General features: G+C 69.7%; 52 protein-coding genes and 1 tRNA gene (1 of these 53 running past the window's edge). 28 read left to right on the forward strand and 25 right to left on the reverse strand.

Annotation, left to right across the window (positions count from 1 at the left end; genetic code table 11):
* Positions 1-77 precede the first annotated feature (77 nt).
* Both MYF83_RS01595 and MYF83_RS01600 read right to left on the reverse strand, forming a co-directional pair.
* A complete protein-coding gene (locus MYF83_RS01595) occupies positions 78-1,823 on the reverse strand; it encodes an MFS transporter (protein WP_248958306.1) in 1,746 nt (581 codons plus the stop codon).
* Between the two features lie 56 nt (positions 1,824-1,879).
* The gene (locus tag MYF83_RS01600; RefSeq protein WP_248958307.1) at positions 1,880-2,338 is read right to left on the reverse strand and encodes a MarR family winged helix-turn-helix transcriptional regulator; all 459 of its coding nucleotides are present in this window, start codon (positions 2,336-2,338) and stop codon (positions 1,880-1,882) included.
* 397 nt (positions 2,339-2,735) lie between these two features.
* Here MYF83_RS01600 and MYF83_RS01605 point away from each other — a divergent pair, with 397 nt between their 5' ends.
* The 3 genes from MYF83_RS01605 to MYF83_RS01615 all read left to right on the forward strand — a co-directional run bounded on the left by MYF83_RS01605 (position 2,736) and on the right by MYF83_RS01615 (position 5,033).
* Entirely contained in the window at positions 2,736-3,563 is an 828-nt protein-coding gene (locus MYF83_RS01605) for a DUF4253 domain-containing protein (RefSeq protein ID WP_248958308.1), read from the forward strand.
* Positions 3,564-3,861: 298 nt separating this feature from the next.
* Positions 3,862-4,092 (forward strand): DUF5302 domain-containing protein, encoded by a 231-nt coding sequence (locus MYF83_RS01610; protein WP_248958309.1) that lies wholly within the window; start codon positions 3,862-3,864, stop codon positions 4,090-4,092.
* A gap of 491 nt (positions 4,093-4,583) precedes the next feature.
* Complete coding sequence (locus tag MYF83_RS01615) at positions 4,584-5,033, forward strand: ATP-binding protein (protein WP_248958310.1); 450 nt, start codon at positions 4,584-4,586, stop codon at positions 5,031-5,033.
* Positions 5,034-5,170: 137 nt separating this feature from the next.
* On the opposite strand, the gene MYF83_RS01620 is transcribed toward MYF83_RS01615, so the two are convergent.
* From MYF83_RS01620 to MYF83_RS01635, 4 genes are all read right to left on the reverse strand, one after another.
* Positions 5,171-6,334: an acyl-CoA dehydrogenase family protein gene (locus MYF83_RS01620; RefSeq protein ID WP_248958311.1), complete on the reverse strand. Its 1,164-nt coding sequence runs from the start codon at positions 6,332-6,334 to the stop codon at positions 5,171-5,173.
* Between the two features lie 166 nt (positions 6,335-6,500).
* Complete coding sequence (gene secA2, locus MYF83_RS01625) at positions 6,501-8,747, reverse strand: accessory Sec system translocase SecA2 (protein WP_443729287.1); 2,247 nt, start codon at positions 8,745-8,747, stop codon at positions 6,501-6,503.
* A 57-nt stretch (positions 8,748-8,804) separates the two neighbouring features.
* On the reverse strand, positions 8,805-10,334 hold the full coding sequence (locus MYF83_RS01630; RefSeq protein WP_248958313.1) for an MDR family MFS transporter: 1,530 nt from the start codon (positions 10,332-10,334) through the stop codon (positions 8,805-8,807).
* A gap of 125 nt (positions 10,335-10,459) precedes the next feature.
* A complete protein-coding gene (locus MYF83_RS01635) occupies positions 10,460-11,404 on the reverse strand; it encodes a DMT family transporter (protein ID WP_248958314.1) in 945 nt (314 codons plus the stop codon).
* Positions 11,405-11,809: 405 nt separating this feature from the next.
* On the opposite strand from MYF83_RS01635, the gene MYF83_RS01640 reads away from it, so the two are divergent.
* On the forward strand, positions 11,810-12,169 hold the full coding sequence (locus MYF83_RS01640) for a VOC family protein (RefSeq protein WP_248958315.1): 360 nt from the start codon (positions 11,810-11,812) through the stop codon (positions 12,167-12,169).
* Positions 12,170-12,575: 406 nt separating this feature from the next.
* A complete protein-coding gene (locus tag MYF83_RS01645) occupies positions 12,576-13,460 on the forward strand; it encodes a DMT family transporter (protein WP_248958316.1) in 885 nt (294 codons plus the stop codon).
* Between the two features lie 39 nt (positions 13,461-13,499).
* Here the strand turns inward: MYF83_RS01645 and MYF83_RS01650 are convergent, their stop codons facing one another.
* Positions 13,500-14,702: an FAD-dependent monooxygenase gene (locus tag MYF83_RS01650; RefSeq protein WP_248958317.1), complete on the reverse strand. Its 1,203-nt coding sequence runs from the start codon at positions 14,700-14,702 to the stop codon at positions 13,500-13,502.
* Positions 14,703-14,774: 72 nt separating this feature from the next.
* On the opposite strand from MYF83_RS01650, the gene MYF83_RS01655 reads away from it, so the two are divergent.
* Positions 14,775-15,422 (forward strand): TetR/AcrR family transcriptional regulator, encoded by a 648-nt coding sequence (locus MYF83_RS01655; RefSeq protein WP_308201381.1) that lies wholly within the window; start codon positions 14,775-14,777, stop codon positions 15,420-15,422.
* A 67-nt stretch (positions 15,423-15,489) separates the two neighbouring features.
* On the opposite strand, the gene MYF83_RS01660 is transcribed toward MYF83_RS01655, so the two are convergent.
* Positions 15,490-16,068 carry a GNAT family N-acetyltransferase gene (locus MYF83_RS01660; protein ID WP_248958319.1) on the reverse strand — a complete coding sequence of 193 codons (579 nt, stop codon included), beginning with the start codon at positions 16,066-16,068 and terminating at the stop codon, positions 15,490-15,492.
* Positions 16,069-16,344: 276 nt separating this feature from the next.
* On the opposite strand from MYF83_RS01660, the gene MYF83_RS01665 reads away from it, so the two are divergent.
* The 4 genes from MYF83_RS01665 to MYF83_RS01680 are packed head-to-tail and all read left to right on the forward strand — an operon-like array spanning position 16,345 to position 20,831.
* Positions 16,345-17,322: a phosphotransferase family protein gene (locus MYF83_RS01665; RefSeq protein WP_248958320.1), complete on the forward strand. Its 978-nt coding sequence runs from the start codon at positions 16,345-16,347 to the stop codon at positions 17,320-17,322.
* Complete coding sequence (locus MYF83_RS01670; RefSeq protein WP_248958321.1) at positions 17,322-18,533, forward strand: acyl-CoA dehydrogenase family protein; 1,212 nt, start codon at positions 17,322-17,324, stop codon at positions 18,531-18,533. Before MYF83_RS01665 ends, MYF83_RS01670 begins: the two co-directional genes overlap by 1 nt.
* A 1-nt stretch (position 18,534) precedes the next feature.
* On the forward strand, positions 18,535-19,740 hold the full coding sequence (locus MYF83_RS01675) for an acyl-CoA dehydrogenase family protein (protein ID WP_248958322.1): 1,206 nt from the start codon (positions 18,535-18,537) through the stop codon (positions 19,738-19,740).
* Positions 19,737-20,831 (forward strand): acyl-CoA dehydrogenase family protein, encoded by a 1,095-nt coding sequence (locus MYF83_RS01680; protein WP_248958323.1) that lies wholly within the window; start codon positions 19,737-19,739, stop codon positions 20,829-20,831. Before MYF83_RS01675 ends, MYF83_RS01680 begins: the two co-directional genes overlap by 4 nt.
* A 142-nt stretch (positions 20,832-20,973) precedes the next feature.
* On the opposite strand, the gene MYF83_RS01685 is transcribed toward MYF83_RS01680, so the two are convergent.
* Positions 20,974-21,615: a TetR/AcrR family transcriptional regulator gene (locus MYF83_RS01685; RefSeq protein WP_248958324.1), complete on the reverse strand. Its 642-nt coding sequence runs from the start codon at positions 21,613-21,615 to the stop codon at positions 20,974-20,976.
* 224 nt (positions 21,616-21,839) lie between these two features.
* Between MYF83_RS01685 and MYF83_RS01690 the strand changes: the two genes are divergently transcribed.
* On the forward strand, positions 21,840-22,604 hold the full coding sequence (locus MYF83_RS01690) for a nuclease-related domain-containing protein (protein ID WP_248958325.1): 765 nt from the start codon (positions 21,840-21,842) through the stop codon (positions 22,602-22,604).
* An 89-nt stretch (positions 22,605-22,693) separates the two neighbouring features.
* On the opposite strand, the gene MYF83_RS01695 is transcribed toward MYF83_RS01690, so the two are convergent.
* Positions 22,694-24,076 (reverse strand): vWA domain-containing protein, encoded by a 1,383-nt coding sequence (locus MYF83_RS01695; RefSeq protein WP_248958326.1) that lies wholly within the window; start codon positions 24,074-24,076, stop codon positions 22,694-22,696.
* A gap of 33 nt (positions 24,077-24,109) precedes the next feature.
* Entirely contained in the window at positions 24,110-24,976 is an 867-nt protein-coding gene (locus MYF83_RS01700; RefSeq protein ID WP_248958327.1) for an AAA family ATPase, read from the reverse strand.
* Between the two features lie 96 nt (positions 24,977-25,072).
* On the opposite strand from MYF83_RS01700, the gene MYF83_RS01705 reads away from it, so the two are divergent.
* Positions 25,073-25,146 (forward strand) — tRNA-Lys (locus MYF83_RS01705).
* A gap of 183 nt (positions 25,147-25,329) precedes the next feature.
* Here MYF83_RS01705 and MYF83_RS01710 read toward each other — a convergent pair.
* The 3 genes from MYF83_RS01710 to MYF83_RS01720 are packed head-to-tail and all read right to left on the reverse strand — an operon-like array spanning position 25,330 to position 30,626.
* Complete coding sequence (locus tag MYF83_RS01710) at positions 25,330-28,125, reverse strand: FAD-binding and (Fe-S)-binding domain-containing protein (RefSeq protein ID WP_248958328.1); 2,796 nt, start codon at positions 28,123-28,125, stop codon at positions 25,330-25,332.
* The gene (gene hglS / locus MYF83_RS01715) at positions 28,122-29,450 is read right to left on the reverse strand and encodes a 2-oxoadipate dioxygenase/decarboxylase (RefSeq protein ID WP_248958329.1); all 1,329 of its coding nucleotides are present in this window, start codon (positions 29,448-29,450) and stop codon (positions 28,122-28,124) included. Before hglS ends, MYF83_RS01710 begins: the two co-directional genes overlap by 4 nt.
* Before the next feature lie 12 nt (positions 29,451-29,462).
* A complete protein-coding gene (locus tag MYF83_RS01720) occupies positions 29,463-30,626 on the reverse strand; it encodes an amidohydrolase family protein (protein WP_248958330.1) in 1,164 nt (387 codons plus the stop codon).
* A 69-nt stretch (positions 30,627-30,695) separates the two neighbouring features.
* Here MYF83_RS01720 and MYF83_RS01725 point away from each other — a divergent pair, with 69 nt between their 5' ends.
* Positions 30,696-31,370 carry a GntR family transcriptional regulator gene (locus tag MYF83_RS01725; protein WP_248958331.1) on the forward strand — a complete coding sequence of 225 codons (675 nt, stop codon included), beginning with the start codon at positions 30,696-30,698 and terminating at the stop codon, positions 31,368-31,370.
* The gene (locus MYF83_RS01730) at positions 31,367-31,840 is read left to right on the forward strand and encodes a RidA family protein (RefSeq protein WP_248958332.1); all 474 of its coding nucleotides are present in this window, start codon (positions 31,367-31,369) and stop codon (positions 31,838-31,840) included. Before MYF83_RS01725 ends, MYF83_RS01730 begins: the two co-directional genes overlap by 4 nt.
* Here MYF83_RS01730 and MYF83_RS01735 read toward each other — a convergent pair.
* Entirely contained in the window at positions 31,837-32,466 is a 630-nt protein-coding gene (locus MYF83_RS01735) for an SRPBCC family protein (protein ID WP_248958333.1), read from the reverse strand. The two genes, MYF83_RS01730 and MYF83_RS01735, sit on opposite strands and share 4 nt — an antisense overlap.
* Between MYF83_RS01735 and MYF83_RS01740 the strand changes: the two genes are divergently transcribed.
* The 8 genes from MYF83_RS01740 (at position 32,450) to MYF83_RS01775 (ending at position 40,894) form a co-directional block, all read left to right on the forward strand.
* Positions 32,450-33,544: an LLM class flavin-dependent oxidoreductase gene (locus tag MYF83_RS01740; protein ID WP_248958334.1), complete on the forward strand. Its 1,095-nt coding sequence runs from the start codon at positions 32,450-32,452 to the stop codon at positions 33,542-33,544. The genes MYF83_RS01735 and MYF83_RS01740 overlap by 17 nt on opposite strands.
* Positions 33,545-33,901: 357 nt before the next feature.
* A complete protein-coding gene (locus MYF83_RS01745; protein ID WP_248958335.1) occupies positions 33,902-34,879 on the forward strand; it encodes an ABC transporter substrate-binding protein in 978 nt (325 codons plus the stop codon).
* Positions 34,880-34,899: 20 nt separating this feature from the next.
* On the forward strand, positions 34,900-35,688 hold the full coding sequence (locus MYF83_RS01750) for an ABC transporter ATP-binding protein (protein WP_248958336.1): 789 nt from the start codon (positions 34,900-34,902) through the stop codon (positions 35,686-35,688).
* Positions 35,688-36,518, forward strand: a complete 831-nt coding sequence (locus MYF83_RS01755; protein WP_248958337.1) for an ABC transporter permease — start codon at positions 35,688-35,690, stop codon at positions 36,516-36,518. Before MYF83_RS01750 ends, MYF83_RS01755 begins: the two co-directional genes overlap by 1 nt.
* Positions 36,515-37,255: an ABC transporter permease gene (locus MYF83_RS01760; RefSeq protein ID WP_248958338.1), complete on the forward strand. Its 741-nt coding sequence runs from the start codon at positions 36,515-36,517 to the stop codon at positions 37,253-37,255. The genes MYF83_RS01755 and MYF83_RS01760 overlap by 4 nt, the downstream gene beginning before the upstream one ends.
* On the forward strand, positions 37,252-39,552 hold the full coding sequence (locus MYF83_RS01765; protein ID WP_248958339.1) for a xanthine dehydrogenase family protein molybdopterin-binding subunit: 2,301 nt from the start codon (positions 37,252-37,254) through the stop codon (positions 39,550-39,552). Before MYF83_RS01760 ends, MYF83_RS01765 begins: the two co-directional genes overlap by 4 nt.
* The gene (locus tag MYF83_RS01770) at positions 39,549-40,412 is read left to right on the forward strand and encodes an FAD binding domain-containing protein (protein WP_248958340.1); all 864 of its coding nucleotides are present in this window, start codon (positions 39,549-39,551) and stop codon (positions 40,410-40,412) included. Before MYF83_RS01765 ends, MYF83_RS01770 begins: the two co-directional genes overlap by 4 nt.
* A complete protein-coding gene (locus MYF83_RS01775) occupies positions 40,409-40,894 on the forward strand; it encodes a (2Fe-2S)-binding protein (RefSeq protein WP_248958341.1) in 486 nt (161 codons plus the stop codon). Before MYF83_RS01770 ends, MYF83_RS01775 begins: the two co-directional genes overlap by 4 nt.
* 121 nt (positions 40,895-41,015) lie before the next feature.
* Here MYF83_RS01775 and MYF83_RS01780 read toward each other — a convergent pair whose 3' ends face one another.
* Positions 41,016-41,354 (reverse strand): winged helix-turn-helix transcriptional regulator, encoded by a 339-nt coding sequence (locus MYF83_RS01780; protein WP_308201382.1) that lies wholly within the window; start codon positions 41,352-41,354, stop codon positions 41,016-41,018.
* Between the two features lie 172 nt (positions 41,355-41,526).
* Here MYF83_RS01780 and MYF83_RS01785 point away from each other — a divergent pair, with 172 nt between their 5' ends.
* On the forward strand, positions 41,527-42,441 hold the full coding sequence (locus MYF83_RS01785) for an NmrA family NAD(P)-binding protein (RefSeq protein ID WP_248958342.1): 915 nt from the start codon (positions 41,527-41,529) through the stop codon (positions 42,439-42,441).
* Between the two features lie 143 nt (positions 42,442-42,584).
* On the opposite strand, the gene MYF83_RS01790 is transcribed toward MYF83_RS01785, so the two are convergent.
* Entirely contained in the window at positions 42,585-43,931 is a 1,347-nt protein-coding gene (locus MYF83_RS01790) for a cation:proton antiporter (RefSeq protein ID WP_248958343.1), read from the reverse strand.
* Positions 43,932-44,372: 441 nt separating this feature from the next.
* Here MYF83_RS01790 and MYF83_RS01795 point away from each other — a divergent pair, with 441 nt between their 5' ends.
* On the forward strand, positions 44,373-45,113 hold the full coding sequence (locus MYF83_RS01795) for a class I SAM-dependent methyltransferase (RefSeq protein ID WP_248958344.1): 741 nt from the start codon (positions 44,373-44,375) through the stop codon (positions 45,111-45,113).
* A gap of 76 nt (positions 45,114-45,189) precedes the next feature.
* Here MYF83_RS01795 and MYF83_RS01800 read toward each other — a convergent pair whose 3' ends face one another.
* Positions 45,190-46,161 (reverse strand): helix-turn-helix domain-containing protein, encoded by a 972-nt coding sequence (locus MYF83_RS01800; protein ID WP_248958345.1) that lies wholly within the window; start codon positions 46,159-46,161, stop codon positions 45,190-45,192.
* 518 nt (positions 46,162-46,679) lie between these two features.
* On the opposite strand from MYF83_RS01800, the gene MYF83_RS01805 reads away from it, so the two are divergent.
* Genes MYF83_RS01805 through MYF83_RS01815 form a run of 3 tightly spaced genes read left to right on the forward strand, consistent with a single transcriptional unit; the run spans position 46,680 to position 49,078 of the window.
* The gene (locus MYF83_RS01805) at positions 46,680-46,928 is read left to right on the forward strand and encodes a hypothetical protein (protein WP_248958346.1); all 249 of its coding nucleotides are present in this window, start codon (positions 46,680-46,682) and stop codon (positions 46,926-46,928) included.
* Complete coding sequence (locus MYF83_RS01810) at positions 46,928-47,179, forward strand: hypothetical protein (protein ID WP_248958347.1); 252 nt, start codon at positions 46,928-46,930, stop codon at positions 47,177-47,179. The genes MYF83_RS01805 and MYF83_RS01810 overlap by 1 nt, the downstream gene beginning before the upstream one ends.
* 24 nt (positions 47,180-47,203) lie before the next feature.
* Positions 47,204-49,078: an AfsR/SARP family transcriptional regulator gene (locus MYF83_RS01815; protein ID WP_248958348.1), complete on the forward strand. Its 1,875-nt coding sequence runs from the start codon at positions 47,204-47,206 to the stop codon at positions 49,076-49,078.
* Positions 49,079-49,237: 159 nt separating this feature from the next.
* Here the strand turns inward: MYF83_RS01815 and MYF83_RS01820 are convergent, their stop codons facing one another.
* Positions 49,238-49,459, reverse strand: a complete 222-nt coding sequence (locus MYF83_RS01820; protein WP_248958349.1) for an MbtH family protein — start codon at positions 49,457-49,459, stop codon at positions 49,238-49,240.
* A gap of 10 nt (positions 49,460-49,469) precedes the next feature.
* The gene (gene sbnA / locus MYF83_RS01825; RefSeq protein ID WP_248958350.1) at positions 49,470-50,483 is read right to left on the reverse strand and encodes a 2,3-diaminopropionate biosynthesis protein SbnA; all 1,014 of its coding nucleotides are present in this window, start codon (positions 50,481-50,483) and stop codon (positions 49,470-49,472) included.
* A gap of 122 nt (positions 50,484-50,605) precedes the next feature.
* Here sbnA and MYF83_RS01830 point away from each other — a divergent pair, with 122 nt between their 5' ends.
* Positions 50,606-51,349 carry a thioesterase II family protein gene (locus tag MYF83_RS01830; RefSeq protein ID WP_248958351.1) on the forward strand — a complete coding sequence of 248 codons (744 nt, stop codon included), beginning with the start codon at positions 50,606-50,608 and terminating at the stop codon, positions 51,347-51,349.
* Between the two features lie 65 nt (positions 51,350-51,414).
* Here MYF83_RS01830 and MYF83_RS01835 read toward each other — a convergent pair whose 3' ends face one another.
* The 5 genes in view from MYF83_RS01835 to MYF83_RS01855 are tightly spaced (at most 48 nt apart) and all read right to left on the reverse strand, a layout consistent with a single transcriptional unit that may run on beyond the window.
* Positions 51,415-51,951: a flavin reductase family protein gene (locus MYF83_RS01835; RefSeq protein WP_248958352.1), complete on the reverse strand. Its 537-nt coding sequence runs from the start codon at positions 51,949-51,951 to the stop codon at positions 51,415-51,417.
* Positions 51,952-51,956: 5 nt separating this feature from the next.
* Positions 51,957-53,204 carry a cation:proton antiporter gene (locus tag MYF83_RS01840; RefSeq protein WP_248958353.1) on the reverse strand — a complete coding sequence of 416 codons (1,248 nt, stop codon included), beginning with the start codon at positions 53,202-53,204 and terminating at the stop codon, positions 51,957-51,959.
* 7 nt (positions 53,205-53,211) lie between these two features.
* Positions 53,212-54,762 (reverse strand): tryptophan halogenase family protein, encoded by a 1,551-nt coding sequence (locus MYF83_RS01845; RefSeq protein ID WP_248958354.1) that lies wholly within the window; start codon positions 54,760-54,762, stop codon positions 53,212-53,214.
* 48 nt (positions 54,763-54,810) lie between these two features.
* Positions 54,811-55,587: an ABC transporter permease gene (locus tag MYF83_RS01850; RefSeq protein WP_248958355.1), complete on the reverse strand. Its 777-nt coding sequence runs from the start codon at positions 55,585-55,587 to the stop codon at positions 54,811-54,813.
* Between the two features lie 40 nt (positions 55,588-55,627).
* Positions 55,628-56,074, reverse strand: the final stretch of a protein-coding gene (locus tag MYF83_RS01855) for an ATP-binding cassette domain-containing protein (RefSeq protein WP_248958356.1). It continues 504 nt past the right edge of the window; 447 of the gene's 951 nt are visible here — the last part of the coding sequence; its start codon lies beyond the right edge, outside the window; its stop codon occupies positions 55,628-55,630.

The raw sequence follows: 56,074 nt of genomic DNA on the forward strand, positions 1-56,074 counted from the left end.
CCTCCGTCGACGCGGACGGCGCGGCTAGGGTCTCAGGCCTGCCGGCCGGGCCGGACGGTCAGGCGGCCGGGGCGCGGTCAGGCGGCGCTCGCGCCCGCGGGATGCTCGGCGGGGGTATGGGCCGGGTTGACGATCAAGAGGTGCGAGCGGGTGTGCCGTCCCAGTTCGCGGCTCGCGCTGGCGTCCATCAGGGCGGCGATGCCCCCGTGGGTCGGGGCGCCGATCACGATGACGCTCGCCCCGATCTGGTTGGCGTGCTCGGCGACCAGGCGCCCGGCCCCGCCGTGGTCGGTGGCGCCCAGCAGCACGTGGCCGACGGCGGGCACGTCGCTCGCCGCGAGCCGCTCCAGGTGACGCCGCATGGTCGCGCGTGCCGCGTCCAGGCTTTCGCCGTCCGCCGCGCCTTCGGGGGTCACGGCGGCCTCAGCGGCGTGCAGGAGGTGGACCGGCCGCCCGCTCAGCCCCGCCAGCCGGGCCGCGGCCGCCGTCACCCGCTCGGCGGCGGGGGAGTCGTCGATGGCGGCCACGATCGGCGCCCCGGTCCCGCCACGGGTGGCGGCTCCGTCGCCGTTCAAGGTGACCAGGATCGCGCGCGGGTCGGCGGCGCCGGCCGGCTCGCCGGTTCCGGTGGCCTGCACCCGCTCGGCCTCGGCCAGGTGGCCGTGCGCCGTGGACAGGATCACGATGCCCAGCACCAGCGCTCCGGCGCCGATGTAGAAGGGGACGTGGATGTTGGTGTGCTCGACGAGCTTGCCCGCCGCGAACGGAGCGAGGCCGCCGCCGATGAAGCGCACGAACCCGTAGGCCGCCGACGCGACCGGCCGCTCGACCGGGGAGACGGTCATGACGGCCTGCGTGGTGACGGTGTTGTTCACGCCGATGAAGACGCCCGCCACGATGACCGCGGCGATGAGCACGGGCGGGTGCGTCGTCCAGATGGCGATGACGAGCACGGTCACCGCGAACAGGGCGAGGTTGGCGTACAGGGTGCGGGCGATGCCGAAGCGGCTCTGCAGCCACGGGGCGCCGAACACCGCGAAGAAGGCCACGAGAAGGCCCCAGCCGGTGAAGACGAAGCCGAGCTGGATGGCATCGAGCTCCATCGGGAACGGCGCGTAGCCGAGCACGGTGAAGAACGCCCAGTTGTAGCAGAGCGCGGTCAGCGACATCGTCAGCAGGCCGCGGTGCTTGAGCGCGCGCAGCGGGTCCATCAGGCTGGTCATGCGCGCGGGGCGTGGTGTGGGCTCCACCAGCACGGCGGTGGCGATCATGGCGATGGCCATCAGCGCCGCGACCCCGTAGAACGGGCCGCGCCAGCTGACGTGGCCGAGCAGGCCGCCGAGCAGCGGGCCGACCGCGATGCCGAGGCCGAGCGCGGCCTCGTACAGGATGATCGCGCCCGCGAAGCCGCCGCTGGCGGAGGCGACGATCACGGCGAGCGAGGTGGCGATGAACAGCGCGTTCCCGATGCCCCATCCCGCGCGGAAACCGACGATCGCCCCGATGCTGGGTGAGGCCCCGGCGAGCGCGCTGAAGACCACGATGATCGCCAGGCCGGCCAGCAGCGTGTACTTGGCGCCGATGCGGCTGGACACCCAGCCGGTGACCAGCATGGCGACCGCGGTGACGACCAGATAGCTCGTGAACAGCAGGGTGACCTGGCTCGGGGTCGCGTTCAGCTCGTGGGAGATCGCGGGCAGGATCGGGTCGACCAGACCGATGCCCATGAACGAGACCACGCAGGCGAAGGCGACGGCGAACACCGCCTTCGGCTGCTTGAACGGGCTCGCGCCCGCGCTCGTGCCGGTTGGGTGACCACTCATCAATGGCTCCATCTCGGGGGTAACTGGGGGTGCGGGGCCTGACGGCTCGCGGTGAGTCAGAGGGCGTGCTGGGTGGCGGGCCGCTCGTCGGACAGCAGGCGCGTCAGGCTGTCGATGGCGGGCAGCGCCGCGACGAGGGCCGCCCGCTCGGCCTCGCCGAGCCTGCCCAGCAGCCGGGTGAGCGCGTCGGCGCGGGCGCGGCGGCGCGCGGCGAGCGCGGCCTCCCCGGCCTCGGTGATGTGCACCCGCACGACCCGCCGGTCGTCCGGATCGCCCGCGCGCGCCACCAGGCCGGCCTCCTGCAGGCGGGAGACGAGCTGGGTCATCGCCGGCTGGGTCACGCCCTCGTGCGCGGCCAGATCCGTCAGCCGGGAGGGCCCTGAGCGGGAGAGGGTGGCCAGCGTCGCCGCCGAGGTGAGCGAGAGCTCGCCTTGGGTGGTCAGCCGCAGGACCAGGCGCGTGAGCCGTTCCAGCGACGAGGTGACCTCTGTGACGGGGAAGTCACGTGTGCTCACCGTGGTCGGTAAATCCATAAGCAACTTATATCAGCGCATTATGTATATGTCCACGGAGGGGTGGTGATGAGGCTCCTGGTGGTCAACGGGGAGATCGCCCTTCGTGCGGCGCTCCGTATCGCATGTCCCGGGCGTTCGAGGGCGGGATCGCCTTCTGATCGGCGTCTCCGGCCGTTATCATCCCGACAGATCTGACATATCGGGCGGAGCGGGCATAGGCAAACGGTAGCGAAGGATGCTGATCCGGCAGAGTCTCCGTACGGTAGAGATCATGGCCGGGGGCACGCGACAGGACGGGCGATTGTGCGGTACGACGGGAGAGGTGGCGGAGCCTCCTCGCACTACCATCTCGACTGCCCGGGATCCCAATGGTGCGCTCGGCACCGGAACGGTGGAGATGGACGGTTCTGAGCGCCGGCGGCTGCCCCCGGGCCTGCGCCGGTTGTTCCACGACGGCGGCGGCGGGCGGACCCTCTCGGTCGACCTCCCGCCCGGAGCGGTGGTGTGGCCCGACCCCACCTATGTCCGCCTCCCCACGCCCCGGCGGCCCGCGTTCTGGCTGAGCCAGGCCCCGGTGACCGGGGCCCTCTACGCCCGGCTGCGGGCCGACCACCCCCGCTCCGGGCTGTGGCCCGTGCTGCTCGAGGATTCCGTCCAGCCGTGGTCGGTCGGGCAGATCGCCCCCGACGCCGCCGCCGAGATCGACAACTACAACGTGGCCGCCTTCATGGACGAGGTGTGGGCCGACTGGGTCGAGCGGGCCGCGGAGGACCAGATCGAGATCCTCGACCCGTTCGGCCCCCACTGCCCGGGGCCCGCCGAGCCCGGGGAGCCGAGAGCCGACCCCGGCGCCCTCGCCGACCGGTACGCCGCCATGCTGTCCGAGCAGGGGATGCCCGTCGGCCTGGCGGCGGTCGATCGCGGCGCGGACGCCCTCGCCGTCATGGGCTGGCAGGGCGCGCTGCACCACAACGAGTGGAACGTCCCCCTCGCCGCCGTGGTGCGGAGCTGGGAGGACCGCTTCGGCGCCCGGCTCGTCGGCCTGGGGTTCAACACGCTGGACCTCAGCGTGGCCGCGCCCCCGGTCACCGAGCAGCACGCCCTGCACGTCGCCGCCGAGCACTGGGCCTTCTGCCCCGACGCCATCATCCAGGGCGCGGGCACCCTGATCGACTACGCGGAACAGATCCGCGGCAGGCAGAGCTGGTCCTTCTGGTGGGACTGACCTCCCTGGGACACGCCCGCCGGCGGGCGTGACGGCCGGACGCGAGCCGGTTCGGCCGTGGGAGGCCCGCAACCGGATTTTCGGACACAGAAGGCGAACGCCTGCTTGCCAAGCGTTGTCAGGAGAGGTCAGGACACCGGTAGGAAGAGGGGGGACGAGTCGTGAGATGATGTGCCCGTGCTTCGCCGGGTCCGGGCCTGAATCGGAGGCGGAGTGCACGACACCGCCGTCCGGCGGGCGGTCACGCACGCGCATGTGCGAGGCTGAGTGGTTGCCCGTCAAACAGCAGGAGGTCCGCATGACTGCCGACGCACCGGAGCCCGCGACCGAAATCTCGGAGGCCGAAACTCCGGCCGCCGAAACCCCGGAAGACGAGTTGAAGCGCAAGTTCCGTGAGGCCCTGGACCGCAAGCGCCAGACGCAGGCGGAGTCGAACGCCTCTGGCCGCGGCAATGACGCCTCCAAGATCCATGGCGCTCACGGTCCCGCCGCCAGCAAGCGCTCGTTCCGCCGCAAGAGCGGTGGCTGAGCCGCGCCGCCCCACCGCACGATGAACGGCCGTTCAGGCCCCACGTCGGCGGAACGCCAGAGGCCCCTGGCCGCCGGGGAACGGTAGCCGGGGCGCCTCAGCCGCCCAGGGGCGTGACGGCGTCGCCGACGTGGATCTCGCCCGGGGCCTCCGGGATCAGGCGGATGCCGAAGAACACCTTCCCGTGCCATTTACGATGCCGGGAGAGGGTACGGATCGGCTCCTTGCCCGTGGTGAAGGTCTCCAGGTCGATGGTGGTGAGCCCACGATACCGTCCGGGTTTTGGGAGCGCTCCCAGGGAGCGCCGGCTGTGGATGTGACAGATGGGGAAGCCGGGACGATTGTGCCCGTTGACCGGGGTTGATGCCGGGTTTCCGACACACCGGCCACCCTGCGAGCCCGAAACCGGGAAACAATCTTGTCGTGAGTGATTCACATCACTGACTTATTGTCGTAATCTCTGTGGGAGCGCTCCCACTAAGGAGTTCCCGGTGTCGACCACCTTCCGCGCGAACTGCACGACCGGATCGGACGTGCTCGGCTGCCTCCCCCTGCGGACGGCCGAGTGGATCCTGTCCGCCGAAGCCGAGAGTGTCGGCGCGGCGCGCGTGCTGGTCTGCCAGGAACTGCGGCAGTGGGGCGCCGGAGAGCTCGCCGACGACTGCTCGCTGATCGTCAGCGAGCTCGTGACGAACGCCGTCCAGCACGGCGGCACCGCGTTCTCGCTCCGGCTCGGCAGCGACGGGTCGTGGGTGTACGGCGAGGTCTTCGACGCCGGCGACGGGCTGCCCCGCACGGGCTCCGGCGACCTGGACGCCACCGGAGGCCGGGGGCTCCTGATCGTGGGCACGCTCGCCGACGACTGGGGCGTCGTCCAGGCGGACGGCGGCGGGAAGGTCGTCTGGTTCGTCGCCGGGCTCGGCGGCGATCCCATGAGCTGACCTCGCGGTTCGGGGGTCTGTGAGGTCCCGTCGAGGCGCGGTGATCACCGGGCGGTGCGTGCCTCGACGATCCGGTACGGCTTGCGCCGAAAGCGTAGCCCGCCCTTAGGGGCAAGCCGTACCGGGACAAAACCGCCTCAGCGGAAGGCGTCCAGGCCGGTGAGGGCCCGGCCCAGGGTGAGCGCGTGGACCTCCTCGGTCCCCTCATAGGTGGCGACGGTCTCGAGGTTCACCATGTGGCGCATCACCGGATACTCCAGGGTGATGCCGTTGGCGCCGTGGATGCCGCGCGCGGTGGCCGCCACCCGCTGCGCCGCGCGGACGTTCGCGAGCTTGCCGAAGCTGATGTGCGCGTGGTGGGCGAGCCCGGCGTCCTTGAGTCGCCCGATGCGCAGGGCGGTCATCATGGCATGGTTGACGTCGATGAGCATGTCGGCGAGCTTGCGCTGGGTGAGCTGGAACCCGGCGATCGGCCGGTCGAACTGGACGCGGCTCTTGGAGTAGTCGATCGAGGCCAGCAGGCAGGCCCTGGCCGCGCCCGCGACTCCCCAGACGATGCCGTACCGCGCCTCCGACAGGCAGGACAGCGGCGCCTTCAGCCCCTGCGCGCCCGGCAGGAGCGCCTCCTTGGGCAGCCGCACCCCGTCGAGGACCAGCTCGGAGGTGATCGAAGCGCGGAGCGACAGCTTCTTGTGGATCACGTTGGCGGAGAACCCAGGGGTCGACGTGGGCACCAGGAAACCGCGGATGCCCTCGTCGGTCCTGGCCCACACGACGGCCGCATCGGCGACCGACCCGTTGGTGATCCACATCTTGGTGCCGTCGAGCACCCAGTCGTCGCCGTCGCGGCGGGCGCGGGTGCGCATCGAGCCGGGGTCGCTGCCGGAGTCCGGCTCGGTCAGCCCGAAGCAGCCGAGGGCCTCGCCGGTCGCCATGCGCGGCAGCCACTCGTCCTTCTGCTCGTCGGTCCCGTACTTGTGGATCGCGGTCATCGCCAGCGACCCCTGCACCGAGACGAAGCTGCGCAGCCCGCTGTCCACGGCCTCCAGCTCGCGGCAGGCCAGCCCGTAGCTCACGGCGTTGGTACCGGCGCAGCCGTACCCGGAAAGATGCATGCCGAACACGCCCAGCTTGCCGAGCCCTCTGGCCAGGGCGCGCGGGTCGGGGATCGTACCGGCGTCGAACCAGTCGGCGACGTGGGGGAGGAGCTCGGTGCTCCCGTAGTCGCGTACCGCATCGCGGATCGCGCGCTCCTCGTCGGACAGGTCACGGTCGACGTCGAGAAAGTCATGAGGGTTCATGTGCGGTCACCGTCACGGGGTCGCGGAGGTGCTCGTTGCGGACGCTCCTGTTACCCAGCACCCAATCACAACCCCTCACCGCACTCGAAACGTCCCCGGCGTGAACGGGCGCCGCGGCGGTTCCCACCGCGCCCGCCCTCACGGGCGCACGCCGGTCGGGAGAGCCTCAGTCGAGGTCCTGGCGGCGCTTGGCCCGCGGGCTGAGGCGTTTGAGGGCGCGGTCGAAGGCGCTGCCGAAGGGGTTCTCCTGCACGAGGTAGGTCCAGGTGGCCGTCGGGCGCTTGAGACCGCTCTCCAGCGGGTCGAGGCCGTCCGTGGTGATCGTCGCCGTCTCGAACGTCTTCACCGAGCGCCGCTCGACCTCTTCCAGGAGGTTCCGGTACGCCGCGACCCCCTCGCGGTGGAACTCGTCCAGGGGCGCGAGCTTGTGGCCGAGAGCCCGCAGGTGGATGCCTTCCCGGATGTCGGACATGAAGCCGAGGTGCTCGGTCCAGCAGCGGTCGAGGTGGAACAGGACGATCTGGCGGGCCGCCTCCTTGAGCACGGGCTCGTCCACGTCGGCGGCGAGCCCGTTCCAGCGGCCGGGGGCCGCCTTGGCGAGGGCGTCGGCGGCGGCGTCGCCCCGCAGCACCTTGTCGCGCTGCTCGAGCACGAGATCGCGCTGGCGCTCGAGGAGCCGGGTGTAGCGCCAGGTGTTGCGGTGGATCTCCAGATGGGTGCCCTCGGCGACACGCTGGGCGTGGCCGACGACGTACGCGGCCCGCTTGTGGCGCACGACGCCGTCGTCACCGGCGGCGGGAAGCGGCTCGTCCGGGGCGTAGTGGGTGATCAGCGCGTCTTCGAGGCTCACGAGGAACACCGACCCGCCCGGGTCGCCCTGGCGGCCGGCGCGTCCCCTGAGCTGGTCGTCCAGGCGGCTGCTCGCGTGCCTGCCCGAGCCGATGACGTACAGGCCGCCGAGCTCGGCGACCCCTTCGCCGAGGCGGATGTCGGTGCCGCGCCCGGCCATCTGCGTGGACACGGTGATCGCCGCCCGCTCGCCGGCGCGCGAGATGATCGCGGCCTCCTCGGCGTCGTTCTTGGCGTTGAGCACGACGCAGTCGAGGCCTTTGCCCCCCAGGTCGAGCGCGAGGCGCTCGGACTCGGACACGTCCAGCGTGCCGACCAGGATCGGGCGGCCCGTGGCGTGGACGCGGGCGATCTCGGTGGCGAGCGCCCGCTCCTTGTCGGCGACCGTGCCGTACACGCGGTCGGGTTCGTCGACGCGGACGCAGGGCTTGTTGGAGGGGATGACGGCGACCTTCAGGCCGTAGAACTCCCTGAGCTGCTCCTCGACCGCCACCGCCGTGCCGGTCATGCCGCATATTTCGGGGTATCGGCGGATGAGGCTCTGGACGGTGATCGAGTCGAGGATCTCGCCGGTCTCGCTCGCGGGCAGGGCCTCCTTGGCCTCGACCGCCGCCTGGAGGCCGTCCGGCCAGCGCTGCAGGGTCGCCACGCGGCCGCGCGACTGGCTGACCAGCTGGATGCGCCCGTCACGGACGAGGTAGTCGACGTCGCGGGTCAGCAGGGCGTGGGCGTGCAGGGCGAGGTTGATCCGGGTCAGCACGTCCGGGGCCTCGTACAGGTTGATGCCGCCCAGGGCCTTCTCGACCGCGTCGGTGCCCTTGGCGGTGAGGAAGACGTTGCGCCCCTGGTCGTCCAGCTCGTAGTGGTAGCCGCGGGAGAGCCGCCGGACCAGCTCGGCGGTCTCCGGCGCGTCGGCCCCGGGGTCGGCGGCGCCGGCGAGCACCAGCGGGACGCGCGCCTCGTCGACCAGCACGGAGTCGGCCTCGTCGATCAGCGCCACGGACGGCTCGGGGACGACGAGGTCGCCGGCGGAGGTCGCGATGCGGTCGCGCAGCACGTCGAAGCCGATCTCGCTGACCGAGCCGTAGGTGACGTCCTTGGCGTACGCCTCCCTGCGCTCCTCGCGCGTCGAGGACTGCCCGATCCAGCCCACGGACACGCCGAGGGCCTCGTAGAGAGGCCCCATCCACTCGGCGTCACGCCGGGCCAGGTAGTCGTTCACGGAGATCACGTGGACGCGCTTGCCCCGCAGCGCGTGCCCCGCGGCGGCGATCGCGCCCGACAGGGTCTTGCCCTCGCCGGTGGCCATCTCGGCGACCTGCCCGGACAGCAGGGCGAGGGCGCCGGCGAGCTGGACGTCGAAGGGGCGCATGTCGAGGGTGCGGCGGGCGGCCTCTCGGGCGATCGCGCAGAACTCGGCCAGATCGTCCATGCGAGGACGCGGCAGGTCGGTCAGCGCGCCAATGCGCTCTTCATGGCCACCCGCCTGGGCGGCCAGGCGCTGAAAGGGGCCGATGTTGGCACTTCCCGGACGATCCAGGATATTTCTCACAAATCGCGATATCGAGGGCACGTCACCTCCAACGCCTCCAACTGTAACGGCGTTCCGCTCGTGATCGTCTCAGCCACTGTGCGCCGGGACGTCCTGCCGGGCCGACGCCGCGCGATTGGACAGCGGGATCTCCTTGACGAAGAAGGAGAGCACGAGACCGGCCACGACGATCGGCGCCACGTACAGGAAGATCGGTGGCAGAGCCTGCGCGTAGGCCCGCACGATGACCTGGCGCACTGGCGCGGGCAACTGGTGGACCATCTGCGGGGTGATCGCGTTGACGCTCCGCACCGGCAGCCGGGCCCCGCTCGCCATGAGCGCGTCCGACAGGCGGTGGGTGAAGATCGAGCCGACCAGCGACGTGCCGAGGGAGGCGCCGGTCTGCCGGAAGTAGTTCACCGCGGAGGTGGCCGTGCCCACGTCGCGGTACTCGACGGAGTTCTGCACGATCAGCACGAGCGTCTGCATGACCAGGCCGAGGCCGAACCCGGTCACGAACATGTACAGCGCGTTGAGCACCATCGAGGAGTCGGCGGTCATCCGCGACAGCAGCGCCAGGCCGACCGCCATCACCGCCATGCCGGCGATCGGGAAGATCCGGTACCGCCCGGTCGCCGAGATGATCCGCCCCGACCCGATCGAGGTGATCGTCATGCCGGCGACCATCGGCAGCATCAGCAGCCCCGACTGCGTGGCGCTCGCCCCGTTCACCATCTGCAGGAACGTCGGCAGGTACGCGATCGCGGCGAACATGCCGACGCCGACGAACACCGCGATCGCGGCGGGAAGGACGAACAGGTTCTCGCGGAACAGGTGCAGCGGGATGATCGGCTCGGCCGCCACCCGCTCGGCCAGCACGAAGCCCACGGCGAGGACCACCGCGCCGGCCGCGAGGGCGATGATCACGGGCGAGCCCCAGTCGTACTGGGTGCCGCCCCAGCTCGTGACCAGCACGACGCAGGTGGAGGTGCCCGCGAGCAGCGCCGTGCCGAGGACGTCGAGCTTCGGCCGCGCCGTCGGCTTCGGCAGCCGCAGCACGACGGCGGTGACGGCCAGCGCGAGCAGCCCGAGCGGCAGGTTGACGTAGAAGCACCAGCGCCAGCTCGCGTGGTCGGTGAAGAAACCGCCGATGAGCGGGCCGATGACCGACGACAGACCCCACACCGCGCCGATGACGCCGACGTAGCGGCCGCGCTCGCGCGGGGAGACCAGGTCGGCCACGATCGCCTGCACGCCGATCATGAGCCCGCCGCCTCCGAGGCCCTGCAGGGCGCGGAAGCCGATCAGCTCCGGCATGTTCCGCGCCATGCCGCAGAGCACCGACCCCACCAGGAAGATCACGATGGCGGCCTGGAAGACGATCTTGCGACCGAGCAGGTCGCCCAGCTTGCCGTAGATCGGCAGGCCGATGGTCGAGGCCAGGATGTAGGCGGTGACGATCCAGCCGATGTGCTCAAGGCCCTTCAGGTCGCCGACGATCGTCGGCAGGGCGGTGGACACGATCGTCTGGTCGAGTGCCGCCAGCAGCAGGGCCACCATCAGGCCCGCGAAGACCAGGCGGACCTGCCGGCGGTTCAGCCTCGCTCCATCGGCGCTCATCCACGGCACCTTCCTTGTAGGGGCCGGACGGTTCCATCCAGCGTACGCAGGGACAGACCTTCGTACCCGGCTTCGCCCCGGTCGCACCGAACCATGGAACGACCAGGGCGAGGCCCCGCCGATCGCTACGCGTACTTGCCCGCCCGCGAGTCCCCGCGTGACTCACCGAGGGCGAGGAGCGCCACCGAGGCCAGCAGGACGGCCGTGCCCGCCGCCGATGCGGCCGTCAGGCGCTCGCCGAGCAGCAGGACGCCGATCGCCGTGGCCCCCGCCGGTTCCAGCAGCGCCACCACCGAGGCCGTCGTCGCCCGCACCGACGACAGCCCGGTGAAGAACAGGCCGTAGGCCAGGGCCGTCGGCATCGCGCCGAGGTAGCCGAGCAGCGCCACCGTCGCCACCTCGCCGCCGCTCGGCAGCAGTCCCTCGACCACGGCCAGCGGCAGCAGCAGCACCCCGCCGGCGGCGAACCCCCACATGGCCGTCCCGTACGCCTCCCGCACAGCCCCGGCCCGCTCCGCGACGGGGGCGGGCTGCGTGGAGGCGTCCGGACGCGCCGACGCGCGGGAGTGGAGGGTGACCCCGGCGTAGGCGACGGCGGACAGCAGCGCGAGGCCCGCGCCGGTCGCCGAGACGGCCGAGGGGCCTCCCACCAGCAGCAGCAGACCGGTGAGGGCCAGCACCATGCCGGCCGCGCCCGTACGGCCGAGCCTCTCGGCGAGCGCGAGCCGCGCCCCGAGGGCAACCAGCGCGGGGCTGGCTCCGAGCGTGATCACGGTCGCCACGGCGACCCCGCTCGCGGCGACCGCGGCGAAGTAGGCGGCCTGCGAGATCGCCAGCCCGGCGCCGACGGTGAGCAGACCGCTCCACCGCGGGCGCCACCCGCCGAGCCGCAGCAGCCGGGCGGCGCCGAACAGCAGGCCGGCGCCGAAGACGAATCGCCAGAAGGAGACCGCCACCGGGCCGAGGCCGCTGAGCCGGTACAGAAGCGCCGCCGCGGGGCCGCCCGTGCCCCAGATGGTGGCGGCGATGGTGACGTACAGCATGCCTCGCCGTACGGAGACGTGCGTCATGAACTCTCTCCAGAGGGGTGGTAGCGAAGAAGGGCCCAGAACGCGGGCAGCCGCCACCCACCGGACCGTCCAGGCCCGGATTCAAGGAGAGGAACCGCCCGCTAGTGGGCGGCGGGCGGAGAGATGATCAAAATCGGACGCATGGCCGCCAGCGTAGCGGCACTGGCCGGAAGCGGTGAATGTCGGCCTTCCCTTTCCCGGCGCGCGGAATAAGAGGATGTTCGATGGCGGGTATCTCGGCCACGGGAGGCGGGCATTGACGAAGGTCGTGTGCACGGCCGATGGCAGACGGCTCGCAGTCGAGGAAAAGGGGAAGCCCGCCGGGAGTGAAGGGCGCGGGGACGGCTTCGGAAGAGTCTTGCGTACCTGACAGCGGGTGACAGGTATGGCGTCCACGATGGACCCATGACGACGAAAGCCGCACTCATCGCAGTGACCATCGACTGTGCCGAGCCGAAGAAGCTCGCCGAGTTCTATTCCGCGATCACCGGGTTCGAGGTGCAGTACGCCGAGGACGAGTACGCCGGCATCGGCGACGGGACGACCAGCATCTACTTCGCGCGGGTGCCCGAGCGCAAGCCCGCGGTGTGGCCGGGGCCGGACAAGCAGTTCCACCTCGACTTCCGCGTGCCGGATGTCGACAAGGCCGTACAGGAGTACATCGAACTGGGCGCCACCAAGCCCGACCACCAGCCCGGCCAGGGCTGGATCATCCTCGCCGACCCCGAGGGGCACGTCTTCTGCGTGTGCCCGGAACGATCCTGATCCGGGCACGCGTACCTTCCCGCCACGGGTGACCGGACCACGCGCAGCTAGCTATGCCTAGGGATGGCCGGACCGCGCGAACCATGGAGGGTGACCGGACCGCGTGCCTCGGGTGGCCGGGGTGCGTGGCGCCGGTGGTGGCGGCGTCTTCGGGGTGTCTTTGATTACGAGGCCGTTTCCGGGGAAGCGGAAGACGCCATGTGCGGCATCGTGAAACGCCCGTGGAGCAGTGGTCCGTGCCGTACGCGCACGGGTGAGGCCGCCGGGGGAGTGACCCCCTATAAAGGGGTAATAGGGGGAACGACGACCGCGTTCCTCACTTTTGTCCCTAAGCTGGCTGGGTGCGCCCACTGATGACCCCACACGTGCTCCCCGCTGCCCGCATGCTCCCGAGCGGCGGTCGCTCGTGATCTGGCTGGGCGTCTCGATCGCGCTGGTCGGCGCCCTCGGGTACGCGGGGGGCGCGGCGTTGCAGCAGTACGAGGCCGTCCACGGGGGCGCGAACCTCAAGCTCGTCAGGCGGCCGCGGTGGCTGATCGGCGGGGTCATCGGGCTGCTCGGCGCATCCTTGCACGCGGTGGCGCTGAGCTTCGCGCCCCTGGTGCTGATCCAGCCGGTGAGCGTGGCGACGCTCGTCTTCGCCGTGCCGCTGGCGGCGCTCCTGCACGGCAGGCGTCCCCACAAGGCCGAGGTGCTGGGCTCGGCCGCGGTGGCCGCAGGGCTGCTGGGGCTCATGCTGCTGATCCCGCAGAGCAATACGCGTCCCGTCCTGTCCACCCCGGCCGCGCTCGGCTTCCTGGCCGTGATCGGCGTGGTGGTCGCGGTGTGCCATCTCGGGGCGCGGCGCGCCCGCGGTCCGGGCAAGGCGCTGCTGCTCTCCATCGGCGCGGGGTCGGTGACGGCGTCGGTCTCCACGTTCGTCCGGGTCGTCGGGGGAGGGCTGGGTGGTGACCTGTCGCGGCTCGTCCACTGGTTCACGGCGGCCATCCCGGTGCTCCTGGTCTTCGCCATCGTGCTGCTCCAGAAGTCGTACGCGGTCGGCTACTTCGGGATCGCCTACGCGGGAGTGCAGGTGGTGGACCCGATCACCTCGGTGCTCGCGGGAACGGTCCTCCTCGGCGAGCCGCTGCCGACCGGCGTCGGGAACATCGTCCCGGCCCTCCTCTCGGCGGCGGTGCTGATCGCCGGGACGATCACTTTGAGCCGCCTCACCCCGGAGACCACCCAGGTGGCCGCCCCTCCCCACCCCGAGCTCCCCGTCCCCGTCCCCACCCGGGCAGCGGCCAGATAGGGACCGCCCGTCCGTATGCCGAGTTGCCTGTCCTCGTCCTCACACGGGTGGCCGCCAGGTGAACACGTCCTGGAACTGGCGCAGGGTGACGTCGTCGCCGAGGCGTCCGGCCAGTGACATGGCGGCCTCCCTGGCGCGTACGGCCAGCGGGTTGGACCACCGGGTCAGACGGCAGATGGTCCGCGACCTGCGCATGATCTTCGTGGTGCGGCCGAGCCGGGCCGCGGTGTAGGAGGGCAGATCGCCCGAGAGATGGGCGAGGACCACCGCGTCCTCGATCGCCTGGCAGGCGCCCTGCCCCATGTTGGGGGTCATCGCGTGCGCCGCGTCGCCGAGCAGGGCCACCTTGCCCGAGTGGAAGGCCGGCAGGGGAGCGGCCAGGCAGAAGATGTCATGCCTGAGGATCCTGTCCTCCTCCGCGGCCGCGATCAGCCGGGGGATCGGGTCGTGCCAGTCCCCGAACAGCCGCGCCAGCTCGCCCTTCCGCCCTCCGCCGCCCGCGTCCGCGCCGTTCGACGGAGTCGAGCCGTTGTCCAGAGTCGCTTGGTTCGGTGGAGTCGTGGGGTTCGCACGGTCCGCGCGGGTCCGGTGGGCGGGTGCGGTGGCGTAGCAGTACACCAGGCCGTCGGCGAGGGGCATGATCCCGAACACCTGGCCCGGCCCCCAGGACTCGCTGCCGCGTAGCTCGCCCTCGGGCCGCTCGACGACGGCCCGCCAGCTCGTCACCCCGGAGTGCACCGGCCCCGGATGCGCCGGGAAAAGGGCGCCGCGCACGGCCGAGTTGATGCCGTCGGCCGCCACCACCAGGTCGGCTTCCAGATCGCCGTCGTCGGTGGAGACCCGCCCGGTGTGCGGGTCGACGGCATGGACGGTCGTGCCGAGGCGCAGCGCCCCGGCGGGCAGCCGGCTCGCGAGCAGGTCGACCAGGGTGGCGCGGAGCAGTAGCACGGTGGGATCGCCGAACCGGGCCAGCGCGGCCTCGGCGCTCGTGCGTAGCAGCCACCGGCCGTCCGCCGCGCGCAGCCCGGCCTCCCCTTGCATCGCGGACAGCTCCCGCACCTTGTCGCCCACGCCGATCGTGTCGAGCGCCTTGAGCGCGTTGGGCGCGATGGCGATGCCGGAGCCGACGGGTTCCAGGGACCCGGCCCGCTCGCACACCGTCACCGACCAGCCTTGGCGCGAGAGAGCCGCCGCGGCGGTCAGGCCGCCGATCCCGCCGCCGATCACTACCGCATGGGACATGACCCCTCCTTCACTACACCTGTAGTTAGCTTACTACACGTGTAGTCTGGGCTCATGCGCAGGGAGGAGATCGTGGCGGAGGCGGCCATAACGCTGCTGGTCGAACGGGGGATGCGCGGTCTCACCCACCGCGCCGTGGACGAGGCGGCAGGGCTGCCCCTGGGGTCCACATCCAACCTCGCCCGCACCCGCGCGGCGCTTCTCGCCCTCACGCTCGCCCGGCTCACCGCTCTCGAGGAGGGATACTTCACCGCCATCCCGCAGAGCAGCGGTGGAGCAGACGCCTCCGTCGGCGGGGTGAGCGCGTCCATCGGTGATTTGAGCTCCGACAGAGGGGCGGCTGCATCGGGCAGAGAGGCGGGCGCGTCCGGCGGCGGGGTGGGTGGGCCTGGCGAGCTCGCCGATCTGATGGCAGGCCTGCTGCACCGACAGCTCACCGACGGCCGCCGCACCACGCTCGCCCGGTACGAGCTCGCCCTGGAGGCCACCCGCCGCCCGGAGCTCCGCGAGGTGTACGACCAGGCGGGGCGCCGCTTCCGCGAGGTGGCCATCGCCGTGCTGGCCGCGGCCGGCTCCCGCGACCCCGACCGGCATGGCAAGCAGCTCGTCGCCTTCGGCGAGGGGGTGCTCTTCGACGCGATCGCGGGCGCCGGCGCCGTCCCCACCTTGGAGGAACTGCGCAGCGGCATGCGCGAACTGCTCAGGGGCATGCTCTCCTGACCTCGCAAGGTCAGCGCGGACGGTCGGGTGTGCGGGGTTGTCGTGCGGGGGCGTTGGTTGTGGTGGTTCAGCGGGTGAGGGCGTGCTCTAGGCGGTCTCGGCATGCGGGCCACTCGTCGTCGAGGATGCCGAAGTGGACGGTGTCCCGCCAGGTGCCGTCGGGGCGTTGGCGGTGCCTGCGAAGTGTGCCCTCGTAGACGCCGCCGATGCGCCTGATGGCCTGCTGCGAGCGGGTGTTGAGCACGTCGGTCTTGAGCAGGACGCGGTTGTGGCCGAGCTTGTCGAAGGCGTGGCCGAGCAGGAGCAGCTTGCATTCGGTGTTCACGGCGGTCCGCCAGTAGGCCCTGCCGTACCAGGTCCAGCCGATCTCCAGGCTCTGGTCGAATGTCGGCACGTCGTGCAGGGTGCTCCACCCGATGGCGCGTTCGGTGTCCCTCAGGATGACCGAGAACGGCACGATGCCGGGGTTCTCGATCAGGGACTGGGCGATCCGCCGCATCTCCTCCTCGCTACGGGGGGTCGCCGCCGGCATCCAGCGCCATACTTCGTCGTCGTTCCCCCCTGCGGCGTACAGGTCGGTGAGGTGTTCCAGGCCGAGCGGCTCCAGCCGTACGACCCGGCCCGAGAGGGTGGTGGGTTCGGGCATCTTCGCGGTCATGATGGAAGTGTGGCCGGTGAAGTGGCCTGGGTGGCAGGACCACTGAACGGCCTTTCACGGCGACCACTTGTGCGGCGAGGCGGTGACCACCGATGGCGACAGGTTACGGGTTACGGATTGCCAGGAAGCCGAGGCCGGTGGTCGGTCACTTGCTCGGGAAGCCGGGGCCGGGGCGGGCCGCTTGGGCGGGGAGGTGAGGCTGGTGGTCGACAGGCATACCGTCCGGTCGGTACGCTCACCGTATCGGGATGATTGGGGAGCGCGATGCCGGCACATATCGACACCAGCCCGCCGGGACTCGACCTAGGCCGGCTCAAAGAGTATCTCGGCAGGCACGACCTCGCCGAGGGCGAGCTGGCCGCCGAGGTGATTCATGGCGGCAAGTCGAACCTTACCTATCTGGTGCGGGATGGCGAGCGCCGGTTCGTCGTACGCAGGCCGCCGCTCGGGCACGTCCTCGCCACGGCGCACGACATGGGCCGGGAGTACCGCGTCATGACCGCGCTCCGCGACACCGGCGTGCCCGTCCCGCGTACGTACCACCTCTGCGAAGACCCGGACATCATCGGGGCGCCGTTCTACGTCATGGAGTACGTCGAGGGCGGCCAGCCCCCGACGACGCCGGCCATCGAGGCCGAGCTCGCCGACATCCTCGCCCGGCTGCACGCCCTGGACCCCGCCGCCGTCGGGCTCGCAGACTTCGGCCGGCCGGAGGGCTTCCTGGAGCGGCAGGTCAAGCGGTGGAAGCGGCAGCTCGACGCCTCCCGCAGCCGGGACATCCCCGACATCGACCGGCTGTTCGACCGGCTGGCCGGCGCCGTGCCGGCCACGCAGCGCCACACGATCGTGCACGGCGACTACAAGCCCGGCAACACGCTGATCGCTGACGGGCACGTGCGCGCCGTCCTCGACTGGGAGATGTCCACGCTCGGCGACCCGCTCACCGACCTCGCCCTTTACCTGCTCTACGGCGACATGGCGGCCCTGGGCACCGGCCGGCCCTTCGAGACGAGCGGCCCCTCCCCGCTGGCGGAGCGGTACGCGCGCGGCGCCGGCCTCGACATCTCCCGGCTCGGCTGGTACGTCGGGCTCGCCTGTTTCAAGCTCGCGGTGATCTCCGAGGGCATCTACTTCCGCTACACCCAGGGCCTGACCGTCGGAGAGGGGTTCGCCCAGGTGGGCGAGCACGTCGCTCCGCTCGTGGCCCACGGCCTGCACACACTGGAGTCCCTGGAGGGCTGATGGAGTTCGGCTACGACAGCACCACAGAGGAGCTGCGCAAGCGGCTGCTGGAGTTCATGGACGAGTGCGTGTACCCGGCGGAGGAGGCTTTCGCGCTCCAAGCGGCCGAGAGCGGCTGGAGCGCCCCGCCCATCCTGGAGGATCTCAAGGACGAGGCGCGCGGGCGCGGCCTGTGGAACCTCTTCCTGCCGGGCGAGCACGGCGCGGGCCTGACCAACCTGCAGTACGCGCCCCTGGCCGAGATCATGGGCCGCAGCCCGCGCATCGCCCCGGCCGCCACCAACTGCGCCGCCCCCGACACCGGGAACATGGAGGTCCTCTCCATGTTCGGGAACGAGTGGCAGCGCACGACGTGGCTGGATCCGCTGCTCAACGGCGAGATCAGGTCGGCGTTCGCGATGACGGAGCCGGACGTCGCCTCCTCCGACGCGACCAACATCTCGACGTCGATCGTGCGCGACGGCGGCGAGTACGTCATCAACGGCCGCAAGTGGTTCGCCTCCGGCGCGATGGACCCGCGTTGCGCGATCTTCATCGTGATGGGGAAGACCTCCCAGGAGGGGTCGAAGCACCGGCAGCAGAGCATGGTGCTCGTCCCGCGCGACACCCCTGGGCTGACCGTCAAGCGGGGCATGCACGTCTTCGGGTACACCGACGGCGACCACGGTGGCCACGCCGAGGTGCTGTTCGAGGACGTCCGCGTCCCGGTGGACCATCTCATCGGCGAGGAGGGCGGCGGGTTCGCCATCGCCCAGGCGCGCCTGGGCCCCGGCCGCATCCACCACTGCATGCGCCTGATCGGCATGGCCGAGCGGGCGATCGAGCTCATGTGCGCGCGTGCCCTGTCCCGTACGGCGTTCGGCAAGCAGGTGGCCCGGCAGGGCGTGGTCCAGGACTGGATCGCCGAGTCGCGGGTCAGGGTGGAGCAGCTGCGGCTGCTGGTGCTCAAGACCGCCTGGCTGATGGACACCGTCGGCAACCAGGGCGCGCACACCGAGATCCAGGCCATCAAGATCGCCACCCCGGCGGCGGTGGAGTGGATCCTCGACAAGGCCATCCAGGTCCACGGGGCGGGCGGGGTCAGCCAGGACTTCCCGCTGGCCGGGCTGTGGGCGTCCGCCCGTGCGTTGCGGCTAGCCGACGGACCCGACGAGGTGCACAAGCGCTCCCTCGCGTATCGCGAGCTCAAGAAGCACATGCCCGCCGAGTGACATGCCGGCAGATCGGAAGGGACTTCTCGTGACAGTGGATGAGGCGGCGATCAAGGAACGGGTCCGCGCGTTCCTGGCGCGGCACGATCCCGCGGCGACCGAACCGCTGGACTTCCTGCGGGCGCGGTACGACGCCGGGCTGGCCTGGGTGCACTTCCCCGAGGGCCTCGGCGGTCTCGGTGCCCCCCGCGAGCTGCAGAACGTCGTGGAACGCGAGCTCGAAGGCACCCCGCAGCCCGAGCCCGGCAAGCTGGTCATCGGGCTCGGCATGGCGGCGCCCACGATCCTCGCCTTCGGCACCGAGGAGCAGAAGAAGCGCTTCCTGCGGCCCCTGTGGACCGGGGAGGAGATCTGGTGCCAGCTCTTCAGCGAGCCGGGCGCCGGATCCGACCTCGCCACCCTGGCCACCAGGGCGGTGCGCGACGGCGACGAGTGGATCGTGGACGGGCAGAAGGTCTGGACCTCCAGCGCCCACCACGCCCGCTGGGCCATCCTGGTCGCCCGCACCGATCCGGACGTCCCGAAGCATCGCGGCCTGACGTACTTCATCTGCGACATGAAGGCCCCTGGCGTCGACGTACGGCCGCTGCGTCAGATCACCGGCGAGGCGGAGTTCAACGAGGTCTTCCTCACCGGCGTGCGGCTGCCCGACACGCTGAGGCTGGGCACGGTCGGGGACGGCTGGCGGGTGGCCCAGACCACGCTGATGAGCGAGCGCGTCGCCATCGGCGGCTCGCCGACGCGGCGCGGCGGCGGCGCGATGAGCACCGTCGCGGACACCTGGCGGCAGCGTCCTGAGCTCCGCACCCACGACCTTCACCAGCGCCTCCTGCGGCTCTGGGTCGAGGCCGAGGTCACCCGGCTCGCCGGTGTGCGGCTGCGCGAGCAGCTCGCCGCCGGGGCGCCGGGACCGGAGGGCTCGGGCATGAAGCTCGCCTTCGCCCACCTGAACCAGGCGATCTCCGGCCTGGAGGTGGAGATGCTCCGTGAGGAGGGGCTCGCCTACGACGACTGGTCCTTCCGGCGGTCGGACACGGTCGACTTCTTCGGCCGGGGGGCGGGCTATCGCTACCTGCGCGCCAGGGGCAACTCGATCGAGGGCGGGACCTCCGAGATCCTGCGCAACATCATCGCCGAGCGCGTCCTCGGCCTGCCCTCCGAACCCCGCGTCGACAAGAACGTCCCCTGGAAGGACCTCCCACGATGACCCTCCTGTATTCCGAGGTCGAGGAGGAGCTGCGGGCGGCCGTCCGCGATCTGCTGGCCGACAGGTGCCCGCCGGCCACGGTGCTCGCCAGGGTCGAGAGCGCCTCTTCGTACGACGCCGACCTGTGGAAGGCGCTGGCCCGGGACATCGGGGCGGCCGGGCTGCTGATCCCCGAGGAGCTCGGCGGCGCGGGCGCGTCCGCGCGGGAGGCGGCGGTGGTGCTGGAGGAGCTCGGCCGCGCGGTCACGCCGGTGCCGTTCCTGACCAGCGCCGTCCTGGCGACGGGGGCGCTGGCCGGTTCGGGCTCCGGCGCCGCCCGCGACCTGCTCGCGGAGCTGGCGACCGGTGAGAGGACGGCGGCGCTCGCCGTGTCGTTCGCGGCCTCGCCGTACGCGCCGGCCGGTGGGACGTCCGGGGTGCGTGCCGAGGGAGGCAGGCTGACCGGCCGGGTCGCCGCCGTCGCGGGGGCCGATGCCGCGGACGTGCTGATCGTCCCCGCCTCCGGCGCGCTCTACGCCGTCGACGCGGCGGACGCGACCGTCGAGCCGGCCGTCTCGCTCGACCTCACCCGGCCGATCGCCGCCGTGACGTTCAGCGACGCACTGGGCCAGCCGGTCGCCGATGACCTCGCGTCGCTGCGCGCGGCGCTGGAACTCGGCGCGGGACTGCTGGCCTCCGAGCAGCTCGGAGTGGCCGAGTGGTGCCTGACCACGACCGTGGCCTACGTCAAGGAACGCCACCAGTTCGCCCGGCCGGTGGGCTCGTTCCAGGCGCTGAAGCACCGGCTCGCGGACCTGTGGATGGAGGTCGTCCAGGCGCGGGCCGCGGCGCGCGATGCCGCCGACGCGCTCGCGGGGGGCGGCGACGCCGCCACGGCGGTCGCCGTCGCGCAGGCATGGTGCGGGGAGGTCGCCGTGCACGCGGCGGAGGAGTGCCTGCAACTGCACGGCGGCATCGGGATGACCTGGGAGCATCCCGTACACCTCTACCTGAAGCGCGCCAAGGCCGATGAGATCGCGCTCGGGACGCCGGGCGACCACCGCGACGCCCTCGCTCATCTCGCCGACCTCCCCGGCCCGCCGGCCTCCTGAGGAGGGTTCGCGGTCCGGGGCTCCTGGCGGCGCACGCGCACACCCGCGCGCGTGCGCCGTCAGGGTCGCGCCGTCAGGGCCGGCGGCTCAGCGGCGGCGGCTCAAGGACCGAACCGCAAGGACCGAACCGCAAGGACCGACCTCAAGGGCGGAGTGAGGCCAGGAGGAGGTCGGCGAAGTGGCGGCCTACGTCGGCGCCCGAGAGCGGCCCGTCGGCGTGGAACCAGGTGCCGAGGTGGTGGACCGAGCCGAAGAAGAAGTCGACCACGAGGTCGGCCGGCACGTCGTCGCGGAACACCTTGGCTTGCTGGCCCTCGATCAGCAGGTCCCGGAAGCGCTCGTGGTAGCGGCGCCGCTCGGCCCGCACGGCCTTCTGCGTCTCGGGCGCGAGCTGGTGCATCGAGCGGAAGAAGATCTTGGAGTCGTCGAGGTTCTCGATCGTGGTGGCGATCACGTCCGCGGCGGCGGCGTGCATGCGCTCGGCGACCGGCCCCGGGGCGCCCGCGAACCTGGTGAGCCGTTCCATCTGCAGGCGGAGCACGCGGGCGTAGATCTCCTGGAGCAGATCATCCTTAGAGCCGAAATAGTGGTACATCGCGCCCTTGGTGACACCGGCGGCGGCCACGACCTCCTGTACCGATGTGCTCTCGAAGCCCTTCTCCGCGAACAGCCGTGTCGCCTCGGCCAGCAGCCGCTGCCGTACCGGCTCGTCGGGCTTCGCCCCGTCGTCGCCTGCTCTGTCCGGTGTCGCGGTGGCGATCAGCCGGGCTCCGTTGCGCGCCATCTCGCACGCCTCCCCTGGGTCTCGATGCCCCCCAGCATACCGACTGGTCGGTTAACGGACTGTGGCATCCCTGTCTTCCCGTGTGCTCTTTTACGGGGGATCGAGAAACTTCGCACACTCAAGCTATGTCGGGGGTGTGCTACTTCCGTAACCTTGGGAAAGTTGGAGCCCCGACTTGGGTATCCAGACGTAGTCGACTGAGCCCGAAATCGTGGGGGTTTCCGGTGCCCAATGGTTCCATCTACGTGCCGCAGGACGACAAGTTCAAGTGGGGCTCGCCATCGGTGATGTACGAGCTCCGGTGGCGCGAGACCAGGTCGGAGCGCCGCCGCCGGCGCCACGTCATGGCGGGTGCGGGATTCGTCCTCATCACCGCCCTCGCCTTCTACCGGTCCCTGCCGGTGCCCTTCCTCGTGGGGCTCCTCGGCGGCGGCGCGGTCTGGGTCGCCGACGCGTTCATCTCCTGGCGCATGTTCGAGGCCACGGCCGTCTGGCGCGGCAAGCGCAGCGGCGCGGCGCGCACCGGACGCCTGTTACGCCGAGGGCTCGGTCAGTACGGCTACCGCGTGCTCGACGGCCGGGCCGTACCGGGCAAGGCCTCCATCGACCACCTGGTCATCGGCCCCGGCGGGGTGTGGATCGTCGACAACGAGGCGTGGCCTCCCGACACCCACATCGCGGCGTACGGAGGCAAGCTCTTCTTCGGCGAGCGGTCCGGCACCTCGGTGGCCAAGGGGCTCGTGGACGCCGCCGCCACCATGGCGGATCTGCTGTCGCGCGAGTCCGGCATCCCCGTCGACATCACGCCCCTGCTCGTCGTGCACGGCGGTCGCGTCAAGGACCCCTCGGTGACCGCGGAGGGGCTGACGCTGTTCCTGCCCCGCAAGGCGGCCAGGTGGATCCTCGGCGACGCGTACGCCGAGCTGACCGAGGACGAGGTCGAGATCCTGGCCCGTACCGCCGCCCGCATCCTGCGCAGGATGACCTAGGCGGCGAGGCCGGCTCGCCGGCCGAAGTCCACGCGCGGCCCGGCCACCTGTCGTAGTCCCGTACGGGCCGCACGTTGGCGGTGCCGGTCCTAGGCGAGCTCCTCGATGAAGGCGGCGAGCTGGGCGACGTTGCGGCACTCGTGCATCGGGACCACACCGCCGTAGGACGTCGCCACCGAGTCGCCGGTGTCCCACTGCGCGCGCGGCTCCGGGTTGAGCCAGTACGCGTGCCGCGCCTCGCCGGCGAGCCGCTTCAAGGTGGCGAGCTGGGGCCGCTGGTAGTTGGACCGGGCGTCGCCCAGGATCAGCAGCGAGGTCTTCGGCCCGATGGCGTCGCCGTACTTCTCGGCGAACCTCTCCAGCGAGTGCCCGTAGTCGCTGCGGCCGAAGCGGGTGATGTCCGCCTCCCGCGTCATCCGGGTGATCGCCTCCACGACGTCGGCGCCGGGCGCGAAGAACCGGGTGATCTCGTCCACCGTGTCCACGAAGGCGAACGCGCGCACCTTGGTGAACTGCTCCCGCAGCGCGTACGTCAGCAGCAGCGTGAAGTGGGAGAACGCGGCGACCGAGTCGCTGGCGTCGCACAGCACGACCAGCTCGGGCTTGTGCGGGCGGCGCGGCCGCATGTGGGTGACGATCGGGACGCCGCCGGTGCTCAGCGAGGCCCTGACCGTGCGCCGGAAGTCCAGCCGGCCCCGATGGCCGTGCCGGTGCTTGATCGTCAACCGGGTGGCCAGGCGGCGCGCCAGCGGGTACACCTCGCGCCGCAGCCGGGCCAGGTCGGCCTTGGTGACCCGCAGGAAGTCGATCTGGTCCACGGGCGGCCGCACCACGGACCTGGCGATCTTCTCCACGCCGGAGTCCTCGGCGATCCTCCTGCGCACGTCCGAGGCGACGGCCTCCTCGAAGCCGGCGATGTTGTCGGCGAGCCGGCGGCGGGCCACCGTCTCGGCCATCCCGCCACGATCCCGGCCGAGCAGCACCTCGTTGAGCATCCGCGCCATCAGCGTGCCGGGGGACAGGGCGCGCAGCACGGAGTAGGAGAACCAGTTCTGCCGCCCCGCACCCGCCGGCTGGTTGCCGAACCGCTCGACCATCGCCCGGACGAACTCGCCGAACGCGGGATCGCCCGTGGCGCCCGCGTCGTTCAGCAGCAGCTCGGCCAGCCGGTCGCGCAGCTCGGGCACCTCGGCGGTCGCCAGGTCCGGTCCGTCCTCGTCCCGGCCCGCGCCCGACACGTGCAGGCCGCTCGTCACCGGCGGGTACCACAGGTCGAAGAGCGTGTCGAAGCCGGGCCGGTGCGCCGGCCGCTTCACGAGCGTCGCCGCGTACGCCTCGCGTAGCGTGTCCCGCTCGGTCAGATCGATCACCTCGAGCGCGCGGGCGGCGTCCAGCCCTTCGGCCAGCGACACCGGCAGCCCGGCCCGGCGCAGCGCGTCCACGAACCCCACATGCCTGTCGAGCAGCGACACCGCACGCCTCCCCTCTCGTCCCGCCCCGTCCGCTCAGCGGGCGGGAAGGCCGAGTTCCTTGACCGCCCGCGCCTGGTCGGACGCGTGCTTGAGCACCACGCCGAGCGTGTCGGCGGTCGTGGTCTCGTCGAGCTCGGTACGCCCGAGCGCGAGGAGCGTGTGGGCCCAGTCGATGGTCTCGGCGATCGACGGCGACTTCTTCAGCTCCAGCGCGCGCAGCGTGGCGACCGTACGCGCGAGCTGCTCGGCCAGCGCGGCCTCGATGCCGGGCACCTGCGCGAGCACGATGTCCCGCTCGCGTTCGGGCGAGGGGTAGTCCAGGTGGAGGTACAGGCAGCGCCGCTTCAGCGCCTCCGACAGCTCGCGTGTCGCGTTCGAGGTGAGCACGACGTACGGCCGGCGCGTCGCGGCGATCGTGCCGAGTTCGGGGATCGTCACCTGGTAGTCCGAAAGGATCTCCAGCAGCAGCCCCTCGACCTCGACGTCGGCCTTGTCGGTCTCGTCGATCAGCAGCACCGTGGGCTCGGTCCGCCTGATCGCCTTCAGCAGCGGACGCTCCAGGAGGAACTCCTGGCTGAAGATGTCGTCGTGGGTCTCCTCCCAGGCCTGCTCGCCGGACGCCTGGATGCGCAGGAGCTGCTTCTTGTAGTTCCACTCGTAGAGGGCGCGGGCCTCGTCCAGGCCCTCGTAGCACTGCAACCTGATCAGCTCGGCTCCGGTCGCCTCCGCGACGGCCTTGGCGAGCTGGGTCTTGCCCACACCGGCCGGTCCTTCGGCCAGCAGCGGCTTGCCCAGCGCCGCGGCCAGGAAGACCGACGTCGCGATGCCGTCGTCGGCCAGGTAGTCCACGGCGGCGAGCCGTTCCCCGGCGTCGGCGGGCGAGGTGAACCACGACGTCATCGGTGCTCCAGTCAGTAACCCGAATGATGTTCTACTCTAACGTGCCCGACCGGTACGAAGCGGGTCACAGGGTGCGCTAATCTTGTCGTGCTTCCTGCGCCGCTAGCTCAGTTGGTTAGAGCAGCTGACTCTTAATCAGCGGGTCCGGGGTTCGAGTCCCTGGCGGCGCACCTCGGTTCAGACCGATGACCTGGGCATTCTCTCCACCGGGGAGGATGCCCACAGTCATTTCCGGGCGACCCGCCAGAGGTGCGGAGATCGCCGTCACAAACTTGCCGGGGCCCTGGGTACTCGCGCGATCCACGCCGGGTTCACCCAGTCCGGCCTGGCCGGCGCCCGCGGGACGTTCGACGTCATCGCCTGCCGGAGGCGGCCAGCAATTCGGCGACATGGTGGGCTGTCCGGTCGGTCAACTGGGCGATCTGGGTTCGGCAGCTGAACCCGTCGGCGAGCACGACCGTTTCGGCTGAGGCACCTCGAACCTGGGGGAGCAACACCTGTTCGGCCGCCGCCACCGACACCTCGTAGTGCCCGCGTTCAAAACCGAAGTTGCCCGCGAGACCGCAGCAGCCGGACGCCAGTTCGATGTTGTCCACACCGGCTCGGCGCAGAAGCTCGCTGTCGGCCGCAGTCCCCGAGTCGGCGTGCTGGTGGCAATGGGTCTGGCTCAGTGAACGCACGTCCAGTCGCGATGGTTCGTAGTCGCTGTCAACCAGAAGCTCGGCGAAAGTGGTGACACGACCTGCGGTTCGTCGTGCGGCGGCCGTGTCCAGCAAGTTGGGCAGATCCGACCGCAGTGCCGCGGTGCAGCTCGGCTCGAGACCGACGATGGGCATGTCCGGGAGGCGTTCCACGGCGGCGACGGTTCGAGCCCCGACGCGGCGGGCCTTGCCGAGCTGGCCGGTGGTCAGCCAGGTCAACCCGCAGCACTGGGTTCCCGGCGGCACGTGCACCTGGAACCCGGCGGATTCGAGCACCTCGACTCCCGCACGCAGCACTTGAGGACTGAAGTGATTGTTGAACGAGTCCACCCACAGCAGCACCGGCCGCCCTGACGGCCCTTGCGGACGGCTGCGGAACCAGCGCAGAAAAGTCTGGCCGGCGAACGAAGGAATGGGGCGCTGCGGGGCGATGCCACCGAGCCGTTTCAGCGCGGGCGCCAACGCCGAGTGGGTCACGGCGTTGGCCAGCCGAGGTGTCCGCCCCGCCAGCCGCGACCAGAACGGAAGCCAACCCATCGAGTAGTGCGACAACGGGCGTAGCCGGTGCCGATAATGGTGGTACAGGAACTCGGACTTGTAGCTCGCCACGTCCACACCGACCGGACAGTCGGAGCTGCATCCCTTGCAGGACAGGCACAAATCCAGTGCGTCCCGGACTTCGCGGGAACGCCAGCCGTTGGTGATCACCTCGCCCTGCAGCCGGGCGCGGCCACGGGTGGAGTCACGTTCGTTTCGGGTCACCCGGTAGCTGGGGCACATCACCGATCCGGTCGCGGCGGTCGTCCGGCATTTGCCGACGCCGACACAGCGGCGGGTCGCCCGGGCGAAATCCCCACCGTCCTCGGGAAAGCGGAGCACCGTCGCCAGCGGCAGCGGAACACGCTGAGGCGAGACGCGCAAGTCCTGATCGGACCGTCGCGGATGGACGACGACCCCCGGGTTGAGCCGGCCCTCGGGATCCCAGATCTGCTTGAAACGCGCCATCAGGCCGATGGCCTGCGGGCTGTAGACCAGATCGAGAAACTCCGAGCGCGCCTGGCCGTCGCCGTGTTCGCCGGACGGCGAGCCGCCGTGCGCCGCGACCAGCCGAGCGGCCTCGGCGAGAAACGCCCGGAACCGGGTCGTTCCCGCCTCGGTGCTGAAGTCGAAGTCGATCCGGACGTGCAGACAGCCTTCGCCGAAATGCCCATAGACGGCGCCGCGAAGCGCGTACCGGTCCAGCAGGGCCACGAAATCGCGCAGGTAGGCGCCGAGATTGTCCGGTGGGACGGCGGCGTCCTCCCAGCCGGGCCATGCCTCCGATCCGTCGGGCAGCCGCGTCGCCAGGCCGGCTCCGTCCTCCCGGATGCTCCACAGCGCACGTTGGTCATCGGGGGCGACGGCCACATACGTGCCGCGGAAACCCGCTGTGTTCTCCGCAGCGGACACCAGTTCCGCCGGATCGTCGGTGTCGATCTCGGCGAACAACCACGCGTCGCCCTCCGGAAGCCGGTCGAGTGCCGCGGGCCGGGCGACCATCTGGGTCAGGCTGCGGTCCAGGCCTTCCAACGTCATCGGCGCGCACTTGATCAACGCGGGCACGGCGTCCGCAGCGGCGAACGAGTCCGCGTATCCGAGCACGACCAGGGTACGCGTCGCCGGCCGTGCCACCAGTTCGAGGGTCGCCGAGAGCACCACCACGCACGTGCCCTCGGTGCCGACCAGCGCACGGGCGAGGTCGAACCGGTTCTCCGGCAACAGATGCTCGAGCGCGTAACCCGATACCTGCCGCGGAAACCGGCCGAATTCGGTCCGCAGAGTGCTCAGGTCGCCCAGCGCGAGGTCCCGGGCGGCCGCGAGGACGCGCCCGCGTTCGCCGCCCTCGGCGATCGCGTGATCGAGTTCCGCGCGGGTCATCGGGCCGACGGTCAGTATCGTCCCGTCATAGGTGAGCACTTCGAGTTCGAGGACGTTGTCGCTGGTCTTTCCCCAGGCCAAGGAGTGCGAGCCGCAGGCGTTGTTGCCGATCATCCCGCCGATCGTGCACCGCCCGTGCGTGGATGGATCCGGCCCGAATATCAAGCCGTGCCCTGCGACCGCGGACTGCAGGTCGTCCAGCACAATGCCCGGTTCGACGCGCGCGGTCCGCGCGTCCGGGTCGATCGACAGGATCCGCGAGTAATGCCGGGAGAAATCCAGCACTACACCCTCGCCTACAGCCTGGCCTGACGTGCTGGTTCCGCCGCCGCGAGACGTGATCGACGCGCCATGGCGACGGCACGCGGCCACCGCGGCGATCACATCATCACGGTCGAGCGGAAACACGACCGCCACCGGGATCCGGCGGTAGTTGGAGGCGTCCGCCGAGTACAGGGCGCGGGCGCCTACGTCGGCGGCCACCTCGCCCCGGACGGCGGCCCGCAGATCGGCGATCAGTTCAGTACTCATACCGGTGGCAGTCCAAGCTTCTTGCGGGCATGTCGAAGCGACTGTCGCTGTTGCGCCTCATACAGTTCGAACGGATCCAGGACCTGCCTGCCGATCATCTCCGACAGCCGGCCCTCGTCGTAGGCGGTGGCGGCCTGGGTCGAGTCCCGAGTGCCCTCGTCGGTGAGGTTGGACTGGAAGATCCCGGCTGCGGAGCGGGGCAGGAAGTCCTCGTACACAATCGGAGTCGCGGTGATCGTGCCGTCGTCGAGAACGGCTTGATACGTGAAGTACGCCAGCCCCTGGTCAGCGAGCCCGCGCTCGTCCGCAGGCAAGTGCGCGCGCCACACGCCCTCCGCGACGTCCTGCCTGGACTTGCCGGACTCGGTCACGAGCCGGTCGGTCTCCGCCACCATGCGGTCGTACAGCGCCCTGCCTTCGCGCGTCAAAGCGACGCCACGGGCCTCGACTTCCCCGAAACGAACGCGAAGTGTGCCGTCGGTGACCGAACCGTCGGCCGCGCGGAACTTCCGGGGTTCGGCCAGCGCCCGGAACGACGTCTGTCGCAACAGGACATCCGGCCCGGCCCACCGTGGCGGGCCCTGGATCTGGTCGATCATGGTGATCCCGCGTTCGCTCATCCGCCGGTACAGCTCGTCGATGTCCAACACCCTTGGCGTCAGGTGGTTGACGTGCGTGCTGCGCACGCCGCCGATGTCGGCGGCCACGGCAGAAATCCGCTCCAGTTCGGCGTACCACGTCTGGTCCACAGGCTCCGGGGAGAGTTCGAACGCTCCGACGGCCAGGTGGAGGAATCGCTCGGCCGCGGGATCATCGAGTTCGCCGTTCCGCTCGGCCCGCGCTGCCAGCTCCAGCAGCTCGGGAGAGAACAGCTCCCGGCGCTCCAGGAAGGCTTCCAGCCGGGCCTGCAGGTCCGCGTCGAAGAAGCGGCGGTCGGCAGTGGTGAGCATCGAGGTGAAGACCCGGAACGGGTTGCGCGCCAGCTCATCCGCCGCGATCGGGCGGAAGGCGGTGGACACCACCGGCACCGAACTGCTGGCGGCGTCCCGCAGGTCGTAGAAGCCGACCGGATGCATGCCCAGCGCCGCGAAGATCTGCGCTGCCTGACGCATCTCCCGCGGACTGCCCACCCGGATCGCACCGTGTCGCTCAGCGGTCACCCGGCTGATGTCGCCCAAGCGCATGGCGTCCGCGTCACGCCGCAGCACCTCCTGGTTGATCTCGCCGGCCACGTCGAGCAGCGTCGTGTACGCGGGCACCTCGGCGCCGTACATATCGGACAGACGAACGGCGAACGCGGCCCGCAGCTGCGAAGTCTGAGGCATCGGTTTTTCCTTTCAGTGCCACCGGACAGCGGACCGTGGTGGGGGAGTCTGTTCACTGCGGCCGGACACCAGGGCCTCGCCGTCGACGAGCACCGCCGCGATACCGGGAAGATCGCCCACCGCGAACGACTCCAACGCGTCGTTGGCGTCGGAGCCGGTGATCGGACCGAGTACGACCAGGTCGGCAGGCCGGCCGGGCGCCAGCACACCGGTGTCCAGCCTGTGGGCCGCGGCGGTCACGCCGGTGGCCGCAGCGACCGCGTCGGCGGGATCGACTCCGCAGACCGACGCGAGGAAACAGATGTTGCGGAGCATGCCCCGCGGGATCACGCCGGTCCCGCCGGGGGTATCGGTCCCCAGCGTGAGCCTGGCCAGCTCGTCCCGGGCATGCAGTTCGTCGACCACGACCCGGGTGGCGCGGTAGTTCATCGAACTGCACACCTCCAGCGCGCAGGTCGTCGTGCGGACCACCGCACGGATGTCGTCGTCGCGCATCGGGATCGGCCCGCCGGAGATGTGCCCGACGATGTCCGGGCCGACCGCCGCCACGATCTCGTGGCCGGCTACCCGGCTCGATCCGGACCGCGAGACGCCGCCGGAGTGCATCTTGACGGTCATCCCGCGCTCGTGTGCCCAGGCGACATACCGGACCGCTTCGCCGTCGTCCAGCCGGTTCCAGTCGTAGAAGATGAACTTCAACTGGTCGACGCCCTCGGCGGCCAGCCGGTCGAAGTGCTGCTCGGTCATGCCTGGCACAAGCAGCGCCGTGCCCGCGCTGACCTTGACCCCGGATGGGCGCATCCGGCCGGTGGTGTGCTTGGACACGATCGCGATGCTGACCACCAGCTCGGGGGTGAGCTGGTCGAACGCCAGCCCGGGAATGTGCAGCTCTCCTGCGGACACCATCGAGGTGGTGCCGCCATGCAGGTAGTTGTGGATCCAGCCGATCGCGTCCTGGGCGGGAGTCCACTCGCCGAAGGTCGGGTGCACGTGCCCATCGACGAGCCCAGGGATCACCGTGAGACCGCCCGCGTCGAGGACACGGTCTGCCTGGTGCGTGCCGCCGATGGCGGCGATCACGCCGTCCTCGATGAGCATGGAGGTGTCCCGCGCCACCGGTGCACCGGGCAGTCCGGTGGCCAGCGTGCCGATGTTGTCGATCACGATCGAGGTCATGCGTGGCTCCGCGAGATGAGAAGATGGTTCGTATAAACTATTAACATGAGCGACGAGGGTGGAATCGGCGTGGTTCGTGCCAATGGGGTGGCGTACGTCCGGCCCACCACCGCGCACCAGGCAGTTCTGGTCGAACTGCGCAAGATGGTGATCAACGGCGAGCTGGCGCCCGGCACCGCGATCCGGCAGGACGAGATCGCGGAACGGTTCAATGTGAGCCGAGTGCCGGTGCGTGAGGCGCTGAAGATGCTCGAGGGCGAAGGGCATGTCACCTACCTGCCGCACCACGGGTTCCGTGTCACGCAGCTGACCATCGCCGAGCTCATCGAGGTCTACGACATGCGCGAATGGCTCGAGACAGGCCTGGTCCGCGCCAGCGTCCCGCGGCTGGGTCGCGCCGAGCTCGCCACGATGCAGGACGCGATGGCCCGGATGGCGCAGGCCGCCGCCGACTCCGACGTGACCACGGTCAACGAGCAGAACCGGCGGTTTCACTTCCAGCTGCTCGAGCCGAGCGGGCTGCACCGCGCGGTGCACACCGTGAGCCAGCTCTGGGACACCACCGACCCGTACCGGCAGCTCTACTTCGGCGATCAATTCAACGCCGAGACGGTCAACGACGATCATCAGGCGATCCTCGAAGCCGCGTTCGCCCATGACGTCGGCCAGACCGTGCGCCTGCTGAACCTGCACCGCGGCGATTCGGTGGCGCACCTGCGCAGCCTGCTGGGAGACGGAAAGTGACCGTCAGCCCGCAGATTCAGGACGCGTTGACCGAGCTCGGCTTGGAGTTGCACGCGGGGCTCGGCGTGCGCGGCGCCTACGCCCCGACCCGCCAGGTCGGCACCATGTTGTGGGTGTCGGGTGTAACCGGTCGAAGCCCGGCCGGTCCGGGGGTCGTCGGCGTCGTGGGGGAGGGCGTGACGGTCGAACAGGCCAGGGAAGGTGCCCGGCAGGCGGCGGTGAACCTGCTCGCGGCCATCGAATCGACGGTCGGGCTGCATAGGGTGACCGCGCTCGGCCATCTGCGTGGGTACGTCCGGGCGGTGGCTGACTTCGATCGGCATCCAGCCGTGATCGACGCGGCTTCGGAGGTCCTGGTCCGTGCGCTCGGCCCGGAGATCGGCGCGCACGCGAGGACCGCGCTCGGCGTCGCCTCGCTGCCCGGCGGTGCGGCTGTGGAGCTGGATCTGGTCGCCCATGTGACGGCCTAGCTCCGCGCCGCGTGCAGGCGGACGGACTGCTGGTCCAACGCTCGTCGGCAGGCGAACCCGAGCAGGAAGGCGCCCAACGCGGCGCCGGCCACCGGTGCCAGCACAGCGAACAGATTGATCGCCGGTCGGTCGTGCCCGGCGCTGAACTGGTGCGGGTCTGCTGATCGGGCGCCGGTCATCACGTCGGCGAACTGCTGTTCCAGCCGGACGGCGAACTGCCGCACGATCCGGCCGCTGACCTTCTCGATCATGCCCGCGCCGTACTGGGCGACCTTGCCGGTCAGATCGACGTCGGTGCGGACGTCCACAGTGGTGCGTTCTTCGGCAGCGGCTGCCAGCCTCACCGTGACCACGGCTGTCAGCCCGCCTTGGCCCAGATGATCCCTGGCTGATGCCCGTATCGCCAGCGTGTGCGTGCTGGGGTCGACACTGGTGACCTCGGCCGCGCCCGCGAACCGCAGGTTCACCGGTCCGACCCGGACGCTGATGTGGCCGCGGTAGACGTCGCCTTCGTGGCTGTCGAGCTCGGCACCGGGGACGCAGGACACCAGCCGCTCGATGTCGGTCATCAGCGGCCAGGCCGTGGCCAGGGACGCTGGGATATCGAACGTGTTGACCAGCCGCACCCGGTACTCCCTCCGCGAACCTCGCCTTGGCGAGGAGCCTCTGCTACTTTTTATAAAGAATACACTTGGAGGCTGCATGAGCAACATCAGCAAGGGTGTGGGCCTTTTCCCCACCGAACCGGTTGGCGCGATGCGCGAGTATGTCCAGGTCGCGGAGGGCCTTGGCTACGACAACGTGTGGTTCGGCGACTCACAGAACATCTGGCGGGAGTCCGGGATCGCGATGGGCGCCGCGGCAGTGGGTACCGAGCGGATCGTATTCGGTACGGGCGTGACGAACGCGGTGACCAGGCACCGGTCGCTGCTGGCATCCCAGTGGGCGACCCTGGCGGAATTCACCGGCGGCCGGGTCGCGCTGGGCATCGGCACCGGCGACTCGTCGTTGCGGACCATGGGTCTCAAGCCCCTCAAGCTGGCCGAACTCGAGGACGCGATCGAAGAGCTGCGCACCCTTTTCCGGGGCGAGAGCGTCAAGGAAGCCTCCAGCGGCGCGGACTTCCACCTGAACTACCTGACCGAGCCGACCCCGATCCCGATCTACATCGCCGCGTCCGCGCCGAAGATCCTCGAGATGTCCGGGCGCGTGGCCGACGGCGTGATCGTGCTGGTGGGCACCGCCCCGCAGTTCATCGAAGGCGCGCTGAAGCAGATCGAAAAGGGCGCGAAGGCAAGCGGCCGCACCCTGGCCGACCTGCGGATAGTCCTGTGGACACCGACCGCGATCCAGGACGACCCAAAGGAAGCACGTGACCTGGTGCGGGCGCATGTGTCGCGAGTGGTGATCCGGCCGCTGCCCGCGGAGATCGACCCGGAGCTTCAGGGCGCGGTCGACCGCATCCGGCAGAGCTACGACTACTACCACCACATGGACACGGAGGCCGACCACGCCGACCTGGTCCCGGACGCCCTGGTGGACCTGTTCGCGCTGGCCGGCACGCCCGACGAGTGCCGCGACCGGGTCAAGCAGATCCACGCCATGGGCGTGGACCAGATCTCGATCGTGCCGTTCGTCCGACCAGGCCAAAGCAAGACCGCGACGATCACTCAGTTCGCCGAGATCTGTGCGTCACTGGGATGAAACCCCAGGACAGCGGCATTTTCCCAGCGCCGGGCAGCTCGGCTCCCGGCGCTCCGCCGGCACTGCGCTCAGCCCGGTCAACGCCGGTGGCTCCGGACCAGATACCGCTCCCGGTGCCTCGGCAGCCCCTGGTGGCTGACCGCCCCACCGACTCTCCCAGGTCCGCCGAGGCGGTGGGCTGGGAGCGGGTGCTCGTCAGCCCTGGCTTTTTGGTGGGGGTCGCCTGCGCTGCCGCCGCAGTTGGTGTGGTTCTCGCGGGCAGAAGGAGTGCTGTTACCTGCTCGTTACGTGCGGTATGTCGCATTCCAGAGTAGGAACGTCTACTTTATTAAATCTCGCCGTGCCTAGGAGGTCCTCATGCGCCACCCCCGTCTCGTTTCCCTAGCGGCCGGACTGGCGGTTTTCCCATTGCTGCTCACCGGCTGCGGGGGCAGCAACTCCGGATCGGGCGGTACCACCACCAAGCTGAGCATCTCCGCGACCGGCACCGACAGCCTGCCGTTCATGGCGATCCTCCAGGTGGGCATCGACAAGGGCTGGTTCAAGGAAGCCGGTCTGGACGTCGACCTCTACAACGGCGGTGGCGGCGGCAACACGCTGCGCGTGGTGACCACCGGCGACGCGGACATGGCCATCGCGGGCAACACGTCGGTGCTGCTGGCCGCCCGGCAGGGCGGGTCGAACCTGAAGATCGTCGCGCCGTGGTTCCAGGTCAACGACTTCTACTGGATCGCGCCGCCCGGCCGCTCGGCCACCGGCGCGAAACTCGGGTTCTCCTCGGCCGGTTCGTCCACCGAGTTGCTGGTCAAGGGCCTGGAGAAGAAGCTCGGCACGACGTCACAGGCTGTGGGCACCATGGGCGACAACTGGACGGCGGCCAAGGCCGGCCAGGTCACCGCAGGCTGGGCGATGCACCCGTTCGTCACCGACAAGCAGGTCAAGGAAGGCGCCAAGGTCCTGGTCGCGGCCCGCGATCAGCTGGGTGACACACCCGCGGACCTGGTGGCGGTGAACACCGGCTACGCGGCCGACAACCCGGACAACATCAAGGCTTTCTTCACGGTGGCCGAACGCCTCAACAAGTGGGTCGTGGACAACACCGACGAGGCGGCCAAGACGCTGGCCCCGCTGGTGAAGGTGTCGCCGGAGGTCATGGCGCAGGCTCTGAAGGACACGCCGGAGCTGGCCAAAGCCTATTCGCTGAAAGTCGACGCCCAGGCGCTGAACAACCTGTCCACGCTGATGGTCGCCGCCGGTCAGCTCACCGAACCGGTCGACTGGGCCAAGACGATGGACCAGCAGTACCTGCCGGAGAACGCCCGCGCCGCCCTCTGACGAGAAGACAAGGGGTTCTCATGCAAGGTATCCACCTCAACGACGTACACGTCCACTTCGACCATCCCAGTGGCATCACCATCGCGGTGGACGGTGTCACCCAGCAGGTGCCGCCCCGCAGCTTCGTGTCCATCGTCGGTCCCAGCGGCTGCGGGAAGTCCACACTGCTCGCGGTGATCGCCGGCCTGCAGCCGGCCACCTCCGGCAGCGTGGACGTCAACGGGCGGCGCGTTACCGGGCCGGACCGTGACATCGGCGTGGTGTTCCAAGAGGACTCCACGCTGCCGTGGCGAAACGTCAGGGAGAACGTCGAGTTCGCCATGCAGATGGCAGGCGTGTCCAAAGGTGAGCGTGCGGCCAAGGCGGCTGCGGCCATCGAACTCGTCGGACTGAAAGGGTTCGAGCACTCCTACCCGGCGACGTTGTCCGGCGGCATGCGCCAGCGTGTGGCGCTCGCCCGTACCCTCGCGCTGCAGCCCGGGGTGGTGCTGATGGACGAGCCGTTCGCCGCGCTGGACCAGCAGACCCGGATCTTCCTGGGCGCCGAGGTGCGCCGGATCTGGGAGCAGACACATCAGACAGTCCTGTTCGTCACCCACGACATCTCCGAGGCGATTCTGCTCAGCCAGCAGATCTGGGTGATGTCCTACCGGCCGGGCCACGTCATCGACGTGATCGACATCGACCTGCCGGACGAGCGCGACGCCTCGATCGTGTCCTCCCCGCGGTTCAACGAACTGCACAACCGGGTCTGGGCCTCGCTGCAGAAGGAATCCATGCGCGGGTTCCAGGACGTGGAGACGGCGTGATGGCGGTGCGGATCGAGCCAAGGCAGGAGGTGCCTGCCAAGCACCTGACCCGGCCGCGGCGTGCTCGATGGCGTCCCTCCCAGGGTGTTCGCAGTGCGGCGGCGAGTGCGGTGCTGCTCGCCGTGCTGTTCGTACTTGTCCAAATCGGTGTGGCGACCGGCGCACTGAGGCAGACGGGCCTGCCGGTGCCGACCGACGTGGTCGGCAGCACCCTTGGGTTGCTGGGCACCGGCGCGTTCTGGAGCGACTTCGGCCGGACCTGCCTGGAGATCGGGGCGTCCATTGCGGCCGGTTGTGCCCTCGGTTTCGGCGCGGGCATCGTGTTCTGGAAACTTCCGTTGCTGGGCCGGGTGTTCGAGCCGTATCTGGTGTCGTTCTACGCCGTGCCGCTGGTGTTGTTCTACCCGATGATGATCGTTCTGGTCGGCATCAACGCCGGGTCGATCATCATCCTGTCGTCGGTCATGGCGGCTATTCCGCTGGCGCTCAACACCCGCACCGGCCTGCAGGGCATCCGGCCGGTACACCTCAAACTGGCCAGGACGCTGCAGTGCAACGCCAGGCAGACGCTGTTCAGCATCGCCATCCCGGCGGCGGCGCCGATGATTGTGGCCGGGATGCGGATGGCTGTGGTGTACGCGTTGATCGGGTCGATCGCGATGGAGTTCACCACCGCGCAGAACGGCTTGGGCTACCGCATCCGGTACCTGTACGAGACTTTCGACAACAAGACCATGTTCGCCTACATCCTCGTCGTGCTGATCCTGTCGGTCGTGCTGACCGTCCTGATGGCGCTGGTCGAGCGAGTGCTGCTGAGGGGGCGTCGATGACCAGGCTCACCAAGCTTCGTGAGTCACAATTCGCCGGCGCCGCGGTTGTGGCCTTGGTGGCGTCGGCGATCTGGCAGGTCTCGTCAGGCCTCAGCTTCGTCATCCCGTCGCCTGCGGCCACGGCGGAGGCGTTCGTGCAGAACTTCGCCGACCCTAGGTACCTGAGTGACATAGGGGAGACGGCGCAGGCAGTCGCGCAGGCGTTCGTCATCGGAACCGTGCTCGGTGGTGCGATCGGACTGCTGCTCGGGTTGTCGGCCGCGGCCCGCACCTGGCTGGAGCCACTGCTGATCGCCTTCAACGGCGTGCCGAAGATCGTGCTGTACCCGGTGCTGCTGCCCATTTTCAGCCTGGGCGGCTCCAAGATCGTGATGGGCGTGCTCTTCGCGCTGTTCCCGGTGCTGATCAACGTCGCGGTGGGCGTGCGCACTATCCCGCCGGTGTACTGGAAGCTCGGCCGGACCGTGCAGGCCTCCAAATGGCAACTGTTCGTGCACATCCTGCTGCCGGCGATCCGGCTTCCGCTGCTGACCGGTGTCCGGCTCGCGATCAGCCTGGCGGTGGTGGGCGTGGTGCTTTCGGAGTTCTTCGCCACCCGCTTCGGGCTGGGCCGTGTGGTGCTGCAGGCCTACAGCCACGGTGAATACGCGCAGATGGTCAGCACGATCTTGCTGCTGATCCTGGTCGCCTTCACGATGTCGGTGCTGCTGTGGCGGCTGGAACGGCGCGTCCGGTGACTCTCATCGGCACGTCCGTGCCGCGCAGGGAGGACGAGCGTCTCCTTGCCGGCAAAGGGTCGTTTCTCGCTGACCAGGCGCAGGGCGCATATCACGTAATGTTCGTCCGTTCGGACATCGCCCACGGCGAACTGCGGCATATCGACGTCTCCGCCGCGCAGGACATGCCGGGTGTCGTCGGTGTCTTCACCGCCGACCAACTCGGCTTGCGTGACAATTACATCGCGCCGTTGCACGAGCCCCATCCGGAGTTCGTCGCGGCCACTGCTTTCGCCATGGCTGATCAACGGCTGGCGCTCATGGCCGACCGGCGTGTGCACTATGTCGGTCAGATCGTGGCGGCCGTCGTTGCTTCGGACCGGTATCTCGCCGAGGACGCGGCGGAACTCGTGAACGTCGGTTACGCCGCGTTGCCGGTCGTTGTCGAGATGGAAGACGCGCTCGACGCCGACGCGCCCGTGCTGCACGAACAGCTTTCCAGCAACGAAGCCGCTTCGCTGTCCTATACCTTCGGCGACCCGGATTCGGCTCGCGCCCAAGCCGCGGTGACCGTGGCCGAGACGTACCGGATCGGTCGGCATGGCGCTGTGCCGTTGGAATGCCGCGGGGTGCTCACCCGGATCGACCATCGCACGGGCGAGGTGGACGTGTGGACCTCCACCCAGATCCCGCACATGGTCCGGCGCGGGATCTGTGCCGCCACCGGATGGACGACGGACGCGGTACGGGTGCATGTCCCTGACGTCGGCGGCGGCTTCGGCACCAAGGCCAACGTGTACCCCGAGGAAGTCCTGGTGCCGCTGCTGGCGCGGCTGACCGGCCGGGACGTGGTGTGGGTCGAGGACCGCCATGAACACCTGACCGCCGCCGCCCAAGGGCGGGACCAGGTCCACCGCTGCGTGCTGTCGGTGGACGCCGACGGCCGGATCCTCGCGCTGGAGGACGACTTTCTGGTCAACATCGGCGCGGGCAGCCTGTGGGTCGCCGGGATCATCGCGAACACCGCGATCCACATCCTCGGGCCGTACCGCGTGCCCGCCGCGCGGGTCAGCGGGAAAGGGATCTTCACCAACAAGGCGATCGTCGCGCAGTACCGCGGTGCCGGCCGGCCCGAAGCGTCGTTCGTGCTTGAACGCAGCCTCGATGCCGCGGCGCGCCGGCTGGGGCTCACGAACGTCGAGATCCGGCGGCGGAACCTGTTGACCGCGCAGGACATGCCGTATCCGCAGCCGTTGCCGTACCGGGACGGGGTGCCGATCGTCTACGACGGCGGCGACTACCGGGCGTGCCTGGACGCCGCCTTGGAACTGTTGCCCACCAGCGTGGTGGCGCAGGAACAAGCCGCGCATCCGGAGCTGCTGATCGGCCACGGCGTCGGCTGCTACTTGGAGGCGACCGGGCGCGGTCCTTATGAGGCCGCGAAGATCAGCGTCACGCCGCAAGGCCGGATCGAGGTGATGACGGGCGCGGCATCGGCCGGACAAGGCCATGAGACCAGCTTCGCGCAGGTCGCCGCACAAAGCCTCGGCCTGCCCATGGAGGCGGTCCGGGTGTTGCCCACCGACACCGGATCACTCGCGCACGGAATCGGGAGCTTCGGCAGCCGATCCGCCGTGCTGGCAGGCAATGCGATCGCTCAGACGGCCGCGCTGCTCGTGGACAACGGCAGGCGCCGGTTCGCCCAAGCGACCGGCGCGGATCTGGCCGAGGTCGGCTACCGCGAAGGGATCTTCCAAGCGCCTGGCCGTGATCCGGTCGGCTGGCGCGAACTCGCGCAGCTCGGTGCGCCAGGAAAAGCGCTGGAAGGCGAGCCGCCGCTGTACGCGGCGAGCATGTACCGCTGCGACACGGTGACGTGGACCATGGGCGCCCACGCCACTGTGGTCGGTGTGCATCCGGGGACGGGGATCGTGCGGGTGCTGCGTTATGCGGTGGCCCACGAAGGGGGAGTCGAGATCAACCCGCTCGTCGTGGAAGGCCAAGTGCTCGGCGGTGTGGCACAGGGAGTCGGAGGGACGTTGTACGAGGAGTTCCGCTATGGGGCCGATGGCAGCCCGCGGTCGACGACGTTCGCCGAATACGGTCTGCCGGGCTCAAACGAGGTTCCGGAGGTGCTGATCCGGCATCTCGGCGTGCCCACGGACAATCCGCTTGGGGTGCGCGGCGCGGGGGAAAGCGGCACCATCGCGGTCGCCGCGGCTGTGGCCGCCGCGATCGACGCGGCGACCGGCTGCACGCACGTCACCGCGACCCCCATCGCCCCTCGAACAATCAAGACCGCCCTTGAGGCCACATGAAGCCCGCAGCAGTCGACTACGTCCGCGCGGAGTCCGTCGCGCAGGTTCTGGACCTGCTCGCGGACGCCGAGGACGCCCGGGTTATCGCCGGTGGGCAGAGCCTGATCACGATGATGAACCTGCGCCTGGCCAGGCCACGTCTGCTGGTGGACATCATGGGCCTGGCCGAGCTCGCGCGCACGTTCGACGATGGCGACTCGATGATCCTCGGCGCGCTCGTCCGGCACCGGACGTTGGAGACGGATCCGTTGCTCACGCATCGCCTCCCGCTCGCCGCCGATGCCGTACGGCACACCGGGCACGTGGCCATCCGCAACCGGGGGACGCTCGGCGGAGCCCTCGCCTACGCCGACCCGTCGGGGGAGCTCCCGCTCGTCGCACTTGTCAGCGACGCGACCATCCATCTGGAATCCCGTGACCGCGGCCGTCGCGAGGTGCGTGCCGAGGACTTCTTCCTGTCGTACTACACAGCCGACGTCGAAGCCGACGAGCTGCTCACCTGGATACGCATGCCGGTCCAACCCCCCGGTCACGGCTGGGGATTCACCGAACACGCCCAGCGGCACGGGGAATACGGCATCGCCGGGGCCGGCGCGTTGGTCACCACCGACGAGCAGGGCAGAGTCACCAGTGTCCGTGCGGGTCTTCTGCACGCCGCGGACCGCCCCTTGCTGGTCAGCGTGGAAGCGGATGTCGTCGGCGAGTCACCCTCGCCCGAGGCATGGTCCCGGATCGCTCGCTCCTGGGTGCGCGCGGCAGAACCGGTCGAGGACCCCGACTACGTGCGCGCCGTCGCCGCGGACGCGCTCAGCACCAGTCTCATCCTGGCCCACGGCCGTGCTCGGGAGGAACGACAATGACCGACCATGTCATCCGCTTAGCTGTCAACGACAAGCAGATCGAGGCGACCGTGCCCGCCCGCCTGACGCTGGCGGACTTCCTACGCGATCGCCTCGGCCTGACCGGCACCCACCTCGGTTGCGAACATGGCGTGTGCGGGGCCTGCACAGTCCTGGTGGACGAACGAAGCGTGCGCGCCTGCATAACCCTGGCCGTGCAAGTCGACGGCTGTTCGATCACGACGGTCGAAGGCCTGACCGGGCCACTCGCCGACCGGTTGCGTGCCGCGTTCAGCCGCCGCCACGGCCTGCAATGCGGCTTCTGCACGCCGGGTTTCCTCGTCACGGCAACGGAGATGATCCAGAACGACTCCCGCCCGAAGCCGTTGACCGCCGACTACGTCCGGGAAACCCTGTCGGGCAACACATGCCGGTGCACCGGATACCAAGGCATCGTCCAGGCAGTGCTGGACGCCGAGGCGCACGACCACATCACCGGTTGAATCAGCCACCCGGACACCAGGTGTTCCCGGCCGCCGTCACCGACGTCCTGTTAGCCCGCTCGGAGATGAGCCGCGTGGTCACGGGCAAAGTTGGCGAACGACCTGGCCTGGCGGCCCATCACTACTGGATGGCCCGCTCGGTGCCGGGGTGATCGGCGTCCCAGCTGCTGCGGGCGGCGGCAATGGCGTTCTTGTTGTCACGGGACCAGTCGGCCAGGCCGAAGATGGCGCCGGCGAGGCTGCGTCCCATCTCCGTGAGGCGATAGTCCACCTGCGGTGGGATGGTCGGATAGGCGTTCCGTTCGACGAGCCCGTCCCGGCAGAGGCGCTTCGTGGTCAGCGTCAGCATCCGCTGTGAGATCCCCGGAATCGCTCGCTCCAACTCGCGGAACCGGCGTGTGCCCTTCGACAGTTCCACGATCACCAGCACGGTCCACCGGTCGCCGAGCCGGTCGAGCACGTCTCGGATACCGCAGTCGTCACCGCCACACGGCCCTGCGGGAATAGGCCCGCTGACCTGGGAAGTTACGGGCGTGTTCGTGACTGACACGAGAGTGCCTCCTTACGGCCCCGCCGACTTGCGGGGATGCTCGGCCTTGTTTCCAAATCAAATCAACGCAAGGAACATCCCGATGATTCTCGTTACCGGTGTTACCGGAGCGCTCGGCGGCCTGGTTCTCGGAGGCCTGTCCGCGGTCGACGGCCTGGAGGTGGTGGCGGGCACCCGCTCCGGCGACGGAACGACCGCGCGGCGGATCGACTTCGACGACCCGGCGACCCTGGCCGAGGGTTTCAAAGGCGTCGATGTGCTGGTGTTCATCTCGGCCGGGTACGCCGAGGACGACGTGGTGCTCGCTCGCCACGGGGCCGTGACCGACGCGGCCACCGCAGCGGGTGTTCGGCATGTGATCTACACCAGCCTGGCAGGCTCGGGTGATCTGATGAGCATCGCGCTCCCGCACCGCTGGACAGAGGCCCGCCTGGCCGCCGCCCCGTTCGACGTGACCATCCTGCGCAATGGACTGTACAGCGAGATACCGGCCGGTTTCGCCATGGTGGGAGCCGAATCAGCCGCCGCCACCGGTGTCTTCGCGGCCCCCCTCGGCGATGGCAGGATGTCGGTCGTGGCCAAGGAGGACCTCGCGGACGTGGCCGTACGCGTGGCGGCCGAGACCCAGCGTGACCTCGAAGCAGACGGCCGCAGCCGCCACGCGCACAAGACCTACGAACTCGAGGGCGTCACCGCGATCAGCGGGCACGACCTCGCCGAGGTGCTCACCAGAGCACTCGGCCGCACCGTCGAATACCAGACCGTCTCCCTCTACGACACACGCGAGGCACTGGCGGGCATCGGCATGGAGTCCTACCAGGTCACCCACGCGATCTCGATGTTCTCCAACGCCAACGCCGGTCTTCTCGAAGCCCACGACACCGACCTGACCACTCTCCTGCCGACCGAGCCCCGGCCCGTCCACGACCCCATCGTCAAGGCCGTTGAGGCTGCCGCGATGGCTACCGGGAGGGCCCCTGCGACCAAAGGTCGCTAGTGCGGTCTGGTCGCGGTGAGGGCCTGCGGGAGATGGCGGATCGGAGCGCTGGGTGGCCCGGGTGGGGATGCCTCAACGCACGTAGTGACGGGGGCCATCCCTGTGGGATGGGCCCCCGTACTCAGTGGGTGAGGCGTGGAGGGTCACAGGATCGGCTCGGCCTCGCCTACCGGCTGCCTGGTCCAGGCTTGGTGCTCGGACTCGCGGATCTTCTCCTCGGCGGTCTGCTCCACCCTGGCCATGGCGATCCGCAGGATCGGCGGGGCCATCAGTGAGGTCACGATCGCGACGAGCACCACGATGGTGTACGCCTCGACGCTGAGGATGCCCAGCCGCAGGCCGACCATGGCGACCACGACCTCGATCACGCCGCGGGCGTTGAGCCCGGCGCCGAGCGCGAGCGCCTCCCATCTGCTGAGCCTGCTCAGCCGCGCCCCGGCGTAGGCACCGAGGAATTTGCCGATGATCGCGATGGCCAGTATGGCGAGCCCGGCGAACAGCACTTCGGGCTTGACCAGTGCGGTCAGGTCCATCCGCAGGCCGGCGGTGGCGAAGAAGATCGGCGCGAACCCTGACAGCACGACCGTACGAAGCGGGGCGAGCTTGGACGGGTCGATCCTGCCCGCGCTGCCGATGAGGATGCCGCAGACGAACGCGCCGAAGACCGCCTCAAGGCCCAGGGCGTGGGTCCCTGCCGCGGAGAGAAGGATGAGCACGGCCGCGGTGGCGACGGTCGGTCCGGGTTCGTTCGCTTTATCGGTGAGCCGCAGCGCGCCCCTGACCAGCGGGCGGCCGAGCGTGAGCGCGAACACGGCGATGGCGACCAGGTAGGCGAACGAGGTCAGCACGGTGCCGGTGGACACCGAGTTCACGGCCATCGCGCTCACGATCGACAGCATGAACCAGCCGAAGGCGTCGTCGATCATGCCGGCGGTCAGTGTGAGCTGGCCGATGTTGCGGTGCAGCAGCTTCATGTCCATGAGGGTCTTGGCGATGACCGGGATCGCGCTGACGCACATCGCCACGCCCAGGAACAGCGCGAAGACGGTGGTGTCGGTGCCATCCGGGATCAACGTCTTGGGCAGCAGGAAGCCGGCGCCGATGCCGAAGCCGAGCGGGACGATGAGGCCACCGATGCTGACCCCGGCGGCCGTGGCGCCGCGACGGCGGACCAGGCCCATGTCCATGTGGATGCCGGTGAGGCCGACCAGCAGCAGCACGCCGATCTGACCGATGGCGTCGAGCAGGTGGAACTGCTCGGGGTTGGCAGGGAACAACCAGCCCTGCACGTCCGGTGCGACGTGCGCCAGGAAGGAGGGGCCGAGGACCACGCCGACGAACAGCTCGCCGACGACGGCGGGCATGCCGAACCGGGTGGCGAGTCGGCCGAGGGCCAGTGCCAGCAGGAGCAGCAGACCGACCTGGAGCAGGAAGACAAGCAGACTGTGGGCAGCGATCGGCGCTACGGGAGCACCCAGCGAGACGAGCATCATCCCCCTTAAGGGTAAGTAATTCATAAAAAATCTACCGTTGGCCGCTTGGAGTCAACTTGTAGATGAGTCGCAGCGGTGAGGTCGTTCAGTACGCCCACGGTGTCCGGCAAGCCGCGGGGAAGCGGGGATGCGGCGGAGAACGCGCGTCGCGGACGAAAACGATGCGGATGAGCACGCGCGGTGACCCGCGCGGCTCCGGCCACGTGCAGGTGGAGGCACCGTGGAGCCGGCACGGATGGTCACTGGATGCGCGCGTGGTCAACGCCGGCCTCCTTGCGGGTGGAGGCGAAACAGTGGTCATAACGAAATGAAAACCGGCTCCTATAGATTCCGGATCCGAGAGATCGAAGGCGGCGGGCCGGCCCGGTGAGGGCGACGGAGACTTCACCGTCGCAATTTCGCCGGCCGGCGCGGGTCCGGAGTACGAGGAGGCCTCACTTGAACGGAACATCTGTCGAAAGCCTGGAAGGCTCGGGTGCGGACGCGTCCGAGCTGAATCTCGGCTTCGTCATCGACCTCTATCGGAAATACGCCGAGGACCTGCGGACCGTACGCGGCGAGCAGCAGAAACTCCGCGCCGCGAATCCGGACGCCGCCACGAAGCTGGACGATCTCGAGGCGGAGATCACCTATCTGATGGTGCGCGAGCACCGTCCCGAAGTGGTGGTGGAGATCGGCTCGCTCGACGGCTGGTCGACCACCTGGCTGCTGCGCGCTCTGCGGGACAACGGGACCGGGCACCTGTACACCTACGACCTGGTCGACAACGCCCGGAACAACGTGCCGGAGGAGCTCGCCGCCGATCGCTGGACGTTCGTGCACGGCGACGCGCGCGAGAAGCTCGCCGGCCACGACCACGAGATCGACTATCTGTTCGTCGACGCCGCGCACACGAGGAACTTCGCGCGCTGGTACGTGAACGAGCTGTTCCCCACCGTCCCGCCCGGCGTGCCCGTCAGCGTGCACGACGTCTTCCACACCCGGCGGCCATGGCCGTTCAGCGAGGGCCGGGTCGTGCTCTCGTGGCTGGCCGACCGCGGCATCGAGTACTTCACCGCCTCACGCGCCGCGGCCCCGCAGGTCAACCAGAGCCTGTTCGCGCTGAAGGAGACCCTCGACCTCAGCGAGGCGGTGCACTCGGGCCGCAACGACCCGATGCTGTGCTTCTACATGAATTGACTTCCTCTCCCACCTGAGGGCGGGGGATTCTCGCCCTCACGGGGGAGGTTTCCTGCTTCACGCGCGGAGGCCTCAGTCAGACCCATCCCCGCCGGGTGGCCTCGGTGCCGGCCTGGAAGCGGCTGACCGCGTTGAGCCGCTCGGTCAGGGCGTTCATCATGCGCTGGACGCTCCGCAGCGAGATCGCGAGGCTCCGGGCCGCCGACTCGTCGGTGTGGCCGTCGGCGAGGAGCCGCAGGAGACTGTGCTCCTGCGGCGTGAGGCCGTGCTCGTTGCGCGAGGGCGGCTCGGTGATGGGGGTGCCCGTCGACCACACCTGTTCGAACAGGGCGTACAGGCCGGTGACCACTCCCCGGCTGTGCATCTCGAGGGCGCCCAGAGTGGGATCGATGGGGTCGAGGGGGACCAGCGCGATCTCGCGGTCGACGATGACCAGCCGCATGGGCAGGTTCGGGACCGTCCGGCACTCCTCTCCGAGGGCCACCATCGAGCGGGCGTAGGACAGGGTGACCGGGTCGTTCCGGATGCTGTCCAGGTACACCGTGCGGATCTTCACCCCTCGGGCGAGCGCGACCTGGTTGAGCGGCTTCTCCGACTCGATGGTGCTTGGATTCTGCGCGCCGCCGGGGCTCAGTGACACGCATTCGATCTGGGCGCTGTGGGACAGCTCGGTGAGCCGGTCGCGCACCGAGTCGAGCCCGGTGAGCCGGCGGCCCTCCTCGTGCTGCTCCTGCTCGGCGTACGCCGCCGCTATCGAGGCGATCGAGGCGCGGGCTCCCTCGAGTTGCTGCTGGCGGGTGCCGAGTTCGGCCTCGACCCGGGCCAGCAGCGCCGTCAGGCCCGCCTGCGGGCGCACGGCCCGCACAGTGTCCTCGTCGATGGTGGAGCGGACCAGCGCGAGGTCGATGAGGGTGTTGAGGGCCTCGCGGACGTCGTCGTTCGTCAAGTCCAGGTGCGCGGCGATGTCGGCCACGCCGAACTCCGGGTGGCTCAACATGGTGCGGTAGATCGCTTCGTCCCGTACGGATAGCCCCAGCGCACTCAGCACTGATACCTCCCTGCACAGTGAAACCGGCGCCTCCTGCGCCTTTCAATGACCCACTGTTAACCCGGGAGATGGTGGCGGTTAGTTCAATTTTAAAATGCAATGCAGATCGCGCAGGGTGACTATCGTTGACAGGTGGTAACGCTGCGCATGACAGTATCTATTGCTGCTGGTTCACCCCGTAGATCTTCCTTCCATCCCCGGTCCGCCAATATAGATCATGTCACCATTGTCTAGCAAGGTCAGCCGAAATCCCCTCCTCGCTTACGGTGCGTAGTTCCTCTTGTGAAGGCGTGCTCAGGAGCACGTCGTCGGCGCGTCGACCTTGGAGGCCGGGACTACAGGCCGCTATCACGCAGCGCTCCGGCGCGGTTGGCGGAAGGCCGCCAGGCGGCCTCGCGCCAAGGCGAAACCGATGACAGCACGGGGCTTGCGAAGCATTCTTGTTTCAGCCGCCCGGGAATGTAGTGCGCAAGGGGTGGGCGGTCGAAGAGTCCTACACGAAGGAGAGTGTAAGAAGCATGACTAACCTCGTGAAGATCGGCAAGCGCCTCGTTTCTGTCGTAATTGTTCCGTTTGCACTTTTCGGAGTCGTCGTATTCTGTGTCAACCAAGACGTCTCCGGCCCGGACAAGGGCTTCGGATGGGGCGAGCAGCTGGCCTTCGTGCTCGACGAAAGCGGATTCGGGTGGGGCGACATTCCGGCGAGCGTCCAGGCTGACAGCCGTGGCTGGGGGGGCGCACCGCCTTCCTCGTCGACGAGCGTCTGATGCGGATGTCTACTCTGCGGGTCGCACCGCTGGTCTCGTGCGATGCGGAGATGTGGCGTGAGCTGGTGCGGCGCAACGCCGACAGCGGGGCCGGTCTCGAACACATCCAGGTTCGAGCCGGCCCGCAGGGGCTGGACATCTTCGCCTTTTTCCGGGTGGCCACGGCCGAGGAGGCCGACGCCCGTCTCAGACGACTGGTCGAGACCACGATCGCCAGCACACCCGAGCTCCAGTTCTGGAGAATCGTCTAATTCACGAACTTTGAAGGTGGTCTCGTGAGTGAGCTGTCCGAAACCTCTCTTCCGTCACTCGGCTTTCGTTATCTCGGTCCACTGGAGGTGCAGGCGGACGGCCGGCGCCTGCGGATAGGCAGCCCTCGCCAGCGCGTCGTACTGGCCATGTTGTTGCTGGCGTCCGACTGCGTGGTCTCCGTGGACCACCTCGTCGACGCCGTCTGGGGCGGCTCCCCGCCCGCGACCGGGCGGACACAGGTGGCCATCTGCATCGCCGCCCTGCGCAAGATGTTCGCCGCCGCCGGCTATCACGACGTGATAGCCACCGTCTCTCCCGGCTACAAGCTGGTGTCGGACGGTTGCGGCATCGACGGCGTGCAGTTCTCGCGGCTGGTGGACGAGGGACAGACGGCCCTGCAACAGGGGCGCACCGCCGAGGCCAGCGCGAAGCTGGACCAGGCGTTGAAACTCTGGTGGGGCCCCGCGCTCGCCGGCGTCCCGAGCGCGGTCGTCGAGGGAAAGGCGATCAGGCTCGAGGAGACGCGCCTGGCCGTCTACGAGGAGTCCCTCGCGCTCAAGCTGGAACTACGGCAGCACACCGACCTGGTTCCCGAGCTGGCGGCCCTGGTCAGGGAGCACCCGCTCCGGGAGCGCGCGCGTGCGCTGCTGATGCTGGCGCAATATCGTGCCGGTCGGCGCAGCGAGGCGCTGGAGATATTCAACGAGGGCCGCCGCCGTCTCGTCGAGGACCTCGGGCTTGAGCCGGGGCCCATCCTGCGCGACATGCAGACGGCGATCTTCCGCGACGATCCCAAGCTCGCCTCCGCCAAGCCCGTCCCCTCCGTGTGGACCAGGGTCGTGCCCGCGCAGCTCCCGCCCACGGCGCCCCTGTTCACCGGCAGGCAGACCGAGCTGACGGCGCTCGACCGGCTGCTCGACCAGCGGGCCCGCGGCGGCTCGCTGCCCGTGGGAGTGCTCACCGGCCAGGTGGGCGTCGGCAAGACGGCGCTGGCGGTGCACTGGGCGCGCGGCGCCGCCGACCACTTCCCCGACGGCCAGCTGTTCGCCGACCTCCGGGGGTGGGACCCCGACCATCCTGCCGCCGAGGCGACGGCCGTGCTCAGCGGGTTCCTGCACGCCCTCGGCGTGCCGCTCGCCGAGATCCCGGTCCGGCTCGACGAGCAGACCTCGCTGTACAACAGCCTGGTGGACGGCCGCAGGGTGCTGGTCGTGATCGACAACGTCCAGAACGCCGCCCAGGCGCGCCCGCTGATGCCGGGCAGCGGAACATGCTGCGTGCTGATGACCGGCCGCACGTTGCCCGACTCGCACGGCAGCGTACGGCTGCACCTCAAGCCGTTCAGGACGGACGAGTCGTCGGCCCTGCTGCGCGGCATCATCGGCGAGGAACGCACGCGCGACGATCCGGAGTCGCTGGAGCGGCTGGGCGAGCTCTGCGACGGGATGCCGCTGGCCCTCTGGAGCGCCGCACTACGGCTGGCCGCCAGGACCCACTGGACGGTGAAGGACCTGCTGTCCAGGCTGGAGGACCCCGACCGGCGGCTGAACGAGATCAGCCATGGCATCTGGGACGTCCGGGCCCAGATCGGCGCGAGCTACCGCTACCTGCCGCCTCGGGCGGCTCTGGTGCTGCGCCGCCTGGGGTCGCTCGGCAGCTGCGATGTCACACCGCGGATGACGGCCACGCTGCTGGACTGCGGGCCGGCCGAGGCCGAGGACCTGATGGAACAGCTCCACGAGGCCGGCTTCCTGGAGGTGGCCGCGCGAGGCCAGGACGGATACCGCCGGTACCGGCTGCCGGGCCTGTTCGCGCAGTATGCCCGGGAGAGGGGCCGTACGGAGGACGTGGGGGACGGCGTGAAGAGCCTGGCCCTGGTCCGCGCCCAGTTCGCCTGAGCCTTCGGCGGCCGGCACGCCGGGGCCGGTCCGCGGAGTCCCGAGGAACATCTTCGGAGGTCGGCAGTCTCGGTAGGTCCTGAAGTCTCGGGGAACTCGCGGAGCTCAAGGAAAGGAAGGGCTGGGCGCGACGGCCGCGCCCAGCCCTCCCGCGGTCCGCTAGGCGTTGGCCTTCTCCATCAGCCGGATCAGGCTGTTCGGTCGCATGTCGGTCCAGTTGGCCTCGATGTAGTCCAGGCAGGCCTGCCTGCCGTCCTCGCCGAACACGCTGTTCCAGCCGGCCGGGATCTCTATGAAGGACGGCCACAGGGAGTGCTGCCCTTCATCGTTGATCAGGACGAGGTAGGTGCCGTCGTTGTTCTCGAAGGGATTGGTCGTCATGGTCGTCTCCTCAGGTGCTGGGCGTGGGTGGCGCCTGGACGTCGTGGGCGATCTCGCGGAGGTCCCAGCAGGGCGGCCCCCACTCCTCGCCGCTGTAGTGGTCGTGCAGCCAGGTCTCGGAGTAGATGGAGTCGAGGTAGCGTTCCCCCAGGTCGGGGGCTATGGTCAGCGCGGTCCGCTCCTCGTCGCGCGGGTTGGCGGACAGCCACCGCAGCGCGCCGCTGACCACCGTGCCCGTCGACCCTCCGAAGAGGAACCCGTTGCTGGCCATGCGGTGGCAGGCCTGGATGGTGTCCGCCTCGCTCACGTGCACGACATCGTCCACGTAGGACTCGTCGAGCAGGGGAGGGCGCAGGCTGGTGCCCACCCCCGGGATCATCCTCGGAGTCGCGGGGCCGCCGAAGGTGACCGAGCCGACGGCGTCGACCGCCACCACGGTCACCTTGGGGGAGTGCTCGCGGAAGTAGCGCGCGCATCCCATGAGGGTCCCGGTGGTACCCGTGCCGACGAACAGCACGTCGAGGTCGGGGAAGGCCGCGGCGATGGCCGGCGCGGTACGCCGGTAGTGGGCCATCCAGTTGCTGGGGTTGTCGTACTGGTTGAGCCATACGTAACGGTCGTCCTCGGCGCAGAGGCTCTTGACGTAGTCGATGCGGGCACCGAGAAGGCCGCTGACGGGGTCAGGGGTGGTGATCACATGTACCCGCGTGCCGTACAGCTCCATCATGCTTCGCACGGTGGGGTTGCAGCGGGCATCGGTCACGCACACGAACCCGTAACCCCTGCTGGCCGCGATGATGCTCAGGGCCAGGCCGAGGTTCCCCGACGAGGACTCCACAAGCGTCGAGCCCGGCAGGAGCCGCCCGCTCTCTTCGGCGGCCATGACCATCTCGGCCGCCGCCTTCATCTTGATGGAACCGCCGAAATTGAATCCTTCGTACTTGAGATAGAGGCATTGCCCGAAGGTGGGCCGCAGATCGACGTAGACGTCTTCTGCGTTGTACTGGAGTGGATCGCTGATCACCGGCACGATAAAAGGCTATACGGCCTCGATTTCTTGTGGTTATCAAAGCCTTTTCACCGCGCAGCGGAAACGTCGTCCCCGCTGCTAGCATTTCAATGGAAAAATGACCAGAGGAGGGCTCGATGGCCACGACCAGTCAGCGGTGGATTTCCTGGCGTCAGCAGAATCCGGCGGCCCCGGTCCGCCTTTACTGCCTACCGTACGCCGGCGGCGGGACCCGGATGTTCGATTCCTGGGCCGATGCGCTCGGCCCCGGCGTCGAGGTGTGCCCCGTGGTGCTGCCCGGCAGGGAGGACCGCATCGGCGAGGAGCCCGTGGCGCGGCTGGAGGAGCTGCTCCCCATGCTCATCGACGGTCTCGCGCCGACCATGACCAAGCCGTTCGCGCTGTACGGGCACAGCATGGGCGGGCTCATCGCCTTCGAGCTCGCGCTGCGGCTGTGCGAGAAGGGGAACGACCTCCCGCTGCACGTCTACCTGTCCGGTTGCGGCCCCGCGCCCATTCCCGAAGGGCGGCGCCATCACCTCCTGCCGGACGAGGACTTCATCGAGGAATTGCGGCGGATGAACGGCACGCCGCCGGAGTTCTTCGAGGACCGTGATCTGGTCGACCTGCTTCTTCCCACCATTCGCGCCGATTTCGAGCTGTCGGAGACCTCCGCGGCGCGGGAGGGGGCCCTGTTGCCGGTTCCCATCACCGCGTTCGCCGGCGAGCAGGACCCGAGCGCGCCCGCGGACCAGGTGCGGGAATGGCGCGCGCACGCCGGCGCGGGTTTCGATTTCCACACCTACCGGGGCGACCATTTCTTCGTGCACGACTGCCCGGAGATGCTCGGCGTCGTCCGGGAGACCCTGCCGAGGTCCTGACCGCGCGGAAAAGGCTGAAGTCACTCGACTTCAGCCTTTTCCGCCCGGCCGGCGCCTCGGCGCGGTCAGAAATCGACGGCCCAGCGGCTGTACCGCCGCAGCCCGTAGAGCAGGGGCTCGGTCTCGGCCAGGTCGTAGATGTGGAACGGCTCGCCGAACACGATGCGCTGGCGGCCGACCAGCACGCTGTCGCTGACCCTGCAGTCCGCCACGGCGTGCGCGTCGTCCAGCAGGTGCGGCCCTCCGTAGCCGGGACGGCTCTCCCACCGCACCTCGTCGAAGCGGTCGGGCGCGCCCGAGGCGAACAGCTCCGCTGTGTTCCTCGCCCTCTCGTGCAGCAGGTTCACCGCGAAGGCGCGGCTCTCCAGCAGGGCCTTCAGCGTCGGGCTCTCCGCGCGTATCCCGACGATCAGCGTCGGCGGATCGGTGGTCGCGCTGCACAGCGCCGAGCAGGTCATGCCCCACGGGCTGCCCTGGCGGTCCGTCGCCGTGATGATCGCCACCCCGCTCGGGAAGCCCGACATGAAGCTGCGAAAGCTGTCGGGGGTGCTCTCGCGAGCATGGTCGGTGCCCTCTCGTACGCCTCCCGGAGTCATGGTCATCGTGATCACCGCTCGACTAGTCGGATGTTCGGGTTCACGGCCGCGCCGCGGGCGGTACGGCCGTACCACTCCGCCGCCAGCAGCAGCGGGCCGCTGAGCCCCGTGGTGACCAGTGCCATGACCAGCAGCGCGAGGTACAGCGCGGGGGACAGGATCCCGGCGCTGAACCCAGCCTGCAGGACCACGATCTCGGTCAGCCCACGGGTGTTCATGAGGGCCGCCAGCCGCATGCCCGAGGCGGGGGACCGCCCGCCCAACCTCGCGCCCGCGTAAGCGCCGCCCAGCTTCGCCGCGATCGCCAGCGCGGTGGCGATCACGGTGGCCTGCCACGAGAAGACCCTCTCGGGGCCGGCCACCACGACGGTTCCGGTGACCACGAACAGGACCGGCAGCAGCGCCCGGCCCACGCGGCCCAGCGTCTCCGCCGTCTCGGTCCACGGGCTCGGCCCGCCGGACCGGGACCTCGCGGGCAGGGCCAGCCCGACGATCACCGCCCCGAACACCTCGGTGAGGCCGAGCCGCTGGGTGGCGAGGGCCGCGGCGACCCCGGCCGCCGCCACCAGGACGAGCAGGACGCCCCGATGACGGTCGGCCAGGGCACTGACCACCTCGGTCGCGGCCAGGCGGCGCAGCAGCAGGGTGACCGCGCCGCCGGCGAGGACCACCAGGATGGTGACGAGCCCGTCACCGCCCCTCATGAGTCCGATGGCGACCGCGAGCAGTATCCCGGTGACGACGTCGATGCCGGCCGCGCTCATGAGGGCCAGCCGCCCGTCCTCGGTGTGCTGGATGCCCCGGTCGCGCAGGATGCCGGCCAGGACCGGCACCGCGGTGACCGTCAGCGCGATCGCCAGCATCAGCACGAACGCCGGCGTCGGCGCCCCGCCCCGCAGCAGCGGGTCGCCGGTGCCGAGCACCCACACCGCGAAGAGCGCTCCCGCGGCGAGCGGGACGATGACCGAGCCCGCGGACAGCCACGCCACGGTGCGGAGGGACCGCCGGCCGAACCCCTCGCGCATCTGGTGTCCCACCCCGACGAGGAACAGGGCGAGGCCCAGGTGCCCGAGCCAGTACAGGATGTCCTTCCCCGCCGACTCGGTGACACCCCAGCCCAGCCGGCCCGCCAGCAGCCCGCCGAGGGCCAGGCAGAGGGCGATCTCCACGACCACTTCCGGCTGGTTCAGCCGTCTGGCGACCCAGCCTCCCAGGACCACGGCGACCGCGATCGCCGGGAGTATGAGCAACGCGTCCATCTTTCTCCTAAACGTGCATCTGGGCGAGGTACTCGTACTGGCTGGGCAGCCGCTTGACCAGGTCGAGGGACTCGTCCTTCAACATCTGGAACTCCTTCTCCGCGGCCGTGTCGTCCATCAGGGCGAGCGCGGGGGTCGCCTTCACCGGCAGGCCGCCCATGCCGAGGAGGACGGCCAGGTAGGAGTAGGCCTCGAAGCCGTGGTACCGGGGGAAGACGGTGTTGGGCGTGGGCGGCTTCGAGCGCCACTGCTCGATGCGCTCCGCCAGCCCCTCGGGCATCGTCCTGGTCTTCGCGTCCCGCCAGTAGGCGTTGTCGGTGCGCGCCGCCCCCTTGTAGTGCAGGACGAGGAACTCGCGCACGCCGTCGATGGCGTCGGCCATCACGCCGTTGTAGGAGGCGGTCAGCTCGGGGTCCCACTCCTGGGCGGGGAAGTGCTTCACCAGCTGCTCGATGCCGTGCTGGATGAAGAAGATCCCGGTGGACTCCAGCGGCTCGACGAAGCCGCAGGACAGCCCGATGGCCACGCAGTTGTTGACCCACGGGTTGCGGGTGCGGCCGATGCGCATGCGGATGTGGTTGGCCTCGGCCTCCTCAGCCTCGGGGCCGACGAACTCCCGCAGAGTGCGCTCGGCCTCCTCCGGGGAGCAGTAGTCGCCGGCGTAGACGTAGCCGGTGCCGACCCTGCCGAACAGCGGGATGGTCCAGATCCAGCCCGCGTCCTGGGCGGTCGCCGTGGTGCACGGCCGCAGGCCCCTCTTCTCCATGTCGACCGGGACCCGCAGGGCCACCGCGCTGTCGTTGGGCAGCATGTCCTGGAAGGAGATGAAGGGCTCCTCCATCGTCTTGTTGATCAGCAGGCCGCGGAAGCCGGTGCAGTCGATGAACAGGTCGCCGGCGATCTCGCCGTGCTCGGCGGTCTGGACGTGGGTGATCCAGCCGCGCTCGTCACGGCCCACGTCCACGACGTCGTCGAACACCTGGGCGGCCCCGCGCTCCTTGGCGTACCCGGCCAGGAACTCGGCGAGCAGGGAGGCGTCGAAGTGGTAGGCGTAGGGGAACTGCGTGCCCTGGTCGAGCAGGGTCGTGCGGCTGGTGCCGGGCTCCCTGCCCTCGACGTATTCCTGCTCGAAGAGCCTGCCGTCGAGGTACCTGGGGGAGCGCTCGGCGTCGCAGATGGCCGCCATCAGGAACACGTCGCGGTCGAAGCGGTCGCTGGGCTTCTTGTGCAGCCACCAGTCCGTCAGCGGGAAGCCGTCGACGACCCTCAGCCGCTCGAAGGGGTGGTAGAAGTAGTGCCCCTTGCCGCGCCAGTTCTCGAACCTGATGCCGAGCTTGTAGGTGGCGTTGCACTTCGGCATCCAATCTTCCTCGCGCAGCCCGAGGTACTCGAAGAAGTGCCGCACGGTGCTGAAGGTGGCCTCACCCACACCGATGGTGGCGATTCTCTTCGACTCGACCACGGTGACGGAGATGCGGTCGCCGAAAGCCGAGCGCAGGTAGGAGGCCGTCATCCATCCCGCGGTGCCGCCGCCGACGATGACCACTTTTTTGAGCATGGCAGAACCATCCGTTCGCGTTGCAGGTTGTTTGTGCCGCGCAGAGGACTAGCTGCGGCGGGAGTACTTCATGACAGAGACCGGGATGAAGACGACGAGGATCGCGGCTATCCACGCGAGCGCGCCGAGAATCGAGGGCAGGCCCGGGGTGCCGTCCAGCAGGCCTCGTGAGGCGTTCACCACCAGGGTCACCGGGTTGACGTCGGCGAACGCGCGCAGCCAGGCGGGCATGCCGGTGGTCGGCACGAGGGCGGAGCTGCCGAACTGGAAGGGGAGCACCCACAGGGAGGTGAGCGTCGAGACGGTGGTGACGCTCTTGACCGACACGCCGATGCAGACGGCTATCCAGGACAGGGCGACGCCGAACGCCAGCAGCAGCGCCACGGCCCCGGCCGCGCCGGCGAGGCCGCCGTGGACGCGGAAGCCGATGAGCGTCGAGCAGGCGAGGATGACGACGAGGCTCAGCAGCATCCGCAGGGCGTCCGCGGCGACCCTGCCCGAGAGCAGTGCCGAACGGGCGACGGGCAGCGAGCGGAACCGGTCGACGACGCCGGAGTTGAAGTCGACGGCCATCCCGACGCCCGTGTTCCGGGAGACGATCATGAGGTTGATGGCCATGATGCCCGGCACGAAGAACTGCGCGTAGTCCGCCGTGCCTCCGGAGATGGCTCCGCCGAAGACCGACACGAAGATCACCGAGATCAGGACGGGGGTCAGCGTCGCGTCGAGCACCAGGCCGGGGTCGCTCTTGAACTGGACGACGTTGCGCCGGGTCATCACGGACGCGTGCCGGAAGGCGTCCGTCACGGTCAGAGCCTGGCTCACCGGTACTCCTCCTCACCGTGCTGGCAGGTCAGGGCGTTGGTCACAGGTCCTCCTCGTCGCCGTGCGCGCCGGTCAGCGCGAGGAACGCCTCGTCGAGGCTCGGGGTCCGGGTCTCGAACCCGGTGACCACGATGTCGCCGCCGGCCAGGGCCTTCAGCGCGGCGGTCAGGTCGCCGTCGCGCGTGAGCGTCATGCGCAGCACGTTCTCCTCGGCGTCGGCCACCGGCGTCAGGTCCGCGGCGCGCAGGGCCGCCCGCGCGGCCGCGAGGTCGGTGGTGGCGGCCAGGCGGACGTGCAGCATCTGCCCGCCGATGCGGGAGCGCAGCTCCTTCGGGGTGCCGGCCGCGACGACGCGCCCGCCGTCGACGACCACCACGTCACCGGCGAGGGCCTCGGCCTCCTCCATGTGCTGGGTGGTCAGGAGCAGGGTCATGCCCTCATGGGTCATGCCGCGGATGAGGTCCCACAGCTCCTTGCGGCTGTGCGG

Source organism: Sphaerisporangium perillae, from assembly GCF_023276435.1.
Lineage (GTDB): Bacteria > Actinomycetota > Actinomycetes > Streptosporangiales > Streptosporangiaceae > Sphaerisporangium > Sphaerisporangium perillae.

Bases quoted from the DNA above. Each gene is read 5' to 3' on its own strand.
- MYF83_RS01810 (WP_248958347.1), top strand. From the start codon at position 46,928: ATGCGGATGTCTACTCTGCGGGTCGCACCGCTGGTCTCGTGCGATGCG.
- MYF83_RS01665 (WP_248958320.1), top strand. From the start codon at position 16,345: ATGCCGGCACATATCGACACCAGCCCGCCGGGACTCGACCTAGGCCGG.
- MYF83_RS01750 (WP_248958336.1), top strand. From the start codon at position 34,900: ATGCAAGGTATCCACCTCAACGACGTACACGTCCACTTCGACCATCCC.
- MYF83_RS01845 (WP_248958354.1), bottom strand. From the start codon at position 54,762: ATGCTCAAAAAAGTGGTCATCGTCGGCGGCGGCACCGCGGGATGGATG.
- MYF83_RS01745 (WP_248958335.1), top strand. From the start codon at position 33,902: ATGCGCCACCCCCGTCTCGTTTCCCTAGCGGCCGGACTGGCGGTTTTC.
- MYF83_RS01830 (WP_248958351.1), top strand. From the start codon at position 50,606: ATGGCCACGACCAGTCAGCGGTGGATTTCCTGGCGTCAGCAGAATCCG.
- MYF83_RS01620 (WP_248958311.1), bottom strand. From the start codon at position 6,334: ATGAACCCTCATGACTTTCTCGACGTCGACCGTGACCTGTCCGACGAG.
- MYF83_RS01675 (WP_248958322.1), top strand. From the start codon at position 18,535: ATGCCGGCAGATCGGAAGGGACTTCTCGTGACAGTGGATGAGGCGGCG.
- MYF83_RS01710 (WP_248958328.1), bottom strand. From the start codon at position 28,125: ATGAGTACTGAACTGATCGCCGATCTGCGGGCCGCCGTCCGGGGCGAG.
- MYF83_RS01820 (WP_248958349.1), bottom strand. From the start codon at position 49,459: ATGACGACCAATCCCTTCGAGAACAACGACGGCACCTACCTCGTCCTG.
- MYF83_RS01635 (WP_248958314.1), bottom strand. From the start codon at position 11,404: ATGACGCACGTCTCCGTACGGCGAGGCATGCTGTACGTCACCATCGCC.
- MYF83_RS01605 (WP_248958308.1), top strand. From the start codon at position 2,736: ATGGACGGTTCTGAGCGCCGGCGGCTGCCCCCGGGCCTGCGCCGGTTG.
- MYF83_RS01670 (WP_248958321.1), top strand. From the start codon at position 17,322: ATGGAGTTCGGCTACGACAGCACCACAGAGGAGCTGCGCAAGCGGCTG.
- MYF83_RS01770 (WP_248958340.1), top strand. From the start codon at position 39,549: ATGAAGCCCGCAGCAGTCGACTACGTCCGCGCGGAGTCCGTCGCGCAG.
- MYF83_RS01840 (WP_248958353.1), bottom strand. From the start codon at position 53,204: ATGGACGCGTTGCTCATACTCCCGGCGATCGCGGTCGCCGTGGTCCTG.
- MYF83_RS01630 (WP_248958313.1), bottom strand. From the start codon at position 10,334: ATGAGCGCCGATGGAGCGAGGCTGAACCGCCGGCAGGTCCGCCTGGTC.
- MYF83_RS01760 (WP_248958338.1), top strand. From the start codon at position 36,515: ATGACCAGGCTCACCAAGCTTCGTGAGTCACAATTCGCCGGCGCCGCG.
- MYF83_RS01595 (WP_248958306.1), bottom strand. From the start codon at position 1,823: ATGAGTGGTCACCCAACCGGCACGAGCGCGGGCGCGAGCCCGTTCAAG.
- MYF83_RS01755 (WP_248958337.1), top strand. From the start codon at position 35,688: ATGGCGGTGCGGATCGAGCCAAGGCAGGAGGTGCCTGCCAAGCACCTG.
- MYF83_RS01650 (WP_248958317.1), bottom strand. From the start codon at position 14,702: ATGTCCCATGCGGTAGTGATCGGCGGCGGGATCGGCGGCCTGACCGCC.
- hglS (WP_248958329.1), bottom strand. From the start codon at position 29,450: ATGCCTCAGACTTCGCAGCTGCGGGCCGCGTTCGCCGTTCGTCTGTCC.
- MYF83_RS01805 (WP_248958346.1), top strand. From the start codon at position 46,680: ATGACTAACCTCGTGAAGATCGGCAAGCGCCTCGTTTCTGTCGTAATT.
- MYF83_RS01680 (WP_248958323.1), top strand. From the start codon at position 19,737: ATGACCCTCCTGTATTCCGAGGTCGAGGAGGAGCTGCGGGCGGCCGTC.
- MYF83_RS01610 (WP_248958309.1), top strand. From the start codon at position 3,862: ATGACTGCCGACGCACCGGAGCCCGCGACCGAAATCTCGGAGGCCGAA.
- MYF83_RS01660 (WP_248958319.1), bottom strand. From the start codon at position 16,068: ATGCCCGAACCCACCACCCTCTCGGGCCGGGTCGTACGGCTGGAGCCG.
- MYF83_RS01640 (WP_248958315.1), top strand. From the start codon at position 11,810: ATGACGACGAAAGCCGCACTCATCGCAGTGACCATCGACTGTGCCGAG.
- MYF83_RS01785 (WP_248958342.1), top strand. From the start codon at position 41,527: ATGATTCTCGTTACCGGTGTTACCGGAGCGCTCGGCGGCCTGGTTCTC.
- MYF83_RS01835 (WP_248958352.1), bottom strand. From the start codon at position 51,951: ATGACCATGACTCCGGGAGGCGTACGAGAGGGCACCGACCATGCTCGC.
- MYF83_RS01700 (WP_248958327.1), bottom strand. From the start codon at position 24,976: ATGACGTCGTGGTTCACCTCGCCCGCCGACGCCGGGGAACGGCTCGCC.
- MYF83_RS01720 (WP_248958330.1), bottom strand. From the start codon at position 30,626: ATGACCTCGATCGTGATCGACAACATCGGCACGCTGGCCACCGGACTG.
- MYF83_RS01775 (WP_248958341.1), top strand. From the start codon at position 40,409: ATGACCGACCATGTCATCCGCTTAGCTGTCAACGACAAGCAGATCGAG.
- MYF83_RS01790 (WP_248958343.1), bottom strand. From the start codon at position 43,931: ATGCTCGTCTCGCTGGGTGCTCCCGTAGCGCCGATCGCTGCCCACAGT.
- MYF83_RS01685 (WP_248958324.1), bottom strand. From the start codon at position 21,615: ATGGCGCGCAACGGAGCCCGGCTGATCGCCACCGCGACACCGGACAGA.